The organism is Thermomonas sp., from assembly GCF_029945965.1.
Taxonomy (GTDB): Bacteria; Pseudomonadota; Gammaproteobacteria; order Xanthomonadales; family Xanthomonadaceae; genus Thermomonas.
This window is the reverse complement of sequence record NZ_JAQSDO010000012.1, coordinates 1-56,728: the sequence shown is the minus strand read 5'-3', so window position 1 is coordinate 56,728 and position 56,728 is coordinate 1. Positions and strand designations below refer to the sequence as shown.

Sequence of the window (56,728 nt, the reverse complement as noted above, 5' to 3'; positions counted from 1 at the left end):
ACACGCAATCCGAAGTGGCGAAGTGGTCGTCGCGCGATGCGCAGCGGCTACCCGAGTACTACGCGATGCTTGATCGCATCGTGGTGGTGCTGCGAGAACTCATCCAGCGCACGCCGCCGAACATCAGCGACCGCTTCGTGCTGGCCGACTGGATCGCGTCGGCGTCGGCAGCGAAGCAGGTGAAATCGCTGGACATGCGTGGGCGCCGCGACCTGCTGGATCTGTTCACCAAGTCCGCCGGCGAGCTGCTCGACAGTTGGTTCGAGGGCGAACCGCTGAAGGCCGCGCTGGGTTGGGATTCGGTGGTCGGCAATTTCGCGAGTCCGTATACGCCGGGCAGTGCGTACGTGCTGCTGCATCACGTGTTTGGCGAGGTCAACGGCAAGGCCGGCGCGTGGGGCCACGCGATTGGCGGCATGGGTGCGATCACCCAAGCCATGCGCAAGGAATGCGAGGCGCGTGGCGTGGTGATCGAGACCGATGCCGAAGTCACAAAGCTCATCGTCGAAGGCAACAAAGCTGTGGGTGTGGCGCTGACCGATGGTCGCGAACTGCGCGCCGCCACCATCGCCAGCAACCTCAATCCGAAACTGCTGTACACCAAGCTTGTCGAGCGTTCGCAATTGGACGAAGACACCGCGCAGCGGATCGAACGCTACCGCTGTGGCTCCGGCACCTTCCGCATGAACGTGGCGCTTTCCGAGCTGCCGGACTTCACCGCGATGCCCGGCACCCAACAGCAGCCGCACCACCAGAGCGGCATCCTGATCGGCCCATCGCTGCACTATTTCGAGCAGGCCTACTTCGATGCCAAATCGAAGGAACACAACGCCGGATGGGCGCGCCAGCCCATTGTCGAACTGGTGATTTCCTCGACGCTGGATGACACCCTCGCACCGCCCGGCCAGCACGTCGCCAGCATGTTCTGCCAGCAGGTGAATCCCGACATGCCTGATAAAGGCGGCGACGGCGGCTGGGATGCGCATCGCGACACCGTGGCCAAACTCATGATCGATACCGTCGATGCGTATGCGCCGAACTTCGCGAGCAGCGTGCTGGGTTATGAAGCGCTATCACCGTTGGATCTGGAACGTCGCATCGGCCTGGTCGGCGGCGACATCTTCCATGGCGCACTCGGTCTCGATCAGATGTTCAGTGCACGTCCCTTGCTCGGCCAAGGCAATTATCGCGGCGCATTCAAGCAGCTCTACCTGTGTGGTTCCGGTACGCATCCGGGCGGTGGCGTGACCGGGCTGCCGGGGCGCAATGCTGCACGCGAAATCCTCAAGGACCTGCGCAAGGGGCCACGTCCGGATTGAGGCGTCGCCGACGCATTCGCCAGGTCATGATTAGTGGACTGCGGAGTGCACTTTTGCAGTGCAGCGTGCAATCACCATAACGGTTCCTTCACAGTTGCCCCGCGTCCCGACGTGGGGGAGGGAGCAGGCCCGCTACCGGTGAAAACCGGTGCGGGCTTTTTAATGGGCGAATGGTTTGTTTGTGCAACGCATGTTCTCAGCCGGCCGGTACCGTGCGTGACTGCGCCCAAGTGCGCAGTGCCTGCACCTGTTCGGCCATCAACACCGACAACGGACGGGTGTCGCGTATGGACTGGATCAGGGCGTGGGTGTCGATGCCGGTGCGTGCGGCATGGGTGGCATACAGTGCGCTGACGATGACCTGTTCGATCTCCGCGCCGGAAAAACCGTCCGCTGCCGCGGCCAATGCCGACAGGTCGATGTCCTCGCGCGGTAGTTTCCTGCGATCCAGGTGCAGCGCGAAGATCTCCGCGCGCGTGGCCGGATCAGGCAGGTCGACAAAGAAAATCTCGTCGAAGCGACCCTTGCGCAGGAGTTCCGGCGGCAGGTCGTGCACCTGGTTGGCGGTGGCAACCAGGAACACGTGTGATTTGCGCTCGGCCATCCAGGTCAGCAGGTAGCCCAGCACCCGCCGCGACAGGCCGCCGTCGCCCTCGCCGCTACTGGGAGCGAGTCCTTTCTCGATCTCGTCGATCCACAATACGCACGGCGCCAGCTGCTCGGTCGACGCTAGTGCGTCACGCAGGTTGCGTTCGGTTTCGCCGTGGTATTTGTCGTACAGGGTGCCGAAATCCAGCCGTACCAGCGGCACCCCGAAGCCTCCGGCCACCGCCTTGGCCAGCAGCGACTTGCCGCAGCCCTGCACGCCCAGCAGCAGCACGCCCTTCGGTGGTTCCAGGCCGGCAGGTGGCGGATCCAGCACGAAGGCGTCGCGGCGTTGCTCGATCCAGCGCTTGAGCCGGGCCGCGCCACCCACGTCAGAGAATCGAGCGGTGTCATATTCGTAATGCAGGTGCCCGCTGCGGTTGAGCATCTCGAACTTCAGCCGCGCCAGTTCCGGAAGGTCGTCGGCGCCCAGTACGCCATCGCGATAGATCAAATGCCGGGCAATACGGCGGGCATCGGTCAGGCTCATGCCCTGCAGGTTGCGCACGATCTGCTTGACCGCAGCGGCGTCGGCCTCGACCCGGCGACCGCCATTTTCGGTGGTATAGGCGCGGGCCTCGTCCTGGACCAGCTTGAGCAGCGCATTGGCATCCGGCAGGCGCAGGTTGAAGCGCACCGCAAAGGGTTCCAGCGCTTCCGGCACGACCACCTTGGTGCCGATCAGCACCAACACATGCGGCTGGCTGCCGCGGCGCTGGATGATGTCGCGCAGCAGCCGCTGCGAACTGGCATACCCCAGGTATGGATGCGCATCCAGCAGCAGGTACGTGCCGCGCTGGCTGGCCTGGCGGATTTCTTCCAGCGTGGCGCTCAAGTCGGGCGCGACCTCGCTCTCGTCCTCGCGGTCGAAGTCCATCCGCCGCAGGCCCTCGGTGATCGACCAGCGGTACAGCGCCCGCCAGGCATGCATCAGGGTCAGCCGGAACAGCTCGATTACCCGCGCTTCGTCGGGTGTCTCGATGACCAGTAACGGGGTGTCGGCGCGGATCAGCGCCACCAAGTCTTGCAGTTCGCTCATGTGGCGCACGATAGCGAGCGTATCGCGATGCCACAACGGATAGCTTTGAGGTAGTGCAACAATCGGCGGCATGGACGCGCTTGAATCCCTTGTCGAACGCAGGCTGGCGCAGTTGCCCGCGGATGCCGCGTGGCGGGCGGACGCTGATTTCATGCGCCAGTTGCGCGCGCTGGCGCTGGCCAGTGATTTCGCGCTAGCAACCCTGGCCAGCCAGCCTGCGCTGGTCGAACGACTGCAGGCCGATGACGGCGCGGCATCGATCGAACCACCAGAGCTCACGCCGGACAATCGGGCCGAGTGGCCGCGCCTGCTGCGCCGCTACCGGCATGCGGAATCCACCCGCCTGGTGTGGCGTGATGTCATCGTTGGCGATCCGGTTGGAACGATCCTGACTGGCAGCACAGAGCTCGCCGAGACCTGCCTGCGGATCGGGCTGGACGCGTTGGAAGCCGATTTCGCGCAGCGTTCCGGCGTGGTGCGCGCGGCCGATGGATCGGTGCAGCGTCTGATCGTGTTCGGCCTTGGCAAGCTCGGCGGCGGCGAGTTGAATTTCAGTTCCGATGTCGATCTGGTCTATGCCTACGAGCTCGATGGCGAATCCGATGGCGCGCGCGCGCTGGCCGCTTCGGATTATTTCGCGCGGCTCGGCCAGCAGCTGGCGAAGTTGCTTGACCAAGTCACTGCCGAAGGCTTCTGCCATCGCGTCGACCTGCGCCTGCGTCCGTTCGGCAATGCCGGCCGGGTAGCGCTGTCGTTCGCGGGGATGGAGCAGTATTTCCAGCGTGAGGGTCGTGACTGGGAACGCTATGCCTGGCAGAAAGCGCGGCCAGTGGCCGGCGACATCGAGGCTGGCGAGCAACTGCTGCGCAGCCTGCGTCCGTTTGTATACCGGCGTTACCTGGATTTCGGCGCGCTCGATGGCCTGCGCACGATGAAGGCGGCGATCGCCACCGAAGTCGCGCGCAAGGAACTGGCCGGCGACATCAAGCGCGGGCCGGGCGGCATCCGCGAGATCGAATTCCTCGCGCAGGCGTTGCAGCTGATCCACGGCGGTCGCGAGGCCGCATTGCGCCAGCGCAGTCTGTTGCCGGTGCTGGAGGCGCTGGTTGAACTGGAGTACATGGACGCCGCGACCAGCGAAGAACTCACCCAGGCCTATCGCTTCCTGCGCATGCTCGAGAACCGCCTGCAGATGCTCGCTGATGCGCAGACGCATGCATTGCCGGAAGACGCGCTGCAACGCGAGCGCATCGCCCGCGGACTTGGCTATGCCGATTGGTCGGCATTGCTGGTTGATGTCGTGGCGTGGCGGTCGCGGGTATCGGCCGAGTTCGCCGCCTTGCTTGCGCCGCGGGAACTGGTCAAGGGTGATAGCGACCTGTCGTTGTACTGGCGCGCGCTGCCCGACGATGCCGATGCTGGCGCATTGCAGATCGCCGGCTATCACGCTTTCGAAGCGCTGCATCGCAGTCTGGCGGATTTCGCCAGGTCGCCTGGCGTGCGCGAACTGTCGGACAGCGCGCGGGTGCGGCTGGACCGGGTGCTGCCGGCACTGCTGCAATTGGCATCGAACTCAGCGCAGCCCGATGCGGTGCTGCGACGCCTGCTGCCATTGCTCAATACCATCCTGCGTCGTGCCAGTTATTTGGCCCTTCTCGACGAACAGACGCCAGCACTGCAGCGCCTGGTGGATGCACTGGCGCGCAGCGCATTGCTGGCCGAGCGCCTGGGTGCGCATCCGCTGTTGCTGGATGAGTTGCTCGACCGGCGCATGTCCGGCGACTTGCCCGATCGCGAAGCGATGCAGGCTGAATGCAGGGCCGCCCTGCGCGATGGGGATGTGGAAGCGTCCCTGCACGCCTTGAACGAAGTCCGTCATGCGCTGAGTTTTCGGCTGGCATTGGCTCTGCTCGACGAGCGTTGCACGGCGCAGGAATGCGCATCGCGGTTGGCCTGGCTGGCCGATGCGGTGGTGGCATCGGTGCTGCGCCTCGTACTGGCGGAAATGCATGCGGCGCACGGCGAAGTTGCCGGTGCACGTTTCGCGGTGCTCGGCTATGGCAGCGTGGGCGGCGAGGAACTCGGCTTCGGCTCCGACCTCGACCTGGTATTCCTGTACGACGCACCTGAAGGTGCACAGTCCGATGGCGCACGTCCGCTGGATGCGCCGCGCTGGTTCGCCCGTCTGGGCCAGAAACTGGTCTCGCTGCTCGGCACCGGCACCGGCGCGGGTCGCCTGTTCGAAGTCGACATGCGCCTGCGCCCGGATGGCAATACAGGCCTGTTGGTGTCGACCCTCGCGAGTTTTTCCGAATACCAGCGCGTGCGGGCATGGACCTGGGAACACCAGGCATTGGTGCGCGTGCGCGGCGTCGGCGGCGATCCCGGTCTGATCGCTGCGGCTGATGGCGTGCGTGTCGAGGTGCTGGGACGCACGCGCAATACGACGCAGCTGATCGAAGACGTATCGTCGATGCGTCGCAAGATGCGCGCAGAGCTCGACCGTAGTGATGCCGCGATCTTCGACCTCAAGCAGGGTGAGGGCGGCTTGGTCGATCTTGAATTCTTGCTGCAGTTCCTCGTGTTGCGCGATGCCGGGTCGCATCCCGAACTGCTTGAATCCCGTGCGACGCCGACACTGCTGGATGCCGCACTTGCCGCAGGCAGCATTTCGGACAGCGTGCATGCGCAGTTGCAGGCTGCACATGCAACGCTGCTGGACGCGGGCCTGCGCTGCACCCTGGATCGGCGCCCACGCCGCGTGCCGCGGCAAGCGTCCATCGATGAGGCGCGACAGGCAGTGACGGATGCGGTGCGCGCGCAGGGCCTGCGTTTCGACAGCTAGTGCGGCAGATCAGCTTGGCAGGTTGAGATGGCGCCGGATCGCTGCGGCGATGCGTACGGTTTCGCGCAACGGCTCGACATCGAACGTGTCCATCGCAGTGTCCTGACCGAGCGCGCGAATGCGGCCGCGTTCGAGCAATGTGTCGAGGAAGCGACGCGGTCGTCCCATGACAGCCTGCGGCTTCCATGCGAACACAGGCACAAGCGTCGCCGCGGCTTCGCTGAGCATATTGACCGAATCTGGCGTGCACACGATGCGGTCGGCGTGGCCCAGCAATCCTGCATACGCGTTGGTGCCGTCGTGTTCGTCACGCCAGCGAATGCCCGGAAGATCTTGTGGAACACGACCCATTGCCTCGCGCCATGATGCTGGCGTGCGTCGCGATGCGATCACGCTGAAGCTGCCGCCATCGGCTTGCGTTAGCTCGGACAACATCTGCAACAAAGACTGGAATCCGACATCGTCCAGCGCGGCATGCCGGCTCGGGCCACCGACCAGCAATGCAGTATGTGGCGAAGGCAACTTTTCCAGCGGCTGGAACTCCCTGCGCGCCTGCGCCAGCCACAGGTCATCGACCGGATGCAGGCTGCCCAGCATCGTGACCACATTGTCCCCACGCAGGCCGTCGTGTTCTGGCGCGACCACCACGTCCCAATGGCGTGGATCGATGCGCGGATCAAGGATCTGCACTACTTTGCTGCCAGCCGCACGCAGCAGGCGTGTGGCCAATGCCGCCTGGCGACCGCAGCCGATGGCGAGCTCGGGCGGATCTTCGCAATCTGCACGGAACCCGGGGCCGAAAGGTGCGGACAGCAACGGCCACTTACGCGGAGCAAACCAGCGCGCGAGCTGTCCGGGGACGAGCGGCCATTCGCCGGCATCGACATCCAACGCACGCGCAAGTGCCAGCGCTTGCCGTGCATTACCGGCCCGGCCATCGTGCAGGGCATAAGTCATCGTCATGGCGACGCCCCTCCTGATCCGCTCTGCAGCAGCACGGGTTGTTGCACAGATGAGACCGATCCGTTCCGGTGGGGTGACTTCGGTTTCATCGGCGGAACTCTACACTGTGGGTTGCCGCCAATATTCGAGGTTGTGATGTCCAAGGTTTTGACCGATCCCGCGCTTGACCAGCTGTTCCGCACCGCACGCACCTACAACGCCTTCGGTGGCGAGGTCAGCGACGATACCCTGCACCAGCTCTATGACTTGCTGAAGTTTGGCCCGACTGCAGCCAACTCGACCCCGGCGCGTTTCGTGTTCGTGAAGACGCCGGAAGGCAAGCAGTTGCTTGAACCGGCACTGGACCCAGGCAACCACGACAAGACGATGGCTGCGCCGGTCACGGTGATTGTCGGCTTCGACGAGGATTTCCACGAGAAGCTGCCTGTGCTATTCCCGCACGTGGATGCCAAGGCGTGGTTCGACGGGCCGCGCGAAAACAGGCAAGTCCCGGCGTTTCGCAATGGAAGCCTGCAGGGCGCCTATCTGATCCTCGCCGCGCGTGCGTTGGGCTTGGACTGCGGACCGATGTCCGGGTTTGATAATGCGAAGGTGGATGCCGCGTTCTTCGCGGGCACGGCCATCAAGTCCAACTTCCTGGTCAACCTGGGGATTGGCGATCCCACGAGCATCTTCCCGCGGTCGCCGCGTCTTGGCTTCGACGAAGCCTGCCGAATTCTTTGACGCCATGATCATTGAACGCCCCGCTGCCGAGCGCGGCTCCGTCGACCTGGGCTGGCTGCAAAGCCGGCACACGTTTTCGTTCGGGCACTACCACGACCCGGCGTGGATGGGTTTCGGCCCGCTTCGCGTGGTCAACGACGACATCGTGGCTCCCGGTGGCGGCTTCGCGCCGCATCGGCACGCCAACATGGAAATCATCAGTGTGGTGCTGGACGGCGCACTGGCGCACAAGGACAGCAGCGGCAATGCCGGGGTGATCCGCGCCGGCGACGTGCAGTGGATGAGCGCCGGCCACGGCATCGAGCACAGCGAGTACAACGACTCCGCTGCGCAGCCGGTGCATTTCCTGCAGCTGTGGATCCAGCCCGACCGGCTGAATGCCGAACCCGCTTATAGGCAGCGTCATTTCGATCCAGACGCGCGCCGCGCACGCTGGGCAGTATTGGCCTCACCCGATGGCGACGAGGACTCGCTGACGATCCGCCAGCAGGCTTGGCTGCGCGCGAGCCGGCTGCATGCGGATGATGGGGTGACGACGACGTTGGATCCGGCGCGTCGCTACTGGCTGCATGTGGCCACGGGCGAGGTGCAACTAGGCGAACGCGTGTTGCAGGCCGGCGATGCGCTGGGGTTTGTCGACGAAACCGGCGTGATTGATGTACAGGGTGTGGGTGGTATCAGCGACATGCTGCTGTTCGACCTGCCGGCCTGAGTCATGGACGGGGGTCGGATGGCCGGCCCCGGCTGGTAAACTGCGCCGATCCCGCATCGATGCATCGCCATGGCCGAATCCGCCCACACAGCCAGCTCGCCCGCCAATGCCCAGCAATGCTATGAGGTGCGCCGCAGCGACTTGCCGCTGAGCTGCCCGATGCCTTCGATGGCGCTGTGGAATTCGCATCCGCGGGTATATCTGGCGATCGAGAACGAAGGCGGGCAGAGCCAGTGCCCGTATTGCAGCGCGACTTACGTGCTGGTGGACTGACTGCGCTGCGACGCAATGCGCCGCCTGACTGTCGTGCAATTGTTGCCGGCGCTGGATGCCGGTGGCGTCGAGCGTTCGACCCTGGAAATCGCTGAAGCCCTGGTCAGCAATGGTCATCGCGCCATCGTGGTGTCGAATGGCGGGCGCATGCTGCCGCAACTTCAGGCCATCGGTGCGGAGCACGTTGCGCTCGCTATCGGCCGCAAATCGCCGTGGACATTCCGCCATGTACCGGCCTTGCGGCGGCTGTTCGCCGAGATCGATGCGGACATCGTGCATGCGCGTTCACGGCTGCCGGCCTGGTTGGCCTGGCGTGCGTTGCAGGGCATGCGTGGCCCGCGTCCCCGCTTCGTCACTACCGCGCACGGATTGAATTCGCCTTCGCGTTACAGCGCGATCATGGCCCGCGGCGAGCGCGTGATCTGCGTCTCGAACGTGGCGCGCGAATATCTGTTGCAGCACTACCCGCGCACCGATCCGCAGCGCCTGCGGGTGATTCCACGTGGCATCGATCCCGCCCGCTTTCCGCGCGTGGAGAGCGGGCAGGAACCGGATCGCGCATTGCGCGCGCGCTTGTCGATGCAGCATTCGCAATTGGGCGGCAATGGCCCGCTATTGCTCATGCCCGGACGCGGCACCCGCCTGAAGGGGCATGCCGACGCATTGGATCTGTTGGGCGCGTTGCGTGCCGACGGCATGGATGCGCGGCTGTGGATGCCGGGTGCGCTGGATCCCGCGCGCGCGGCCTATATCGATGAACTGCAGGCGCGTGCGCAGGCTGCAGGCATCGCGGATGCGCTGGCGATCACCGCGCCAACCGATGCAATTGCCGAAGCCTATGCGGCCTCCGACCTGGTGCTGCAGCTGTCGCGCAAGCCGGAGGCGTTCGGGCGCACGGTCATTGAGGCGCTCGCGGTGGGCCGGCCGGTACTTGGGTGGGCGTACGGCGGGGTCGGTGAGTTGCTCGCGCAATTGCAGCCCGAGGGAGCGGTCGTGGCATTCGACATGGACGCGCTCAGGCAGCGCGCGCGCGCGTTGCTCGCACATCCACCAACGCCTGCGGCTACGATGCCGTACACCTTGCAGGCCATGCAGCGAGCCACGATGGATGTATACCGGGAGTTGAGCGAACGATGAGTGAGGCCGGCAACGCGCAAGTTGCAACCGGCTGGCGCTGGGCGCCGGCGTGGGTGCTGGCCTTCGTCGCACTGTGGCCTGCACCCGGCTATGCCGAAGCGATCCTGGCGCTTGGCGCGCTGGCCGGCATCGTGCGCCTGTTCCAGGCCCGTTTCCGTGGTGGCACCGCCTTGCTCAGCGAGCCGGCGTGGGCATTGACCACGGTGCTGTTCATTACCTACTGGTTGCCGGAGGCGATTTCCGCGGTCGATGCAGTCGACCATGCGCGCGCGTGGCGCGAGGTCCTGGTCGACCTGCGTTACTTGCCATTCCTGTGGATCGTGGCGTCTGCGGTCGCCAGCGAGGCCGGGCGCCGCCGCACCTTCGGCGGGTTGGCCATCATCATTGCGGTATGGACCGTCGATGGCCTGGTGGAAGCCATCACCAACACCAGTCCGTTGTTCTGGAGCATCGACCACATCAAGCAGCTGATCAGTGGCCATGGCATGTGCACGGCCGCCGAAGTGGCTGCGCTGGACCGGCTCAGCGGCGTATTGGGTCCGTGCAACCTCAAGCTCGGGATCGTGCTGGCCAGCCTGTCACCGTTCGCGCTGGATGCGGCTGGTCGGCGCTTCGGTCGGATCGGCTGGCTGCTGGCAGCGTCGATGGTCGGCTTGGTGATCCTGCTTGCGGGCGCTCGCGCAGCTTGGCTGACCTACGCGTTGGTATTGCTGTGGTCCGGTTGGCGACTACTGGGCTGGAAGCGTTTGCTGGGGGTGTTCGCGCTTGGAGCAGCCTTGCTGTTTGCCGCCGCGATGTTGTCGCCAACGGTCGCCGAGCGCCTGGACCGCAGTACCGCGGCCCTGACCGGGAATGCCGAGGGTGTGGACCATGCATTGTCCGGGCGCAGCCGGATCTGGTCGGCGGCGCTGTGCATGATCCGCGAGCATCCGATCAATGGGGTTGGCGCACGCGGCTTCCGCGACGCATTCGCGTCCTGCGATCAGGATGCGGGCGAAATCGCTGCCTGGGGTACCGGCCCCGCGCTGCATGCGCACCAAATCGTGCTTGAAGTGCTTAGCGAAACCGGGCTGATTGGCCTGCTGCTTTGGCTGGCTGGCGCAGCGATGGCATGGCGTGCGTGGCGTTACGCTGATCCTGCCGCGCGCGAGCAAGCGCGCCCCGCCATGCTGGCGCTGGCGGTGACGGTATTCCCGCTCAATACCCACCTGGCGGTGTACTCCACCTTCTGGGGCGGCGTAGTGCTGCTGCTGGCGGCGCTGTATGCCGGCAGCCTGCTAAACCGGGAAACGGCATCTGCCTAGGCCCGATCCAGCTGGCACTGGATGGCTTCAAACACGTGTTCGATGCCGATGCCTGCCACCACGGGGGCATCCAGGCAGACCGCGCCACGGGACTCGATCCCGGTGCTGATGCGCGCCGGGCTGGTGGTCTCGAAAAGCGCCACGGTGGGCGTGCCCAGGCAGGCGGCGAGATGGGTGGGACCACTATCGTTGCCGACCACGCAGGCTGCGCGTTGCAACACGCCGGCAAGTTCAGGCAGGGTCAGCACCTGTCCGTCACGCTTCAGCACGAAACCGTCGAATCCGGTCGCGATTCCAGGTTCCTCGATGCCCGGAATGCTCGCCACGATCAGGCCGCCGCGTACCAAACGCGATGCAAGGCCCGCATAGTGCGGCCAGCGTTTGTGCGGGTGGCGTGCAGAGGAGCCCGGCAACAGGACCACGAAGGGATGCTCAACCCCGGCTTGCGTCAACAAGGCGCCTGCATCGGTTGCGATCCAGCCTGGCGCTGGCTGTTCGCTCCAGTGCGGGGTGATGCCAGCCGCGCGCAGTTGCGTGGCATGCCGGGCCGGTACGCTGCATGCGACGGCACGCGGCAGTGCTTCGCTCGACCAGGTGGTTGAACCTGCCGACAGCCAACGCCGATAGAACCGCGAGCGCGGTGAGTTCTGCAGGTCGTAGGCGGCATCGAAATACCCTGCGTGAAGCCGCTGGCGCAATGCCAGCATGTGGTCGATCCGCCAGCGTGGGGCATTGTCATCGACCACTACCGTGTCCACCCACGGGCAACGCTGCAGGAGTGGCGCGAATCCCTTGCGGGTTAGCAGCGTGATATGGGCATCGCAATGATGTTCTCGGATATCGCGCAGGGCGCCATCGGCCAGGACGATGTCGCCGAACGCGCCCAGCTTCACTACCAGAACCCGTTCGGCCTGGTTTCTGCTGCTGCCCATCGTGGTCATGGGTAGCGCGACACGCCATCCGGTTGGCGCTTGAACCGGCGATGCAGCCACAGATACTGGCTGGGCGCTTCGCGCACCATCGCCTCGATCGCTGCGTTGACCAGCGTGGTGTCGGCGATTACGTCTTCGGTCGGGAACGGCGCTAGCGGCTCACCGATGCGCAATATGTAATCGGCACCTTCGCGCCGGTGGAAGAACGGCACCACCGCGCAACCGGCCAGCCGCGCGAACTGGTGAGTGGCAGTAATCGTCGCCGCTGGAATGCCGAAGAACGGCGCGAACACGGTGTCCTTGCCGCGCATGTCCTGGTCCGGCGCATACCAGAGCACGCCACCGCGCTTGAGGTGGCGGATTGCTGCGCGGGTATCGCCATTGCCGAACATCGCGCAGGCATAGCGCAGGCGCCCACGCATCACCGCCCATTCCATCACCGGACTGCGATAGCGGCGGTACATGCCGGCCAGTGGCACGTGGTCGCACAGCAGGCGCCCGCACAGTTCCAGGGTCATGAAGTGGCCGGAGACCAGCAGCACGCCGCGCCCCTTGGCCTGCAGGCCCTGCAGGATGTCTAGGCCTTCGATCCGCGCAGTGCGCCGCATCGGCGTGGCGCTGCCCCACCAGGCGCGGGCGAATTCAAACAGGCCGATACCGACATCGCGGAAATTGGCACGCAGCAAGGCCTCGCGCTGCGCGTGGCCGAGTTCCGGCAGGCACAGCGCCAAGTTGGTGCGAGCAGCCTCGCGTCGGCTGCGTGACAAGTGCAGGGCCAGCCAGCCGACCATCGCGCCCAGCCCGCGCTGCAGTGGCCACGGCAGCCGCGCCAGCGCCATGCACAGGCCCACGCCCAGCCAGATCGGCCAATGGCGTAGGCCACGCGGTGGTGGGGGCAGGGCTGCTGGAGTGGCTTCGGCCATGCGTCAGATTCTAACTGGCCATCCTGGCTGGCCAATCTAGCCGGCTATCCAATCGGCGATGCGGCTTGGTTATGCTGTCGCGATGCGGGCCGACTTTACCGAACGTGTCCTACGCGGCTTGTATTCAGCCGCGTTGTACGTGCTTGCGCCAATCACGGTCTACCACCTGATCTGGCGCGGGTTCCGCCAACACGCCTATTTCGAGCGCTGGAGCGAGCGATACGCCAGCTATCCGCCGGCCAAGGGGACTGCGCCGCTCTGGCTGCATGCGGTGTCGGTGGGTGAGGTCAATGCGGCATCGCCGTTGGTGAATCGCCTGTTGAGCGAGCATCCCGACCTGCGCCTGGTGGTGACCACGATTACCCCGACCGGCTCCGAACGCGTGCGGGCGTTGTGGGGCGATGCGGTCGTGCATGTCTACCTGCCGTACGACTTACCCGGCGCGGTGAGCCGTTTCCTCGACCATTTCCGTCCTGCGCTCGCACTGATCGTGGAAACCGAGTTGTGGCCGAACCTGCTGTTCGCCTGTCGCGATCGCGGGATTCCCACCCACATCCTCAATGCACGCCTGTCGGCGCGCTCCCTGCGCGGCTATCGCGTGCTTGCGCCGTTGATCCGGCGCGCCTTGCACAGCGTGCGCCTGGTCGCTGCGCAATCCAGCGAGGACGGCAAGCGTTTCGTACGACTGGGTGCGCAACCGTCAACCGTGGTGGTGACAGGGAACCTGAAATTCGACATGGCACCAGTAGATTTCGACGGCTTCGCCGCCGAATTCTTGAACGCGCGAGGGTGCGATGGCCCTGTCTGGATCGCGGCCAGCACCCACGAAGATGAAGAGGTCGCGGTGCTGGAGGCCCATCGGGCCTTGCTCAAACAGCACCCGGACGCCTTGATGCTGTGGGCACCGCGGCATCCCGAGCGCTTCCGCGCGACAGTCCTGCGCGCGCGCACGGCCGGCCTTAGGGTCGCTACCCGCAGCGAACAGCACTGGCCCTCCGCACATAGCCAAGTCTTCGTGATCGATACCTTGGGCGAACTCACCCGCTTCTATGCCTGCGCGCAGGTCGCCTTTGTCGGCGGCAGCCTGCAGTCGATCGGTGGCCACAATCTGCTGGAACCGGCGGCCACAGGCACCGCGATCCTCACTGGTCCGCACCTGCACAACTTCGTCGACATCGCCAAACGCCTGCGCGAGGCCGATGCGATGCGCGTGGTGGAAACAGCCAGCCAGCTTGCATCGAACCTGCAGGATTTGTTTGCAGATCAGGCTTCACGCACGCGGATGAGCGCAAATGCGCGCTGCTTGCTGGACCAGGGACGCGGCGCGCTGGAACGTACCATTACCCTGATCGAACCCGCCTTGCAGCAGGCCTGATCCTGCCCTCAGGACAGCCGGTCAGAGCGTGCTGATCGCCTTGGCCACCGATTCGTCGGTGGTCAGCAGGCGGTTGACGTCCTCAACGTCGGAGATCTCAAGCGTGCCTGCGGCTTGTTCCAGCAGCAGGCGGCTTTGCAGGAAGTTGTACTTGGACTGCGCGTAGGCTTGCTGCGCGGTAAACAGCGTGCGCTGGTTGTTGAGCACATCGAGCACAGTCCGCGTACCCACTTCCAGGCCGACCTGCGACGCCTCGTACGCGCTCTGCGCCGAGACCAGCGCCAGGCGGCGGGCTTCGACCTCGCTGATGCCAGCGACCAGGGTCTGGTAGGCGTTGCGGGTATTGCGTTCCAGGGCGCGGCGCTGCTGCTCCAGTTCATCGCGGGAGATATCACGCTGGGCCAGTGCCTGGCGGACCCGGGATTGGGTTGCGCCGCCACTGAAGATCGGCACGGACAGAGTCAGGCCCAGGTTGGGGCCGCGGCTTTCGCTGCCGGTCGGGCTGGTGTCGTTGTACGCGCCCGCGCTGAAGGTGCGGTCGCCCCAGTTGGCGCCCTTGCTGTAGCCGCCGGACAGGGTCAGGGTCGGCAAGTGCCCGGCGCGTGCGGTCTCGACGCTGATCTCGCTGGACCGCACCTGCTCCTGCTTGGCCTGCAACGCGGGATTTTGCGCGATGGCGGTTTTTACCCAGCCATCGATATCGCGCGATTCCGGCAACGCCGGCTGGAAGTCGTCAGGCAGGCCCTTCAGGTTGGCCACTGGCGCGCCAGTGATTTCCACCAGTGCCTGGTAGGCGTCCTGCACCGCATTGCGGGCAAGGATGGTATTAGCGCGAGCCCCGTCGTACTGGGCGCGCGCCTCGTACATGTCGGTGATCGGAGCAAGCCCGACTTCCAGCCGCTTGGAGGCGAAGTCGAATTGCTTCTTCAGCGCTGTTTCTGCGGCTTCGGCGGCCGCCAGTGTTTCCAGCTGGACCAGCACGTTGAAATAGGCCGCCGAGGTGCGGGTGATCAGCGACAGCCCGTCCGATTCCAGCTGGAACTCGCCAGCCTTGCGCAGGGCCAGCTGGCTCTTGAGCGTGGTCAGTCGTGAGAAGTCGAACAACACCTGGCTGCCACTGATGCCGATACTGCGCGAGGTGGAGGTGCTGGAGATGTTGCCGGTCACTGCCGGCAGCGTCGGGTCGGACTGGAAGGTCGAAGGACCATCGCTCTTGCTGCGGCGCAGGGTTGCGCTGCCATCGATCTGGGGCAGCAGGACCGCACGCGCCTGGACCGCGCCTTCGCGGGTAGCCAGCTGGCGCGATTCGGCGGCTGCGAATTGTGGATCGCTGTTGCGGGCGTTGTTGTAGCTCTGCAACAGGTCGTCGGCATGCGCAGCAGCAGGCAGCAGGGCTAGGGCGAGGGCGAGGGCGAAAGCAAGCGGTTGGCGCAGCATGGGCGGATCCTTGGGGCAAATTGCTGGAAGGTGGCTAGCTCTGGAAGGCAAATAACTAAAGGGTGAATTCCGGGCGCGGTGCGGCGCCGGCCAGATAGGGGAGGTCGGTCTCGAATAACGATTCAACGGTGGTTCCGTTGACACCATGACGCATCAGCACGGCATCCATCGCCGGCGAGCGGCCCTGCACGACGAACAGGCGGCCGCCTGGCTTGAGCCATTCCAGCCAGCGCGCGGGCAATTTGTCGACCGCGCCAGTGATGCAGATCGCGTCGAACTGGCGCGTGGTCTGCCATGCAAGCGCGTCCACATGCTCGATGCCAATGTTGGCAGTCATGCCCAGCGCCTGCAGGCGCGCACGCGCCGCGTCGGCAAGGTCGGCATGGCGTTCCAGGCTGACTACTTCGCGCGACAGGCGGGCCAGGCAGGCGGTCAGGTAACCGCTGCCGGTACCGATTTCGAGCACGCACTCGTCCGCGGCCGGCAGCAACGACTGCAGCGTGCGGCCTTCCAGGACAGGTTTCATCATCGCTTCGCCATGGCCAATCGGCAGTGCGGTGTCGGAATAAGCAAGTGCGCGCAGTGCCTCCGATACGAAGGCTTCGCGCGGGATCGATGCGATTGCATCGAGCACACGCAGGTCCAGCACGTCCCAGGGACGAACCTGCTGTTCGACCATGGTTTCGCGGGCCTTGGCGTAATCGATGCTCATCTTGGTGGAATCCCTTGCTTCATGCAGGTTGTATTAAACCGGCAATTCTAGCGGTGCGGCGTGGCGCTGCTGGTACTGACGGGTACAGTTTGACTGTGCTAGCACAGCGACACGCAGTGCCGGAAGTCATCGCGTGGCCCGCCGTTCAGCGAACGGCATAGGCGCGCAGGAACATCCCGACTACCGCGGTCACGTGTTCGTCGGCGCTGTCGGTGCGGCCGCTGCAGCAATAGCCGAATACGGCCTGCGCGTGCGGCTCGCCCTTGAGCAGGGTGAAAAAGTACGCCGACGCGCGTTGCGTGTCTTCGATCTCGAGTTCGCCCGCTTTGATCCGGCGTTCCAGCAAGGACGCGAAGGCTTGCTGCACGCGCTGCGGACCGGCTTCCCAGAACACCGTGGGCAATGCAGATGCAGTCACCTGCGGCGAACACAGGATGCGGTGGCCGGCGACTGCGTCGGGCGCCATCACCATCGTGAAAAATGCGCGGCCGATCACCTCGAGCCGTTGTTGCAGCGGTTTTTGTGCGTCTTCGTCGAACAGGCTGGTCGGCATGCCCTGTTCGCAATGCGCGCGCACCGCTTCGCCAAACAGGCTGTCCTTGTCGCCATAGTGGCTGTACACGGTCAGCTTGGAGACCCCGGCCTCGGACGCGATCTGGTCCATGCTCACCCGTTCATAGCCATGGACGATGAACAGGCGTTTCGCGGCATCGAGGATCGCAGCGCGCTTTTCCGGATCCTTGGGACGACCGGGCGCAGCTGGCTTGGACGGAATGATGGGCGTGGTTGCAGGGCGGCTGGACATACTGCTAATACTATACCAATCGGTTCTGTATTTACAGGAGCCACGCACCATTCGAGCCGTTTTCTAGTCTCGCAATTCGGCCACCTGGCAATGGCTGTCCAGGCGATGCAGCACGGCGCGAGTAATCGCCACTGTGTTCGCCGGTGTTGCAGCGCCGAGGTCGGCGCCGAACACGCCATCGTCCAGCGTCGCCGATACCGCCTGCTCCACGCAGGACGCCTCGGCGTCCAGACCCAGCGAATGACGCAGCAACAGGGCGACACTGAGAATCGCGCCGATCGGATTGGCGATGCCGCGGCCGGCGATGTCAGGGGCGGACCCATGGATCGGCTCGTACAGGCCGACGCGGCCGTCGCCCAGCGAGGCCGACGGCAGCAGGCCCATCGAACCGGCGAGCATCGAGGCCTCGTCGGTGAGGATGTCGCCGAACATGTTCTCGGTGACCACGACATCGAACGCGCGCGGCTTCGACAGCAGGTGCATGGCCATCGAATCGACTAATTGGTGTTCCAACGTGATGTCGGGGAATTCGTCGCGGGCGACGCGGGTGGCGACCTCGCGCCACAGCCGCGAAGTTTCCAGCACGTTGGCCTTGTCGACCGAGGTCACATGGCCACGTCGTTGCCGGGCCAGCGTGCAGGCGCGGCGCACCACGCGTTCGACTTCGGCAACAGAGTATTCGCAGACATCGCGGGCGATGTCGCCGTCGCGGGATTTCTCGCCGAAGTAAATGCCGCCGGTGAGTTCGCGCACTACCAGCAGGTCGACGCCGGCCAGCAGGTGAGGCTTGATCGGCGAGGCGCCGAGCGTGGCCGGATGTGGCTGTACCGGTCGCAGGTTGGCGTACAGGCCGAGCGCCTTGCGCAGCGTCAGCAAGCCCTGCTCGGGGCGCACCTTGGCCTCGGGCGCCGACCACTTCGGTCCGCCGACTGCGCCGAGTAGCACCGCATCGGCATCCCGGCAGGCGACCAGGGTCGCGGCGGGCAGTGGATCGCCGCAGGCATCGATTGCGGCGCCGCCAATCGCATATTCGTGCAGGTTGAACATGTGGCCATGGTGGCGGGCGACGGCATTAAGCACCGCCACGGCGGCGGCGGTGACTTCCGGGCCGATCCCGTCACCGGGCAGGACTGCGATTTCAGCGTGCATGGGTGGAATCCTGGGTTGATGTGGGGTTGTGTTGATGGGAGGGGCCGCGGTGTTCGAACGCGCTGATCGCGGCCTCGTGCTTGAGCAGGTAGCCGAGCTGGTCGACGCCTTCCAGCAAACAGGTCTGCGCAAACGCATCCAGCTCGAAGCTGGCGTTGCGGCCATCGGGCAGGGTCACGCTGCATGTAGCCACATCGATGCGAAGTTCGATGCCGGGCTGGGCCAAAAGCTCGGCGACGAGGTTCGGTTCCAGCACGATGGGCAGCAGGCCGTTTTTCAGCGCATTGCTGCGGAAGATGTCGGCGATCTGGCTACTGACCACCGCACGCAGGCCAAGGTCACGCAATGCCCATGGCGCATGTTCGCGCGAAGAACCGCAACCGAAGTTGTGGCCGGCAACAAGTATTTGCGCGCCCGTGTTTTCCGGACGGTTGAAGGCAAAGTCCGGGTTGTCACCGCCATCGGCCAAGTAGCGCCAGTCGTTGAATGCGAAGCGGCCCAGGCCTTCGCGCGTAGTCGTGGTGAGGAAGCGCGCCGGGATGATCTGGTCGGTGTCGATATTGCACTCGGGCATTACCAGCGTGCGCGCGACCAATGCATCGAAGGCAGGCATCAGGCCACCTCCAGTGCAACGCCGTGCGAAACCGGTGTCGCCGGCGACAGATAAGCGCGTGGGTCTGTAACCATGCCGGCCACCGCGCAGGCCGCGGCGGTCAATGGCGATGCCAGCAAGGTGCGCGCGCCCTTGCCCTGGCGACCTTCGAAATTGCGGTTGCTGGTCGATACCGCCAACTGTCCGGGCCCGACCATATCGCCGTTCATGGCGATGCACATCGAGCAACCCGGCTCGCGCCATTCGGCGCCGGCTGCGCGCACGACAAGATCAATCCCCTCGGCTTCGGCGTCACGCTTGACCGCCTCTGAACCCGGCACGACCAGCATGCGCACGCGCGGATGCACGCGACGACCGCGCAAGACCTGCGCGACCTGGCGCAGATCGGACAGACGTGCATTGGTGCAACTGCCGACGAACACCACGTCGACCTCGCGCCCGGCGAGTGCCGCGCCAGGTTCGAAGCCCATGTAAGCCAGTGCCTTGTCGATGTCGGGATCGTGGTTCGCGGCTGGTACATGCGCATCGATTGCTGCGACCTGACCCGGATGCGTGCCCCAGCTCAGCGTCGGCCGGATCTCTCGTGCATCGATCAATACTTCGCGGTCGAAATGCGCGTCTTCGTCAGTACGCAGTTCGCGCCAGCGTGCAACGGATTGCTCGAATGCCTTGCCTTGCAGTGCGCGTGGCGTGATGGCGAGGTAGTCGAAGGTGATCTGGTCGGGCGCGATCAGCCCGGCGCGTGCGCCGGCTTCGATCGACATGTTGCAGACGGTCATGCGCTCGTCCATCGATAATCCGCGAATCGTCGAACCGCGATATTCGATGACATGTCCGGTGCCGCCGTTGACACCGATCATGCCGATCACGTGCAGGATCAGGTCCTTGGCACTGACCCCGGGCGCGAGCTCTCCATCAATCGTGATCGCAAGCGTTTTCGGCTTGCGTTGCAGCAGGCATTGGCTGGCCATCACATGGCCGACTTCGCTGGTGCCGATGCCAAACGCCAATGCACCGAATGCGCCATGGGTGGCGGTGTGACTGTCGCCGCAGACAATCGTCATGCCAGGTTGGGTCAGCCCGAGTTCCGGACCGATTACATGCACGATGCCGCGATGCGCGCTGTCGAAGTCGAACAGTTCCACGCCATGGTGCGTGCAGTTGCGGCGCAGGGTATCGACCTGCGCCTTCGCCTGCGCATTGATGTAGGTGTACTGACCATTGGCATCGGCCGGAGTGGTCGGCGTGGAATGATCGAGCGTGGCCTTGGTCAGCTCCGTGCGGCGCAACGACAACCTGCGCGCGTCTAGTTCGGCAAATGCCTGCGGCGAGGTCACTTCGTGGATCAGGTGCAGGTCGACATACAGGATCGCCGGGGTCGCCGCGGTTTCCGGCGTGACTACGTGCGCGTCCCAGAGTTTGTCGAAGAGTGTTGTTGGAGGCAGCGCGTCCATCAAGCGGCCTCCGCACGTTGCTGAGTTTGGCGCGCATGCAGGACGCGGTTGGCGACGTCCAGCCAGGCGATGGCGCTGGCTTCCAGTACGTCGCGGCTGGTGCCTTGGCCGGTCAGGGTCTCGCCGTCGATACGGCCGCTGAGGTTGGCTTCACCACGTGCATCACGGCCGATTCCCATGCTGTGCACTTCGTAGCTTTCCAGTTCGAAATCAACGCCGGTCGCCTTCACCAGCGCGGCGAACACCGCGGCCACCGGGCCGTCGCCTTCCGCACTCTGCAGTACGTGGCGGTCGTCGGGATCGGACAGGTCAACATGCGCGCGGGTGCGCTGGCCGTAGTCGGTCAGGCTCAACGCAGACACGCGCCAGCCGGGCCCATGACGTTCGCCCTCGACCATTCGCTGCAGGTCGCGGTCGCTGATCACGTGTTGGGTCTGGGTCAGCGCCTTGGCATCGGCGATGACCTGGTCCAGCTGTTCGTCTGCCAGCACGTAACCCAACTGGCGCAAGCGTTCGGCCAGCGCGGCGCGGCCACTATGGCGGCCAAGCACCAGTTGCGAGTCCGGCCAGCCGACATCCTGCGGATGCATGATCTCGTAGGTGTCTCGATGCTTGAGCATGCCGTGCTGGTGTATGCCCGATTCATGCGCGAACGCATTCAGCCCGACCACGGCCTTGTTGCGCTGGACCTGGATCCCGGTGATGCGCGACAGCAGGCGCGAGGTCTCCAGCAACTTGCGCGTATCGATGCCGGAATCCGCGGCGTACCAGCCGCCACGCACCTTCAGCGCCATCACCAGTTCTTCCAACGCAGCATTGCCGGCGCGTTCGCCGATGCCATTGATCGTGCATTCGACCTGGCGCGCGCCTCCTTCGATGGCGGCCAGCGAATTGGCCACCGCAAGGCCCAGGTCGTTGTGGCAGTGCGCGCTGAACACAACGCCCTGCGCGCCCTTCACGTTCGCACGCAGGTATTCGAACAGCGCACGAATTTCATTCGGCGTGGCGTAACCCACGGTGTCCGGCACATTGAGCGTGCGTGCACCCGCGGCGACGGCCGCATTGAACACCTCGACCAGGAATTCGCGCTCGGTACGGAAGGCGTCCTCGGCCGAAAACTCGACATCGTCCACGTGCTTGCGCGCGAGTTCCACGCCCATGATCGCGTGCACGATCACTTGTTCGCGGCTCATCTCGAGCTTGTGCTCGCGATGCAGCGGGCTGGTCGAGATGAAGGCATGGATGCGCGGCGCGGCGGCGCCGTCCAGCGCGCGTGCGCAGGCTTCGATGTCCCCTGGATGGCAACGGGCGAGTGCGGCAATCGATGCGCCGCGCACATCGCGTGCAATGGTTTGCACGGCGCCGAAATCGGCGGGTGAGCTGTTGGGGAATCCGGCCTCGATGACGTCGACGCCGAGATCGGCCAGTGCGTGCGCGAAGGCGATCTTCTGCGGCGCGCTCATGGTGAAGCCGGGCGATTGCTCGCCGTCGCGCAGGGTGGTGTCAAAGATTTTGATTTGATGCGGGCGGATACGGTCTTTGCTGATGGCGGGATTCATGCGGGAATTTCCTCGGCAGCCGCGCGCTTGGCGGGCGGCTTGTGCGATGTCGGACCAGACTTGGATAGACGTGGCGGCTGCAACAGGGCCGGCAGCAGTGCTGCCGGCAGCCCAAGCGGGCCATCCGCCTGTTGCGCATTGCCCTTGGGTGCTTCGCGCGTGCGCCGGCGTGGCCGGCGCGGCGGGCGTGGCCGCACGTCGGACAGCAGTCGTGCCAACACCGCGGCATCAAGATTTCCGCCGGACACCACCGCGCATTTGCGTTTGCCGGCGACGCGCTTACCTGCGGCCAGTGCGAGTGCGCCGGCGCCTTCGGCGATCACGTGTTCTTCCAGTACCAGCCGTACCAGGGTTTCGCGCAATTCGGCTTCGCGCACGATGATCACGTCGTCCAGCAGCTCGGCCAGGATGCATTCGGTCAACGTGCCGGGTTGCTTGACCCGCACGCCGTCGGCCAGGGTCATCGCGGGTTCGCGCAAACTGTGGTCGCCCTGCAGCGCGCGTGCCATTGCATCCACGCCCTCGACCTGCGCGCCGATGATGCGCACGCCTTGTGATTTGAGCGCGAGCGCGACGCCTGCCGCCAGTCCACCGCCGCCGATCGGCACCAGCACCACGTCCGGCGACATTGCCGCGATTTCCAGTCCGACCGTTCCCTGTCCGGCAATTACGTCACGATCATCGAAGGCCGACAGCAGGCGGTAGTCGTGTTGCGCAGCCAGTTCGATCGCGAAGGCCTTGGCCTCGTCATAACTGTCGCCGTGCAGGCGCACGGTCGCGCCCCAGTGCGCAACGCCGGCGATCTTGGTTTCCGGTGCACAGCGCGGCATGACCGTGATGACTGGCACGCCCAAGCGATAGGCTGCCCACGCCAGCCCCTGCGCATGGTTGCCGGCCGATGCCGCGATCACCGTTCGCGTGTCGCCGCGTTCGCGCGCCACCAGCAATGCGTTCAACGCGCCACGCACCTTGTAGGAGCCGGTGCGCTGCAGGTTCTCGAGCTTCAGCCAACAGCCAAAGCGTTCGGCGTAATGCGTGGGGGTGACATCCAGATAGCGACGCAGTCGCGCCTGCGCGGCCAGCACGTCGGACGCACTGACTGGCAAGGCTTCTACATGACGGCGGCGTACCTCGGACTCCATCAGCTCAAACCGCCGTCAACCACGATGCATGCGTGGTGTCTTCGCCGCGCACGATGCACTGGTACTGCGAGGCAAGCGCGCGGCTGATCGGGTTTGCGCCGTATTCGCGTTGCTCGATCTGCGCGATCGGCGCAACTTCCGCCGCGGTGCCGCAGGCGAACACTTCGTCGGCATCCAGCAGTTCGGCCAGGCTGACCATCCGCACGTTTGCCCCGCTCAATGCCAGCAGGGTGTCGCGGGTGATGCCGGGCAACGCATCCGGATGTTCGACCGCGCTGATCACACCATCCTTGACCATGAAGACGTTGGCGCCGGTGCATTCGACAACATTCCCGGCGCGGTCGGTGAACAGCGCTTCGTCGAAGCCGCGCTGCTTCGCTTCACGTTTGGCCAGGATCGAGTTGATGTAGCCGCCGCACAGCTTCAGTGGCGGCAGTGAATCAGCGGGGTTGCGCCGCCATGTCGAAACGCCCACGCGTGCACGGCTGCCATTGAGGTGCACCTGGGTGGCGGTGGTGGCGACCATCAGGTGCGGCACGTGGCCTTCCACGTCCAGCCCGAAACTGCCTTCGCCGAACCATGCCAGCGGCCGCACATAGGCATCGCGATGGCCATTGGCGCGCAACGTTGCCAGTACCGCGTCAGTCGCCTGCGAGGGATCGAAGGCCAGGCCCAGCAGCTCCGCGCCCCTGCGCATCCGCTGCAGGTGCTCGGGCAGGCGGAACACCGCTGCGCCGCCGTTGGTCGTGGCATAGGCACGGATGCCTTCGAACACGCCGCTGCCGTAATGCATCGCGTGGGTGGTCAGGCCGGCCTGCGGGGCATCGCCGTCGATGAGTGCGCCGTCGAACCAGTTTTTTGGTTTCGACGCGTGCGCGACAACGGTGATCGGGGTGACGGAGGCAGTTACATTCATGCGCATGGCGACACCTGCACATCCAGGCAGTCGTATAGCTTGGCCAGCTGGTGCTGCAGCGATTCCGGTTCGCGTTCGCCTTCCACCGTCATGCGCAGGTGCCAGCGATCGCCGTCGGCGCGCCCGCTCCTGGATTGAATGCCGCCATCCACGCTGACCGGCTGGAAGCCGCGGCGTTCGGTGGTGCCCAGCACGCGCACCAGTGCGCCTTCGGCGCGGCGCAGGGTCAGATCAAGCTGGTAGCGCATTGGGTGTCTCCGTGGGAGAGGTGTGGAAGGACGTTGTGGTGATGACATCGGCGGCAGGCGACGCATCCATCATTTCCGCGTTGTTGCGGTTCGGCGGCACTAGTGGCCAGACATTGGCGGCGGTGTCGATTGCGACGTGCAATAAAACTGGGCCGTCTGCAGCCAGCAGCGCCTGCAGTGCGGCTTCCACGCCATCGGCGCGGTCCACGTGCAACGACTGGATGCCGAACGCGGCGGCGACCGCAGCGAAGTCCGGGTTGTCGGAGAGGTCGACTTCGGAATAGCGCTTGTCGAAGAACAATTCCTGCCACTGGCGGACCATGCCCAGCGCCTGGTTGTCGAGTAGCACGATCTTCACCTGCAGCCGGTAGCGCTTGAGCGTGGCCAGCTCCTGGATGTTCATCATGATCGAGCCGTCGCCGCTGACGCAGATCACCTGCTTGCTGCGGTCCTGTTGCTCATCAAGAGCGACCAAAGCACCTATCGCCGCAGGCAGGCCGAAGCCCATCGCGCCCAATGCGCCGCTGGTCAGGTGCTTGCGCGGATGATCCATGCACCAGTGCTGCGCGACCCACATCTGGTGCTGGCCGACGTCGCAGGCGACGACGGCGTTGGGTGCCAGTTCCGACAACCGCTTCAGCAACGCCGGCGCGTACACGCTGTCGCCGGGGGCGTCGTAGCGCGCCGCATGCAGGCGTGCGGTTTCCTTGCATTGCGCGCGCCAAGCCTTGCGCGCGTTGCCATGGCGGCCATGCAGGTGCGCGGCGCAGGGCAGCGTCAGTTTGGTCAGGGTGGTGACGATGTCGCCGCGCACACCGGCATCGGCACGACGCAGCTTGCCGATTTCGCAGGTGTCGATGTCCATGTGTACGACGCGCGCGTGCGGTGCGAACTCGGCCAGCTTGCCGGTGGCGCGGTCATCGAAACGCGCACCGACCACGATCAGCAAATCAGCACCCTGCACCGCCAGGTTGGCGGCGCGGCTGCCGTGCATGCCCAGCATGCCGAGGTTGAGTGGATGCGCGGTGGGCAATGCACCCAACCCTTTCAGCGTCAGCACGGTCGGGATCTGGGTGGCATCGACGAAGGTGCGGAACGCCTGCACCGCATCGCCCAGTGCGATCCCGCCGCCGCCGTAAACGACGGGCTGTTGTGCTTGCGAGATCAGTGCCAGTGCTTCGTGCAAGGACGCATCAAGCGGTGCCTCGACGGCATCCGTGCCGAACGAGGCGTGACGCGGGAGATGCGAGGCGTCGGCATTCTGCACGTCCTTCGGCAGGTCGATCAGCACCGGACCGGGCCGGCCGGAACGCGCGATCCGGAATGCTTCGCCAACCATCATCGGCAGGTCGTCCACGCGACGTGCGATGAAGCTGTGCTTGACCATCGGCATGGTCATGCCGAACACGTCGAGTTCCTGGAATGCGTCAGTGCCCATCAAGCTGGTTGGCACCTGCCCGGTGATGATCACCATCGGTACCGAATCCAGCATCGCGTCGGCAATCCCGGTGACCAGGTTGGACGCACCCGGGCCGGAGGTGGCCACGCATACACCGACGCGCCCGCTGGCACGCGCATACCCGTTGGCGGCGAAGGCCGCGCCCTGTTCATGGCGTACCAGGACGTGTTTCAGCTCCGGCGCACCATGCAGGGCGTCGTAGAAGGGCATGATCGTGCCGCCGGGATACCCGAACAGCGTGTCCACACCTTCCGAGACCAGGGCTTGCGCCAGCCAGCGGGCGCCGTTCATCAAGCGGCCTCGGCGATCGGTGTGGGCATTGTTTTCGATGCAGCGGGTGCAGTGTCCAACCACTTCATGTTGGCGCGCAGCTTCTTGCCGATCGCCTCGATGGGATGCTCCAGGTCGGCCTGTTTCAGCGCCTTGTAATTGGCATTGCCCGCCGCGTATTCGGCGATCCACTGGCGGGCGAAGGTGCCGTCCTGGATTTCGGCAAGCACCTTTTTCATCTGTGCGCGGGTATTCGCATCGACGATGTAGTCACCGCGAGTCAGTGCACCGTATTGCGCGGTCTCACTGATGAATTCATGCATGCGGGTGATGCCGCCTTCGTAGAACAAATCCACGATCAACTTCAGTTCGTGCAGGCATTCGTAATAGGCGACTTCGGGCTGGTAGCCCGCTTCGACCAGGGTTTCCCAACCGGCCTGCACGAGTTTCGTCGCGCCGCCGCACAACACCGCTTGTTCGCCGAACAGGTCGGTCTCGGTTTCTTCCTTGAAGGTGGTCTTGATCGCGTTCTGGCGTGCGCCACCAATCCCGGCGCAATAGGTCAACGCCAGTGCTTCGGCATTGCCGCTGAGGTCCTGGTGCACCGCATAGACCGCAGGCACGCCGCGGCCGATCTCGTATTCGCGGCGCACCAGCGCGCCGGGCCCCTTGGGTGCGACCAGCACCACGTCGAGGTCCTCGCGCGGCGTGATCTGGCCGTAGTGGACATTGAACCCGTGGGCAAATAGAAGACAGGCGCCCTTGGCCATGTTCGGCTCGATGACTTCGCCATACAGCTGTGGCTGGACCATGTCCGGGGTCAGGATCGCGACGATCTGTGCATCCTTCACTGCTTCGGCGGGCGTCTTGACGGTGAAGCCGTCGGCCTTGGCCTTGATTTCGGTCGGGCCGCCCGGGCGCAGGCCCACGGTGACGTTGAAACCTGAGTCACGCAGGTTGAGCGCATGTGCGCGGCCCTGGCTGCCGTAGCCGATCACTGCGATGGTGGGTTTGCTGGAACTGCTCATGGGTGAGTCCTTGTTGGAAGTGCGCAATGGCGTTGGGGATGTCAGGCGGTTTCGGTTTCGGGAGCGTTTTTTTTTGCGATGAGTGCGGCGTGGATGCGGCGCGTGTCAGCGGCTTCGGCATCAAGCGGCCCGGGTGCGGTGACCGCGCCTTGCGAGGCCGAGCGCACGTCGCGTGCGTACTTGGCCAACACGCCGGTGGTGACCCGCGGCGCGATGCGCGCGGGCTGGCGTGCGGACAAGTCGGCGTCGACATCCAGCCGGCGCGAAGCGACATCGATCCGCACGCGGTCGCCTTCGCGCAGATACGCTAGTGGTCCGCCGCGCATGGCTTCCGGCGCGATGTGGCCGACCATGAAACCGTGGGTGGCACCGCTGAAACGGCCATCGGTGATCAGTGCGACATCGCCGCCCAGCCCTTGGCCGATCAGCGCGGCAGTGACTGCCAGCATCTCGCGCATGCCAGGGCCACCGGCCGGCCCTTCGAAGCGGATCACGATCACGTCGCCGTCTTTGATCCGGCGTGCCTGCACCGCAGCGAATGCGGCGTCCTCACTGTCGAACACGCGGGCCGGTCCTTCGAAATGTTCGATGCCATGGCCGGCAAGCTTGAGGATGCAGCCCTCGGGGGCGAGATCGCCACGAAGGATCGAATAGCCACCGCGCGGCTTAAGCGGCGCGGTGATCGGGTGGACAACGTCTTGCGTCGCTGAAACTTTGGCGGCATCGACCTCGCTGAAAAAACTATTCCCGGTGACCGTTGGAATGTCCTCGATCAAACCGGCCGTTTTCAGTTCGCGTGCCACCAGTGCGGTGCCGCCCTGGTCGAACATTTCCGCGGCTGTATAGCGGCCTGCGGGTTTCAGGTCGGCGATCACCGGCGTGCTGGCCGCGGCCTCGAATTCCTCCAGGTCGAACGCAACGCCGGCTTCATGCGCGATCGCCAGCAGGTGCAGTGCGGCATTGGTCGATCCTGCCGTCGCCGAGACTGCGCGTGCGGCATTGCGCAGTGATGTGGCGGTGACCAGTCCGCGTGGCAGTGGGCCGCCGTCGCGCAGCATGTGCATGATCCGAGCGCCGCAGGCACGCGCGGCCGCGGGTTTGTCGGCATGGATCGCGGGGATGTCGTTCGCGCCCAGCGGCGACAGTCCCAGGAAGGTCAACACCATCGCCATGGTGTTGGCGGTGAACTGACCGCCGCAGGCACCCGCGCCCGGGCAGGCATGGGTTTCGATGCGGCGTAATTCGCCATCATCGATGCGACCGGCCGAATGCGCGCCGACCGCCTCGAACACGTCCTGCACGGTCAGCGGCTTGTCGCGGCCGTCCGCAGTCTTGCAATGCCCCGGCATGATCGTGCCGCCGTAGAGAATCACCGTCGGGATGTCCATCCGTGCCGCCGCCATTGCTGCAGCGGGGATGGTCTTGTCGCAACCAACCAGCAGCACCATCGCGTCCAGGCAATGGCCGCTTACCGCTAGTTCGATGGAATCGGCGATGGTCTCGCGCGAAGCCAGCGACGCGCGCATGCCTTCGCTGCCCATCGCGATGCCGTCAGTGACTGCAATGGTGTTGAACTCGATCGGCGTGCCGCCGGATTCGATCACTCCACGTCGCACGTCCTGGGCCAGGTCGCGCAGGGTGATGTTGCACGGCGACACGTCCGACCAGGTATGCACAACGGCGACGAAGGGCTTGGCGATGGCGGCATCATTCAGGCCGGTCGCACGCAACATGGCGCGTGCGGGCGCGCGCGCTGGGCCGAGCTTGATGGCATCACTTCTCACGACTGACTTCTCACGAATGGCGTTCCTTGGTGGCGTTCCAGGAACCCATGTCGCAAAAACAAAAACCCCGCGCCTTTTCGGGCGCGGGGTCTTGGTTCTTTCGACCTGGGTATGTGTTGGTGGTGCTTACACGAACCCGACTCCTGCGCCTGAATGGCTGGTAATAATAAGTACGAGTACAAGGAGGATCGTCGCGGCTAGCGCGACGTTGATGGGCAGGAGTTGAAGCGCGCGCGGCTTCGCGGCGACCGCGTCGTTGGACGGGGTGCGTGCGGCCTGCGAGTGAATGTTGCGCTGCGTCATGGACGAAGAGAACCACGAGTCAAACGCCAATGTCAACCCCCTTGCGCAGATCCTCATGCGGCAGGCTTTGGTCAAGGCTTCGCGAATGCCTCTGCCTGCGCCCCGCGACTTGATTGATGTGCGCACTGCGGCATGACGCCGTCGCTGGTTCCGGTCTAGACTCGGGTCGCAAGCGATGGCCGGCGCATCCGGCTCTCCGACAAGCCCTGACCTGGCTTGCCTGCAGCGAGGGTCGTAGTGAAGCCGACCGATATTCGCAATCCCGACGTCTTCCATAAAGTCGTCGACTGCCAGTGGGCCTGTCCCGCACACACGCCGGTTCCCGAATACATCCGCCTGATCGCGGAAGGCAGATACGCCGATGCCTACATGGTCAATTGGGAATCTAATGTGTTCCCGGGAATCCTTGGCCGCACCTGCGACAGGCCTTGCGAGCCGGCCTGCCGGCGCGGGCGCGTGGAAGAGAACAACGGCCCCGAATCCATGCGTGAGAAGCCCGAGCCAGTCGCAATCTGCAGGCTCAAGCGCGTCGCCGCCGACCACAAGGGCGATGTGCGGGCGCGGATGCCGAAACCAGCCACTCGCCTCAACGGCAAGCGCATCGCCTGCATCGGTGCCGGCCCGGCGTCGCTGACCGTCGCCCGCGACCTCGCGCCGCTGGGCTACCACGTCACCATTTTCGAAGCCGACCGCAAGGCCGGCGGATTCATGCGCACCCAGGTGCCGCGCTTCCGATTGCCGGAACACGTGATCGACGAAGAATGCGGTTACATCCTGGACCTCGGCGTCGAGTTCGTTGGTGGCAGGCGAATCGAATCGATGAAGTCGATGCTGGCCGAAGGCTATGACGCGGTCTTCGTCGGCAGCGGTGCGCCACGCGGACGCAATCTGGAGATTCCCGGGCGCGAGGAGGCGGCGGCCAACATCCATATCGGCCTGGACTGGCTGGCGAACGTCTACTTCGAACACGTAAAAGCCGTCGGCAAGCGCGTCCTTGTGCTCGGCGGCGGCAATACCGCGATGGATTGCTGCCGCAGCGCGCGTCGGCTTGGTGGCGAAGACGTCAAGGTGCTCGTGCGCTCGGGTTTCGAGGAGATGAAGGCCAGTCCTTGGGAGAAGGAAGACGCGATGGAGGAGGGCATCCCGATCCTCGACTACCGCGTGCCGAAAACCTTCGTGCATGAAGACGGCAAGCTCACTGGCATGACGTTCGAAATCGTGCGCGCAGAGTACGACGCCAATGGCCGCCGCAAGCTGGTGCAGACCGGTGAGCCGGACGAGTTCCACGGATGCGACGAAGTGCTGATCGCGATCGGGCAGGAGAACGCGTTCCCGTGGATCGAACGCGATTGCGGTATCGAATTCGGCGAGTGGGCCATGCCGTTGGTCGACAAGGTAACCCATCAGTCGTCGCTGCCGCATGTGCTGTTCGGTGGCGATGCCGCATTCGGGCCAAAGAACATCATCTGGGCGGTGGCGCATGGTCACGCCGCCGCGATTTCGATCGACAAGCTGCTGCACGATGAAGACACCAGTGAGCGCCCGGATCCCATCGTCCGCCTGACTTCGCAAAAAATGGGTATCCACGAGTGGACCTACGACAACGATGTGTCGCCGGACGAGCGTTTCCTTGTGCCGTGGTCGAAGGAGGCCAGGAAGCTCGACAGCATCAAGGTCGAAGTCGAGCTGGGTTTTGATGCCGCCACTGCCTGGAAGGAAACCCAGCGTTGCCTCAACTGCGACGTGCAGACCGTGTTCACCCGCGACAAGTGCATCGAGTGCGACGCCTGCGTCGACATCTGCCCGACCGACTGCATCACCTTCACCGCGAATGCCGAAGAAGCCGACTTGCGCACGCATCTGACTGCGCCAGCAGTTAACACCGAGCAGGATCTCTACGTGTCCGAGCCGCTGCCAACCATGCGCGTGATGGTCAAGGACGAGGACGTCTGCCTGCATTGCAGCCTGTGCGCCGAACGCTGCCCGACCGGCGCCTGGGACATGCAGAAATTCCTGCTGCTGGAGACCCAAGCGGGTGCCCGCTGCCGCAGTAAACCGGCACGGGAGGCAGCATGAGCGAGAGTGTCGATCCATCGGGAGCCGCGGCGTTGCAGGCCGTCAACGATTTCGTCGTCAAGTTCGCCAACGTCAACGGCTCCGGCTCGGCCTCGGCCAATGAGCTGTTCGCAAAAGCCATCCTGCGCATGGGCGTGCCGGTCAGCCCGCGCAACATCTTCCCGTCCAACATCCAGGGATTGCCGACTTGGTATGAGGTGCGGGTCAGCGAGGCCGGCTGGCTGGGACGTCGCGGCGGCGTCGACTTGCTGGTGGCGATGAATCCGCAGACATGGGACGACGATGTCAGGGAGCTCGCGCCCGGTGGGTATCTGTTCTACGACAACAGCAAGCCGATGCCGAAGTCGAAGTTCCGCGATGACATCAACATCATTGGGGTGCCGCTGACGGAATTGTGCAACGCCAGCTACGACGATCCACGACAGCGTCAGCTGTTCAAGAACATCATGTATGTCGGCGCGCTGAGTGCATTGCTCGATGTCGACGTGCCGATCATCGAGACCCTGATCGGCGAGCAATACAAGAGCAAGCCCAAATTGCTGCCGCCCAACATAGATGCCTTGCACCTGGGCCGCGAGTGGATTCGCGAGCATGTGCCGCATCCGATTGGGTTGCAGGTGCGCAAGGTCGATGCGGTCGGCGACCGCATCTTCGTCGAAGGCAATGCTGCCGCCGCGCTGGGTTGCGTCTACGGTGGTGCCACCGTCTGCGCCTGGTACCCGATCACGCCATCGTCGTCGCTCGCCGAGGCGTTCCAGTCGTACTGCCAGAAATACCGCATCGACGCCGACGGCCACGCGCGCTTCGCGGTGATCCAGGCCGAGGACGAAATCGCGTCGATCGGCATCGTGGTGGGCGCTGGCTGGAATGGTGCCCGTGCGTTTACGTCGACCTCGGGCCCGGGCATCTCGCTGATGAATGAGTTCATAGGATTGGCATATTTTGCCGAGATACCGGTCACCATAATCAATGTGCAACGCGGCGGGCCGTCGACCGGCATGCCGACGCGCACCCAGCAGTCCGACGTGCTGGCCTGCGCTTATGCCTCGCACGGTGATACCAAACACGTATTGCTGTTCCCGGAAGACCCGACCGAATGCTTCGAGTTCGCGGCCGCTGCGCTTGACCTGGCTGATCGTTTGCAGACGCCAATCTTCGTGATGAGCGACCTGGACATCGGCATGAACCAGCGATTGTGTGCGCCATTCCAGTGGGATGACGCGCGCAGCTTTGATCGCGGCAAGGTGATGACCGCCGAGGATCTTGACGCGGGCAAGGAATTTGCGCGCTACAAGGATGTCGATGGCGACGGCATCCCGTACCGAACCTGGCCAGGCACACATCCTGACAAGGGCGCGTATTTCACCCGTGGGACCTCGCGCGATCCGCAGGCGAAATATTCGGAACGTGGCGAGGATTACATCTACAACATGCAGCGGTTGCTGCAGAAGTTCGATACCGCCAAGTCGCTGGTGCCGCAACCGGTCGTAGTACAGTCGGGGCAGCCCTCACCGCAAGCCGCGATTTTCTACGGCTCCACGAGCCCGGCGATGGCCGAGGCGGTCGAGCTTTTGCGCGACGAAGGCATCTTGCTGGATACCCTGCGCGTCCGTGCATTCCCCTTTCCGGACTCGATCCACGATTTCATCAAGGCGCATGAATCGGTGTTCGTGGTCGAACAGAATCGCGACGGTCAGTTGCGCAGCCTGTTGGTCAATGAGTTCGGCATCGATCCGGTGCGCCTGGTCGCGGTGCTGCATTACGACGGCACTCCGATTACCGCCCGGTTTATTGCGCGTAGCATTGTCGCGCAAGTGCAGCCAGCCCGCGAAGAGGTGGCCTGAGCCATGACCTATCTAGCCAAGCCAAAACTTCATCACCCGAGCCTCGGCTGCAATGCGCTGGGCTTCACCCGACGCGATTACGAAGGCACGGTATCGACCCTGTGCGCGGGTTGTGGCCACGATTCGATCTCGGCGGCGATCATCCAGGCCTGTTGGGAAATGGACATCGCGCCGCATCGCGTGGCGAAGCTGTCCGGGATCGGCTGCAGCTCGAAGACGCCGACCTATTTCCTCGGTCAGTCGCATGGTTTCAACACCGTGCATGGACGGATGCCGTCGGTACTGACCGGCGCCAACCTCGCCAATCGCGAGTTGATCTATCTGGGCGTGTCCGGCGACGGCGACTCGGCCTCGATCGGCATTGGTCAGTTCGTGCACTCGATCCGTCGCGCGGTGAACATGACGTATATCGTGGAGAACAACGGTGTGTATGGCCTGACAAAGGGTCAATTTTCCGCCACCGCAGACCAGGGCTCGGTGTCGAAGAAAGGCGTGGCCAACAACGACAGCCCACTTGACCTCATCACCATGGCCCTGCAGTTGGGCGCCACCTATGTCGCGCGCAGTTTCTCCGGGGACAAGCAGCAACTGGTGCCGCTGATCAAGGGTGCACTGGCGCATCGCGGCGCGGCATTCCTCGACGTGATCAGCCCTTGCGTCGCTTTCAACAATCACCCCGGCAGCACCAAGAGCTACCAGTACGTGCGTGAGCACAACGAGGCGATGAACCGGATGGACATGATCCTGCCACGAGCGGAAATCGCGGTGGAATACGCCGACGGTGAACTGCTGGAAGTCGCCCAGCATGATGGTTCGGTATTGCGCCTGCGCAAGCTCGATCAGGATTACGATCCGCGCGACCGGATCCATGCCATGAACCTGCTGCAGCAGCGGCAGGCGCAGGGGGAAGTAGTGACCGGCCTGCTGTACGTCGCCCCGGATTCGGACGACCTGCACGGTCACCTCAACACCATTGCAGGGCCGCTGAATGGGCTGGACACGGCGGAGTTGAACCCGGGGGCGGTCGTGCTCGACAGGATCAATGCGTCGTTGCGCTGAAAGTCGCTCCTACAGGCATTGTTGGCAGCCCCGGATGCACCATGTTCCAATAGCACCTGAAGCGGGGGTACCACGGGCCAAGGCTGGTGGTTGAGATAGACCCTTCGAACCTGATCCGGTTGAGACCGGCGTAGGGAAGCTTCGCGATGCGGCCTTGCCTTCGTGGCGAAGCATGCACGCGCCGCCGCTTCGTCCGTGTGATGCGAATCCTTCGCAAAAGCCCGCACGTCGATGTGCGGGGATTCAATGGGACGAATGCCATGAACGCAGTACCCTCCGAACTCATCCGCGACACCGAGCGCCTGTCCGAATCCGTGACCCGGCCGATCCCCGGTTCGCGCAAGGTCCACGTGCCCGGTTCGCGTCCTGACTTGCGGGTCGCGATGCGCGAGGTCATGCAGGCGAACACGCAGACCTTGGCCGGTGTCCAGGAAAATCCGCCGATCACGCTCTATGACACCTCCGGTCCGTATTCCGATGCGGCAGCCGACATCAACCTGACCGCCGGTCTGGCGCCGCTGCGCGCACGCTGGATCGAAGAGCGTGGCGATACCGAAGCGTTGACTGCACTGTCGTCGTCATTCGGCCGCGAGCGTGAGCACAACGCGCGGATGGATAACGTGCGCTTTCCGAACCGGACGCTGCCGCGCCGGGCGAAGGCCGGCGCCAACGTCAGCCAGATGCATTACGCGCGTCGCGGGATCGTGACCCCGGAAATGGAATATGTGGCGATTCGCGAGAACCAGCGCATCGACGCGATTCGCGATGCCACCTTACTGATGCAGCATGCGGGCCAGAGCTTCGGCGCCAACATTCAGAAATTCATCACGCCCGAATTCGTGCGCGACGAGATCGCCCGTGGTCGCGCGATTCTTCCTTGCAACATCAACCACCCGGAAAGCGAGCCGATGATCATCGGTCGCAACTTCCTGACCAAGATCAACGCGAACATCGGCAATTCCGCGGTCAGTTCCGGCATTGCCGAAGAAGTCGAGAAACTGGTCTGGGCGATCCGCTGGGGCGCCGACAACGTGATGGACCTGTCGACCGGCAAGCACATCCATGAAACCCGCGAATGGATCATCCGTAACTCGCCGGTGCCCATTGGTACTGTGCCGATCTACCAGGCGCTGGAGAAGGTCGATGGACGCGCCGAAGAACTGACCTGGGAGATCTTCCGCGACACCCTGATCGAGCAGGCCGAGCAGGGTGTGGACTATTTCACCATTCACGCCGGTGTGTTGTTGCGCTACGTGCCACTGACCGCGAAACGCGTGACAGGAATCGTCTCCCGCGGCGGTTCGATCATGGCCAAGTGGTGCCTGTCGCACCACAAGGAAAGCTTCCTCTACACACACTTCGAAGACATTTGCGAAATCATGAAGGCGTATGACGTGGCCTTCTCACTGGGCGACGGGCTGCGTCCAGGCTGCATTGCCGATGCCAACGACGCGGCGCAGTTCGGTGAGCTGGAAACGCTCGGCGAGCTGACCAAGATCGCGTGGAAGCATGACGTGCAGACCATGATCGAAGGGCCGGGCCACGTGCCGATGCAGCTGATCAAGGAGAACATGGACAAGCAGCTGGCCGAATGCGGCGAAGCGCCGTTCTATACCCTCGGCCCACTGACCACCGACATCGCGCCGGGTTACGACCACATCACCAGCGCTATCGGCGCGGCGATGATCGGCTGGTACGGCACCGCGATGCTTTGCTACGTCACCCCGAAGGAACATCTTGGGTTGCCGAACAGGCAGGACGTGCGCGACGGCATCATGGCCTACAAGATCGCCGCGCATGCTTCCGACCTGGCCAAGGGCCATCCGGGCGCGCAGGTACGCGACAACGCGCTGAGCAAGGCGCGCTTCGAGTTCCGCTGGGAGGATCAGTTCAACCTTGGCCTGGATCCCGAGAAGGCACAGGAATTCCACGACGAAACCATGCCCAAGGATGCGCACAAGAGCGCGCATTTCTGCTCGATGTGCGGGCCCAGCTTTTGCTCGATGAAGATCACCCAGGACGTGCGCGATTATGCTGCCAAGCACGGGCTCGACGAGCAGACGGCGCTGGAGGCCGGCATGGCCGAGAAGTCGGCGGAGTTCCGCGAGGCGGGTGCGGAGGTCTATCGCGAGGCTTGAATTTGGTGTCGCGGATGGAAATTTCGATGCAAGGCAATCCTGGTAACGAGGTACGCTTCGATCGGCCAGTGATCATCCTGAGCGCGCCGCGTTCGGGTTCGACATTGCTGTTCGAAACCCTGTCGTGTGCACCTGGCGTTTACACGATCGGCAACGAGAGCCATCGCGTGATCGAGGGGCATGCCGGCTTCAACCCGGAACTTCGCGGTTTTGTATCCAATCGCCTGATTGAATCGGATGCCCCCAATCAGGTGGCGGCCGAGGTGCGATCCCACTTCGCCAACGCACTGCGAGATCGACAGGGGGTTCCGCCACTGCCTGCACAGCCGGTGCGATTCCTGGAAAAAACACCGAAGAACATACTGCGCGTGCCATTCATGCGGAAAGTATTTCCGGATGCACGGTTCGTGGTGCTCTTCCGCGACCCCCGCGCAGTGCTTTCAAGCATGATGGAAGCATGGCGCTCCGGCCATTTCGTCACCTATCGCCGGCTGCCCGAATGGCAGGGCCTGCCTTGGTCGTTGCTGCTCGTGGATGGCTGGAAGCAGGTCAACGGCCGGCCGCTGGAGGAAGTGGTAGCCCATCAATGGGCGCGCGGGATGTCTGTGTTGATGGATGACCTGGACACGCTCCCGGCTTCGGAATGGATTCCCTTGCGTTACGAGGACCTGGTTGCGGACCCTCAGGAACAGATCAAGCGGCTCTGCGGGGATCTCGGCCTGGCCTGGGACCTGGTCATCCAGCAATTGCCGTTTTCAAAGGTCACGCTGACGCCGCCGGAGCCCGAAAAATGGCGACGCAACGAGGACGCCATCATGCGCGTGATGCCATTGGTCGAGCAGGTGCAAGCGCGCGCTGAGCGCATGCTGGATGCGCGTGCCCAACCCCGAGCCTGATGACCAGGGCCGCGCCGGGCTAGAATCCATGCCAGCCATTTCGCCAGCCATTTTTCCTGCTTCCCAATGAGACTGCCCGTTCCATTCATCCAGTTGCCACTTCGGTTCGATGCCAATGTGCTTGCATCGGAGATCGAGAGACTGGGCGAGGGCGTCTGGCGCGACCACCCGCAGAAATTCGCGGGTAATTCGATGTTGCCGCTGCTCGCGGTTGGTGGGGATGCAAGCAACGAAACGTTCGTGGGCGAGATGGCCCCGACGCCCGAATTGCTGCGCTGCCCCTACCTGGTCCAGGTCCTGGCCAGCTTTGGTGCAGTGCTCGGCAGGACCCGGCTGATGCGCCTGGCGGGTCAGGCCGAAGTCTCCCCGCACGTGGACTCTGACTACTACTGGGCCGAGCGGGTGCGCGTGCATGTGCCGGTCCGCACCCAGGCTGGCGTGCGTTTCGTATGTGGCGGACAGGCCATCAACATGGCCGAGGGTGAGTGCTGGATTTTCGATACCTGGCGAGAACACCAAGTCTTCAACGATGCGACCGAGCAACGCATCCACCTCGTCTCTGACACGGTGGGTGGTGCCGAATTCTGGTCGATGGTGGAGCGCGGCCGCCCGCATGATGCATCTCCGCAAGGCTGGCAGGCACGCAACGTGGCGCCTGCCTCATCCGCTGGGTTGCCGGCACTGCGTTGCGAACGCCATAACGTGCCGCGAATCATGAGTCCCTGGGAGTTGCAGCATCACCTGCACGGATTCAATGCAGACCTTGTTGCGCCTCAAACGCCAGACGCGAGGCAGATATGGATGGCAAGCAATCGCCTGACGCGTGCGTGGCGTGGTCTGTGGGCGCACTTCGGCGATTCCGGTGAAGGCAGCGGGGAATACCGCGCCGCCTTGCAGGCGTTCATCGATGATTTGCCGGAGACCGTCGTCAACCAGCGCCTGCGCAATGGGTCGTTCTGGTACCCGGCGGTGTCGGCGACGGTGCTCAAGCGAGGCGTGGGCAACTAGCCTGCCCAAACCTGGCGCAGTGCCTCAGAAGTGCGGCTTGTCCGCGTCCGGCATGGCGCTGTAGCGTTCCATCGCCTGCAGCAGGATCTGCTTGGCTTCCTCGGCGCCGCCCCAGCCTTCCAGCTTGACCCACTTGCCCTTCTCGAGATCCTTGTAGTGCTCGAAGAAGTGGCCGATGCGCTCCAGCCAGTGCGGACTGACCTGGGCGATGTCGATAACGTGCGCATACCCGCTGAAGATCTTCGGCAACGGCACCGCGATGATTTTCTCGTCACTACCGGCTTCGTCGCTCATCTTCAGCACGCCAACGGGAATGCAGCGAATCACCGAGCCCGGTACCAGCGGCAACGGCAGGATCACCAGCACGTCGGCCGGGTCGCCATCGCCACACACGGTGTGCGGCACGTAGCCGTAATTGCATGGATAGCGCATCGGGGTCGACAGGATGCGGTCGACGAAGATCGCACCGGTAGCCTTGTCGACCTCGTACTTGACCGGTTCGGCGTCCTTCGGGATTTCGATGATGACGTTGATTTCGTCCGGTGGATTGTTGCCGGTGGTGACCAGGTCCAGGCCCATATGGTTGACTCCATGATGACGCGCGGCGCATGTTGCGGCCGGCACGATGCGAAAGGGGGAGGGCGCGCATTCTACCCCCAGCCGCTGGAGCGACAACTCCAACACATGCCGGGCAAATGAAAACGGCGACCCGAGGGCCGCCGTTTTCGTGACGCGATGACCCGCGCCAATGCAAGCAGGCTTACAGCAACGGCACCATCAGCAATGCAACGATGTTGATGATCTTGATCAGCGGGTTGATCGCCGGGCCGGCGGTGTCCTTGTAGGGATCGCCGACGGTGTCGCCAGTGACCGCGGCCTTGTGCGCCTCGGAACCCTTGCCACCGCAGTGGCCGTCCTCAATGTACTTCTTGGCGTTGTCCCAGGCACCACCACCGGTGGTCATGGAAATCGCCACGAAGATGCCCGTCACAATCGTGCCGATCAGCAGGCCGCCCAGTGCTTGTGCACCCAATAACAGACCGACCACCACCGGAACCGCAACCGGCAGCAGCGACGGCACGATCATTTCCTTGATCGCCGACTTGGTCAGCATGTCCACAGCCTTGCTGTAGTCAGGCTTGCTGGTGCCTTCCATGATGCCGGGGATCTCGCGGAACTGGCGACGCACTTCCTCGACCACCGCACCCGCTGCGCGGCCGACGGCTTCCATCGCCATCGCGCCGAACAGGAACGGAATCAGGCCGCCGATCAGCAAGCCGATGATCACCATATGGTTGGAGAGGTCGAACCGCACCGCCTCATACGCCACGCCGGTGAGTGCTGCCTTGGCGGCACCGGCGGCGTCGAGGTTGTGGGTGTAGTCAGCGAACAGCACCAGTGCGGCCAGCGCGGCCGAACCGATCGCATAACCCTTGGTCACCGCCTTGGTGGTGTTGCCAACCGCGTCCAGCGGATCCGTGACAGCGCGCACTTCAGGTGGCAGCTCGGCCATCTCGGCGATGCCGCCGGCGTTGTCGGTGATCGGGCCGTAGGCGTCCAGCGCCACGATCATCCCGGCCATCGACAGCATGGCAGTGGCAGCAATCGCGATGCCGTAGAGGCCGGCCAGCGCATGCGCACCATAAATCGAGGCACATACCGCCAACACCGGCAGCGCGGTCGACTTCATCGACACGCCGAGGCCCGCAATGATGTTGGTGCCATGGCCCGTGGTCGAGGCCTGTGCGATGTGCTGCACCGGCTTGAACTGGGTACCGGTGTAGTACTCGGTGATCCAGACGATCACGCCGGTCAGCACTAGCCCAATCAGTCCGCACAGGAACAGGTTGGTCGCTGTCAGAGCGGCGGTGCCATCAGACGGGGCCAGCCCGTTCGGGAACATGTTGGCGGTGACGAACCAGAACGCCACGGCCGACAGCAGCGCCGACACGATCACGCCCTTGTACAGCGCGCCCATGATGTTGGGCTTGGCGGCGTTGACCTTGACGAAGAACGCGCCAATGATCGAGGCGATGATCGACACCGCGCCCAGTACCAGCGGATATAACACTGCGTTGCTGCCCTCGGCGAAGCTCAGCCCGCCCAGCAGCATCGTCGCGATGATCGTGACCGCGTAGGTCTCGAACAGGTCGGCAGCCATGCCGGCGCAGTCACCCACGTTGTCGCCGACGTTGTCGGCAATCACCGCCGGGTTGCGGGGGTCATCCTCGGGGATGCCAGCTTCGACCTTGCCCACCAGGTCCGCGCCGACGTCGGCACCCTTGGTGAAGATGCCGCCGCCAAGGCGCGCAAAGATCGAGATCAGCGAAGAACCAAACGCCAGCCCGACCAGTGCGTGCAACGCAGTTTCCTGCGGAACCCCCAGATGCCTGGTCAGGATCGCGAAGTAGCCGGCCACGCCCAGCAAGCCCAGCCCGACCACCAGCATGCCGGTGATGGCTCCGCCCTTGAAGGCGACATCCATTGCCTCACTGATGCCCTTGCGTGCGGCCTCGGCGGTGCGCACGTTGGCGCGGACCGAAACATTCATGCCGATGTAGCCTGCGGCGCCGGACAGCACTGCGCCGATCAGGAAGCCGATCGCGGTGTACCAGGTCAGTGCGAACCCGACCAGCACGAACAGCACCACGCCGGCGACTGCGATCGTGGTGTATTGGCGATTCAGGTAAGCGCGCGCACCTTCCTGGATGGCGCCGGCGATTTCCTGCATGCGCTCATTGCCGGCAGGTTGGCGATTGATCCAACCGGCGGCCCAAAGGCCGTACCCGATTGCGATGATGGCGCAGACAAACGCCAGAAGTAGACCGTATTGCTCCAGCATGAACCCCTCCCCGGAGTGTTCGAAGGAATGAAGAACGACGTGTGCCAACCCGCGGCAGGCAACCCCGCGACTATCGCACAGCCCGATGGCATGCGGGCATGCCGGGGTCCCAAAAAAGTACATGGATCGGCCATGAACGCGGGGTTCAGGCCGACCATGCCAGCCTGCGCCGGTCGATTTCCACACCGGAGAAGCTGATGTCGCGTTCGATCCTGCTGTGTCTTGGTCTTTGTGCTGGCCTGTTGGCGACCGCCAACGCCAACGCCTCCGACCCGAAACCGGAAATCCAGCGCCAGGTCGGGACGCCTCAGTCAGTTGGAGTGGCTCATACCCTGCGCACGATCCCGGAAGCCTGCGCCCGCCTGGAAGGCCGGTTTACCGGCGACAAGGCCAAGCCTTATGCGTTCGCCGCGGTGCCAACCAGTGCCCGTTGCCAGCCACGCGCGCGGCTGGTCGATGCGGTGGGCGCCAAGGCATCGGTGGCCAACGGTTGGCTATTGAACGATGTGATCCGGGTCCCGAGTGCCAATTGCCCTTCGCAACAGGCAGTGGTTCGGATCTGGCGCCAGGCCAGCAAGGCAGCGGCACCCAAGCTCGATGCGCAGGGCAGGGCCCGCATCTACCTCAAGGACGGACTTGAAGCGGCGCGCCAAGGCCAACTCCCCGCGATGCCCATGTTTGCTGCGGCCATGACCCTCGAGGGCCTGGCTTGCAAGTAAGGCTTGCCAGTCGTGCCGACTAGTCGGGGATTTCCACCCGTTTCAGACGGCTCCCGGCACCGGACTTGATCGTGACCTGTGCTTTTTTGCACCCAAAGTGGCGCGCCACAAGCGCCACCAGTTCTGTGTTCGCCTTGCCATCGACGGGCGGCGACTTCAGCTGTGCCAGCCAGGTGCCATCGTCCTGCTGCGTGAGCGACGCCGCGCGGCTATTGGGCTTGGCCTTGACTTGAAGGATGGGCATCGCGTGAGGATCGCATGCCCGTTATTCGCGACGGGTATGCAACAGGCGTGCAAATGAAAACGCCCGGCATGGCCGGGCGCTTTCGCAACACGATGTCGGACGCTTCGGTCAGTTGCCGACCTTCAGCTTGCCGCCCTTGCCCAGTCCGCCCTGGACTTCCTGCGGCTGGTAGTTGCGCAGCGACTGAACCATCTTGTTGTAGGCATCGGCAAACGCTAGCACCAGCACCTTGCCCTCAGGCGTATTGGTGTAACCACCCACCGCGCCAAATCCGGACAAACCGCCGCCACCCACGCCCAGGCCGAAATCGGTCTTCTTGCCCAAGCCCATGGAGGTGGCGATTTGCACACCCGAACGGTTGTCGATCATCGTCAGCACGGTTTCGGCGCGCTTGAACTTCAGGCCACCGACAACGGCACCCACTATGCCCATCCGACCACCAAATGCACCCAGAATTCCACCAACACCACCCGCGTCACTCTGCGAGAAATTGATACTGGGGTTCATGGTGAAGTCCGCTGCAACCATCTGGCCCTTGCCGAAGTTGCTGCCTTGGCGCATCTCGCCTGAATCCTGCAATGCACGCTCCTGCATCATGTTCTGCATTGCGCGGCCACGTTCAACCACCACGAAGCAGTTCGATTGCTGGATCAACATGCGGATGACTGGAACGGTCGACGGCAGGCGAAGATCGGAGGTCAGGTAGCGGTACCAATCGCCATCCTGTTCTTCTACAACGCCCACTGTGCCCAAAGGCTCATCGCAATGCTCAAGGCCGGCAGAGCCTTGGGAGTTCCCGCCGGCGGCGCTTCCACCGGGGACTGTTGCCTTGTGGCGCTGGGCCATTGCCGGCGCACACATGAGCATGCAGATGCTCGCGATCAACAAATGTTTCTTCATGACGTCCCCTGGTAAATTTCAAGATAGTTGGTTTCTAAAGAGTGATGTGGCCCTTGGGCACCCCATCGGGTGGATTCTAGCGGCAAGCCACTCACGCGTCCCAGCGTGGCAGGGTGCGGCGAATGGTTGCTTGATCCAGTACAACGTAATCCGGTAGCCCATTCCGGCCAAACGGTGGATATGCCTCGCCGGCGATGAGGGGTTGCAGGTAGCGCCGTGCCGCCGCCGTAATCCCGAACCCGTCCTTGCGAATGAAGCCGGCCGGCATGGTTTTCTCGTGGTTGGCGACCTTCGTTAGCGGTGCGGCTTCCACGCTCCAGCGATAGGGCGAATCCGACGTCCGCACGATCACCGGCATCACCGAGTTCTTGCCGGCCAGGGCGAATTCGACTGCCTTGCGGCCCACCGCCATCGCCTGTTCCAGGTCGGTCTTGCTGGCGATGTGGCGGGCCGAGCGCTGCAGGTAGTCGGGCAGGGTCCAGTGCACCTTGTGGCCGAGCACATCCTTGACCCGGCCCGCCAGGTGCGCGGCCACACCGCCGAGCTGGGTGTGCCCGAACGAGTCCTTGCCGCCGCCGGCGTCGGCGACGAAACGGCCGTCGGCATCACGAATGCCTTCGCTGGCCACCACCAAACACCAGCCGACGCGCTTCACCACCACCACCACCTGGGCCAGGAAGGCGGCCTCGTCATAGGCCCGTTCCGGGAACAGGATGATCTGCGGCGCATCGTTGCGGCCATCTCCGGCTAGCCCGGCGGCGGCGGCCAGCCAGCCGGCGTGGCGGCCCATTGCCTCGTAGACAAAGACCTTGGTCGAGGTTTCCGACATCGCCGCCACATCCAGCGCGGCTTCGCGCACGGACACCGCGGTGTATTTGGCCGCCGAACCAAAACCCGGGCAGCAGTCGGTCACCGCAAGGTCGTTGTCGATGGTCTTGGGCACGCCCACGCATGTCAGCGGGTAGTCGTATTCGGCTGCCAACTGCGACACCTTCAGCGCGGTATCGGCAGAGTCATTGCCGCCGTTGTAGAGGAACCAGCGCACGTCATGGGCGCGGAACACGTCCAGCAGGCGTTCGTACTTGGCGCGGTCGGCATCCAGCGACTTGAGCTTGAGCCGGCAACTGCCGAACGCGCCGCCGGGCGTGTGCGCCAGCGCCTTGACCTGTGCGGCGCTCATCGTAGAGGTGTCGATCAGTTCCTCACGCAGCGCGCCGAGGATGCCGTTGCGCGCCGCCAGCACGCGTACTTTCCTGGCCCGCGCGGCCTGGATCACCGCCGAGGCAGTGGCGTTGATGACGGCGGTCACGCCGCCGGACTGGGCATATAGAAGAGTGCCTTTGGGCATCTGGAAATCCTGGGTGGGGTCTGGATCGGGGGTCGGATACGGTAAGCTGGCCGCCATGCAAGGCCGGAGCCAGTGTAGCGTCGGCCGACGACATCATTCTGGAGCGATTCGATGCGATTGGTTCTGTTGGGTGCGCCCGGCTCCGGCAAGGGCACCCAGGCGGCACGGCTGAAGGAGCACCTGCAGGTGCCGCACATCTCTACCGGCGACCTGTTGCGTGCGGAAGTTGCTGCCGGCAGCAAGCTGGGGCTTGAAGCCAAGGGCGTGATGGCGCGCGGCGAGCTGGTCAGCGACGCGATCCTGCTCGGCATGCTGGAGGATCGTTTTTCGCGGTCAGACACCAGTAATGGCTTCATCCTCGACGGCTACCCGCGCAACCTGGCGCAGGCCGCCGCGCTGGACGGTTTGCTGGGCCGGATGAAGCAGTCGTTCGACTATGCGGTAAAACTGCGTGTCGCCACCGAATTGCTGGTCGAGCGCATTGCCGGCCGTGCCAAGGCCGAAGGCCGTGCCGACGACACCCCGGAATCCGTTCGCACCCGCCTGCAAATCTATAACAACCAGACTGCGCCGGTGATTGACTACTACCGCCAGCACGGCCAGCTGACCGTCGTCGATGGCGTGGGCAGCCTGGATGAAGTGTTCACCCGCATCCTGGAAGCGATTTCGAGCGGTCACGAGGTCGGTTGAGCCTGCACGCAGCGGAGCGTTTGTCTTGAAACTCCACATCCTCGGCATCGCCGGTACCTTCATGGGCGGGGTCGCTGCGCTCGCGCGCGAACTCGGTCATGCGGTTGAAGGCAGCGACCAGGCCGTGTATCCGCCGATGTCGACCCAACTGGAACAACTCGGCATCGCGTTGTCGCAGGGCTACCTGCCCGGCAATATTTCCGATGACTGCGACCAGGTCGTGATCGGCAATGCACTCTCTCGCGGCAATCCCGCGGTCGAACATGTTCTCGACCACGGCTTGGCCTACACCTCGGGCGCGCAGTGGCTGAGCGAGAAGGTGCTGCCCGGGCGCGACACGCTGGCGGTGGCCGGTACCCACGGCAAGACCACGACCACCACGATCCTTGCGTTCCTGTTGCAGGCCGCCGGTCGTGAGCCGGGTTTCCTGATCGGTGGCGTGGCTGAGGACTTCGGCATGTCCGCGCGCATCGGCAGCGGTCGCGAGTTCGTGGTCGAGGCCGACGAATACGACACCGCATTCTTCGACAAGCGCAGCAAGTTCGTGCACTACCGGCCGCTGGTCGCGATCCTCAACAACCTGGAATTCGACCACGCCGACATCTTTCCGGACGTGGCCGCGATCCAGCGCCAGTTCCACCATCTGGTGCGAACGGTGCCGGGACGTGGCCGGTTGATCGTCAACGGTGCCGACGCGTGCATCGCAGAAGTCCTGGAGATGGGCTGCTGGACGCCGGTGGAGCGTTTCGGCCTGCTCCAAGAGGGGATGGATCCGACCTTCGAATGGAGCGCACGCAAGCTGCGCGAAGATGGCAGTGCGTTCACTGTCCTGCACAAGGGCAACGAATTCGGCATCGTCGAATGGTCTTTGCTCGGCGATCACAACGTGCTCAACGGGCTGGCCGCACTGGCCGCATGCCACGCGGTGGGCGTCGATGTCGCCGCGGTCATCCCTGCGCTGATGGCGTTCCGCAGCGTGAAGCGACGCATGGAAGTGATCGGCACGCATGCCGGCATCACCATTTACGACGACTTCGCCCACCACCCGACCGCAATCGCCACCACGCTGGCGGGACTGCGCGCGAAGGTCGGGAAATCACGGATCGTGGTCGCGATCGAGCCGCGCAGCAATTCGATGCGGCTGGGTGCGCATGCCGATGCATTGGCGCCGTCGCTGGACGGGGCCGACGTGGTGGTATTCCTGCATCGCCCGGAACTGGCCTGGGATGCCGGCAAGGTGATGACCGCACTGAAGGGCGAGGGCCATGCGGTGGTTGATGTCGATATGTTGATCACGACGCTGCGCACGCTGGCGCGCGACGGCGACCGAGTGGTGTTCATGTCCAACGGCGGATTCGATGGCGCACCCCGGCGCTTTCTCGCCGCGCTGCGCGATGGCTGACCTCACCACGCTGCCCTTGTTCCCGCTGCAGGAGACGGTACTCGTGCCGGGTGCGGCACTGGACCTGCGGATCTTCGAGCGACGCTACCTCGACATGGTCAGTGAGTGCGGGCGCAGTGGCAGCGGCTTTGGCATCTGCCTGATCCTGGAGGGTAACGAGGTCGGTTTGCCCGCCACGCCGACAGCCTTCGGCACCGAGGCGGTAATCGAGGATTTCGGCACCACGCCCGAGGGTTTGTTGTCATTGCGGGTGCGCGGCCAGCGAAGATTCCACGTGCTGCGCACGCGGGTGCGCGACAGCGGCCTGGTCATTGCCGATGTGTACTTCTGCAACGAGGACGCGTCGTCGCCACGCCTGCGTCCGGAGCACGCGTTGCTCGCCGAATTGTTGCGGCGGATCCTGGAGCAGGTGGCAGGAGGAAATAGCGATCCCGAACCGTCTCTGTTCGAGGATGCGGCATGGGTCAGCTGGCGGCTGTCCGAACTGTTGCCGCTCTCGCACGCGCAGCGCCAGGGCTTGCTGCAGCTGGATGATCCGCATGCGCGCCTGCAGCAGTTGCTGGATCGCATTGCCGACGATCTGGATCAACAGGACACTGGCGACGCCTGAGTGTCAGGGCGCTGTGTCGGTGCGCACGCGGATGCGCCCATCAGCATCCTGGTGCGGGAACGTCGAGATGGCCGAACGCATATCCGCGGGCATGCCTGCTGTCGACGGCAATGGCTTCCACAGCATCAGCAGGCGCAACCGCTTGCGCGCCTGCATGGTTTCGAAGCGACCCACCCACAACGGCGTGCCATCTTCAAGACGCGCGGGTGCAGGCCATACGCGCAGAACTTCAATCTGGTCTGCGTGACCACTCTTGCGACGCAGCAACATTTCTTCCGGATGCGCATCCAGCGCGATCGGCAGCACCGGCTGGCGCGGTAGCGGGCGGGTCTCATCGAGCAGCCCAAGCACCGAAATCCAGCCTGCCTCCGGCTGCACTCGCCAGCCCTGCGCAACCAGCCGTTCCTGCAAGGGCTGCAGGGCGCCGGCGATTTCGATGTCGAAGCTGCGGGTGTCATGCAGGCCATGCACCCACCAATCCGCGGTGGCCAGCGATTCCCGCGGTGGCGGTGGTTCGAACCTGGCCAGCGTCGCATCGGCACTGCGCGGCGCATACCACACTGCGGCCAGCGCGAAGCTGCCGTAGAACGCCCATGCCAGCGGGCGCATCCAGAAGGAGCGGCTACTGTGGCGGCGGTAGGCGATGCCCAACACCAGCAGCCACGCCACGCCCAGCAAAACGCCCGCCATCACGTCACTGAGCCAATGCGCGCCGAGATACAGCCGGGCGAATGCCACCAGTGCTGTAGCCACGCCAGTCAGCAGGTAGGGCCATACCCGTTGCCGGCCCGGCAGTTCGCGCGCGATCAACACGGCGAAGAAGCCGAACACCACCGTGGTCATGGTCACCGCGATCGATGGGAATCCGAATCCGGCTACCGCAGTCGGTGGGCGCGGCATGTCGATGACAGCGTCGAGGCCTTCGGTCAGCAGCAGGCCGATCGCAATCGCGGTCAGCCAGTGTGCCGCCGCCATCCAGCGCTTTCGCCATATGAGCCATGCCAGTGCGAACGCGGAACAAGTCCCCAGCACCGGCGCACTGCCGATTGCTGCCAGCGACGCCATCAAACGGTCGGCCAGCGGGTTGCGCAAGGCGAACATCGCGGCATGCACGGTTTGGTCCAGCGCCAACGGGCCGCCCTGCATCAGCAATGATGTGGTCAGGCCAGCCCACAGCCAGGCAACTGCGAACAGGCATGCGGCCAGGATCACCAGCGACGCAGATTCCGGCCGGCGCGGATCGATCAATGCCGCGGCATAGCGGCCCAGCCGCGGATGCGCACGCGTCCACAGCAGTGCGCGCGCCAGCAGGTTGTCGGCGTGGGCGGCAAACCAGCGCCAGGTGTAGAGCACCACGGCCCATGCCAGCGCCAGCGCCGCGAAAAGGCCAAGCAGGACCAGCACGAGCTTGTCAGCGACGGCCGCCACTGCGTCGTAGGAAGCACCGAAGATCCAGCCCGGCGCGATGAAGGCCGCGCCCCACGTGATCGCGGCGAACAGGCTGGCCGGCAGATAGCGTTTCAGCGGCATGCGCAGCATCCCGGCGACGACCGGCACGAAGGGTCGCACCGGTCCCACGTAACGCGCGATCACGATGCCCTTGGTACCGTGCCGGCGGAACAGGGTCTCGCCACGCTCCAGAAGCTGTGGATAACGACGGAACGGCCATTTCCCACGCAGTCGCGGCCCCCAGCGGTGGCCGACCCAGAAGCTCAGGCCGTCGCCGAGCAGTGCGCCCAACGCCGCGCAGCTGATGGCATAGGGGCCGGAAAGGTGGCCCAGGCCAACCAGCGTGCCTACCGCGAACAGCAGCGGCAGCGCCGGCACCAGGATCCCGAGTACCACCAGCGCGTCGCAGAATGCGATCAGGAACACCACGCCACCCGCGGCCTGCGGATGTGCGCTGATCCACGCGACGATACTGTCGAACCAAGCGCTATCCATGGCCCGGATTATAGGCAGTGGCCCTTACACTGGGTTTACCTCGCATCCAAGGAACCGCGCCATGGCCAGTCTTGCCGGCAAGACCCTGTTCATCACTGGTGCTTCGCGCGGCATTGGCCTCGCGATTGCACTTCGCGCCGCGCGCGATGGCGCCAACATCGCTGTCGTCGCGAAATCCGCGGTCGCCAACCCGAAGCTGCCCGGCACCATCCATACCGCAGCCGCAGAGATCCAGGCTGCGGGCGGACGCGCGTTGCCACTCCAATGCGACATCCGCGAGGAAGAGCAGGTGCGCGCGGCGATGGCGGCGACCGTGGACGTGTTCGGCGGCATCGACATCCTGGTCAACAACGCCAGCGCGATCTGGCTGCGCGGCACGCTGGACACGCCGATGAAGCGCTTCGACCTGATGCAACAAGTCAATGCGCGCGGCAGTTTCCTGTGCGCGCAGGCCTGCCTGCCACATCTGCTGGAAGCCCCGAACCCGCACATCCTGACGCTGTGCCCGCCGCCGTCGCTGGATCCGAAATGGTGGGCGCCGCACACCGGCTACACGCTGGCGAAGATGGGCATGAGTTTCGTGACGCTGGGCCTTGCCGCCGAATTCGGCCCGCAAGGCGTGGCGGTGAATGGGTTATGGCCGCGCACGCTAATTGCCACCGATGCACTGAACATGATTCCCGGTGTCAGCCCCGGTAACGGGCGTTCGCCGGCGATCGTGGGCGATGCCGCGCATGCTGTGTTGACGCGGCCTGCTGCGGGCTCCGGCGGCGAGTTCCTCATCGACGATGAAGTGCTAGCCGCAGCTGGCATTACCGATCTGTCCGGCTATGCGGTGGATCCTTCGCAACCGTTATACCCGGATCTGTTTTTGGACTGAGCTCGTCTCGAATGACAATTAAATCGCCACCGTTCAGTTCGGAGCCAAGATGAAATATCTGCACACCATGATCCGCATCCGCGATGTCGATGCCTCGCTACGCTTCTTCTGCGAAGGCCTCGGGCTGCAGCTCAAGCGGCGCGATGACTATCCGCAAGGCAAATTCAGCCTGATCTTTCTGGCCGCGCCCGATAGTCCCGACGCGGAGATCGAACTGACCTGGAACTGGCCGGATGCGGATGGCAACACCGAGGACTACGGCAGCGCGCGCAACTTCGGCCACCTGGCATTCCGCGTCGGAAACATCTACGACACCTGCGCGCACCTGCAGGCGATGGGCTACACCATCAACCGCCCGCCGCGCGACGGGCACATGGCCTTCGTGCGCTCGCCCGACCTGATCTCGGTCGAACTGCTGCAGGAAGGCACTTTGCCGCCCGTCGAGCCGTGGGCCTCGATGCCGAACACGGGCGCGTGGTGAACGGACCAACACCGGAGACCCCAATGCAATACACGCAAGCACTATCGGACTTCGCACTCTATTTCGGCATGGGCCTGGGCTTCATGCTGCTCTACATGGTGCTTTACCTCTACGTGACGCCACATCGGGAGATCACCCTGATTCGTGGGGACAACCTGCCGGCCGCGGTGGTGCTGGCTGGCGCACTGCTGGGTTTTGCCTTACCGCTGGCTGGTGCATTGCGGATCGCCAATGGATTGCTGGATGTGGCGGCATGGGCATTCATCGCGCTTGTCGCGCAGTTGGCCGCGTATGCCGGGGTCGCGTTGCTGCTGAAGAATTTCACCAAGCGCATCAACCGCGGCGAAATGGCGGCTGCGGTATTGGCCGCGGCGATCCACATTAGCGTGGGTTTGGTGAATTCCGCCGCAATGAACTACTGACCCAGCCCGCTACCATGTCCGAAGCCCGTTCCGATTCCGCGAACCTCCTCGCCCTTGGCCGTGACTACTATTTGCCGGTCTACCGGCCGCGCGAGCTCATCCTGGAGCGCGGGCAAGGCGCGCGATTGTGGGATTCGCAAGGGCGCGACTATGTGGATTTCAGTGCCGGCATCGCCGTATGCAGCCTTGGCCATTGCGATCCAGACCTGGTCGCGACGCTGACCGCGCAGGCGAACATGCTGTGGCATACCAGTAATGTTTTTTACAGCGAGCCACCACTACGGCTTGCGCAGGAACTGGTGACGGCCTCGCGTTTCGCCGAGCGCGCGTTCCTGTGCAATTCCGGCGCCGAAGCCAACGAAGCGGCGATCAAGCTGGTGCGAAAGTGGGCCGCGGCGCAAGGGCGCGCACCTGATCGACGCGTCATCGTCACCTTCCGTGGCAGCTTCCATGGCCGGACCCTGGCCACGGTCACTGCGACCGCGCAGCCCAAATACCAGGAAGGCTACGAGCCCTTGCCGGGCGGCTTCCGTTATGTCGACTTCAACGATCTTGATGCGCTGGCTGTCGCGATGGCGACGGGCGATGTGGCCGCGGTGATGCTGGAACCTGTGCAGGGCGAAGGCGGGGTAATGCCGGCCGCGCCCGGTTTCCTGGCTGGCGTGCGCGCTTTGTGCGATACGCATGATGCGCTGCTGGTACTGGACGAAATCCAATGCGGCATGGGCCGTAGCGGCACGCTGTTCGCGCATTGGCAGGACGACGTGACACCCGACATCGTCACCCTGGCCAAGGCACTCGGCGGCGGTTTTCCGATTGGCGCGATGCTGGCCGGACCGAAGGTCGGGCAGGTCATGCAGTTCGGTGCGCATGGCACCACCTTCGGTGGCAATCCATTGGCGGCGGCAGTGGCGCGGGTTGCGCTGCGCAAACTGGCTTCGGATGACATCGCCGCGAACGTGGCCACGCAATCGCAGGCATTGCGCGATGGCGTGGCCAAAATCGACGCTTCAGTGGGATTGTTCGATCAGGTTCGTGGGCGAGGCCTGATACTCGGCGCGGTGCTCAAGCCAGTGTTTGCCGGGCGTGCCGGCGAGATCCTCGATCACGCCGCCGTAAACGGCCTGCTGTTGCTGCAGGCCGGCCCCGATGTCCTGCGCTTGGTGCCACCGTTGAATATCAGTGACGAGGAAGTCGCGGACGGATTGGCGCGATTACGTCTCGCGCTGGAGTCGTTCGCGCGCGCTGCCTGAGCTGGCTCAGTTCAGCGCCTGTGCCAGGTCTTCGATCAGGTCGTCAACGTCTTCCAGCCCCACCGAAATCCGCAACAAATTCTGCGGCGAACTGGGATTCGGACCTTCAACCGAAGCGCGATGCTCGATCAGTGATTCGCAGCCGCCCAGCGAGGTGGCATTGGTGAAGATGCGCAGCTTGCCTGCCATGGCCAGCGCGGACTCGCGCCCACCGACCAATTGGATGCTGAGCATTGCGCCGAAGTTGCGCATCTGCCGCGCCGCCACCTCATGGCCGGGATGCGATGCAATCCCCGGGTAGTTCACGCGCTCGATCGCCGGATGGTTGGCGAGGAAGTCGACGATCTTGCGTGCATTCGCGCAATGCATCGCCATCCGCGCCGACAGCGAGCGGCAGCCGCGCAAGGTCAGCCATGCGCTGAACGGGGCGAGCACTGCGCCGGTGATGTGCAGACGATGGGCGACGAGTTTGGCGAAGTCGTCGTCCCGGACGAACGCCAACGCGCCACCGAGCACATCGCTATGACCACCGAAATACTTGGTAGTCGAGTGCATGACGATATCGGCGCCATGTTCCAGCGGCCGGGTCAGCAACGGCGTGGCGAAGGTGTTGTCGCAGGCCACCAGCGCGCCATGCGCGTGCCCGATCTCGGAAAGTGCCGCAATGTCGCTGATTCGCATCAGTGGATTGGATGGCGTCTCGATCCACAACAGATCCACGCCTCCGGCGCACGCACTGCGTACGGCGTGCAGGTCGGTCATGTCTACGCGCGCCACAGTGATGCTGCGTGCGGGCAGGAATTCAGCAGCGTAGATCTGCAATCCGACGTAACAGTCGTTCGGCATCACGACCCGTGCCGGCGTTGGCAAGCTTTCAAACAAGCCACTGATGGCGGCCATTCCCGATGCAAAGGTCAGTGCTGTCCGTGCACCTTCGAGTGCGGCGATTGCCTCACGCAAGCGATCGTTGGTCGGATTGCCCTCGCGCTGGTATTCGTAACCGTTCAATCGCTCGCCATCTGCGCCGTGGCGAAACGTGGTGGCCAGCTGGATCGGTGGCGCCACTGCGCCCGTTGCAGGATCGACTTCGTTGCCGATGTGCACGGCGACTGTGCCGGGACGGAGATTGTGGGGCGTATTCATTCTTTGGCTTCCGGTAGGCTGCGCCCGCATTTACGGCAATGCCAGGCGTCGGATTCATGGTCGATCAACCCGCACTCGCTACATCGCACGCTGTGGCGCTTTGGCTGCAGGCTTCGAGCCAGCTCGGCGGTGTAGATACCGGTCGGCACTGCGATAATGCTGTAACCGATGATGATGAGCACGGATGTTATGAAACGCCCCAGCGCCGTGCCAGGGGCGATGTCGCCGAAGCCCACTGTCGCCATGGTCACCACTGCCCAGTACATACCAGTGGGGATACTGGTATAGCCGTGTTCCGGTCCTTCGATGACGTACATCAGCGCGCCGAATACTACGGTAATCGTCAGCAAGGTAGCCACGAACACCAGGATTTTGCGGCGTGCGCGCAGCAATGCCTGCACCAGTACACCGGCTTCGCTGGAGTATTCGGCGAGTTTCAGGATGCGGAAGATGCGCAGCATGCGCAGGATCCGCACCACCGCCAGCGAGGCGCTGGCCGGGAACAGCAACGACAGGAACGTCGGCACGATAGCGAACAGATCGATGATGCCGTAGAAGCTGGTGATATAGCGTAGCGGGCGCTTGACGACCCACAAGCGCACGGCGTACTCGACCGTGAACAGCAAAGTGAAGAACCACTCAGCCAGATAGAGCTGCGAATGCCACCGAAGCTTGATGAATTCCACGCTGTCCAGCATCACTACGACGACACTAGCGATGATCGCAACGATCAGCCACAGGTCGAAATTGCGTTCATCCGCCTTGTCATGATGGAAGATCCGCAGGTACCAGCGATAGCGCGCACCGGATGTGGTTGCCGGCTCGTGGTTACGTTCCAGCAATGGGCGTTCTTCCCCGGCTGGCGCATCCGGATCTTGGCGTCCGTGCGTCTCAGACATGCCGCGTCACAAAGTCGCGAATGACGTGCGTGCCGCTTCGATCGTCTGCGCGATCACGTCGTCGTCGTGCGCGCTGGACATGAACCCGGCCTCGAATGCAGAAGGCCCCAGATATACGCCACGTTCCAGCATCGCGTGGAAGAAGCGGTTGAATGCGGCGCTGTCGCAAGCCATCGCCTGTGCGTAGGTGTCGACGGTCTCATTGCTGAAGAACATGCCGAACATGCCGCCAATTCGCTGCGTGGTGAAGGCGATGCCCGCATCATGCGCCGCGGCTTCGAGCCCATCGCACAATGCGTGCGTGCGGCGTTCCAGATCCTCGTAAAAGCCCGGTACCTGGATGAGATCGAGCATGGCCAGGCCAGCGGCCATCGCCACCGGGTTGCCGCTCAGCGTGCCGGCCTGGTAGATCGGCCCCGTGGGTGCGATCTGCCGCATCAACTCGGCGCGGCCGCCGTAGGCACCCACTGGCATGCCGCCGCCGATGATCTTGCCGAACGTGCTCAGGTCCGGCTTCACCCCGTAACGTGCTTGGGCGCCACCGAGCGCGACGCGGAAACCGGTCATCACTTCGTCGAAGATCAGCAGCGCGGCATGCGCCGAGCACAGCGCGCGCAAATGCTGCAGGAAGCCATTGCGCGGCGGCAGGCAGTTGGCATTGCCGACCACGGGCTCGACGATCAGGCAAGCGATGTCGCTTCCGCATTCGTCAAACAGCGCAGTCGTCGCATCGAAATCGTTGTAGGTCAGCGTGAGCGTCAGGTCCGCTAGCGCCTTGGGCACGCCGGGCGAAGTCGGTACGCCGAGCGTCAGCGCGCCGCTGCCGGCCTTTACCAGGAAGCTGTCGCCATGACCGTGGTAGCAGCCTTCGAATTTCACGATGCGGCTGCGACCAGTGGCGCCGCGGGCCAAGCGAATGGCTGACAACGTGGCCTCGGTGCCGGAATTGACCATCCGCACCATCTCGCAGCTAGGTACCAGCCGCTTGATGGTCTCGGCCATGGTGACTTCCAGCGGGTTCGGCACACCAAACGACAGGCCATCGCGCGCGGTGCGGATGACGGCGTCGAGTACTTGCGGATGGTTGTGGCCAACGATCATCGGACCCCATGAACCCACGTAGTCGATGTAGCGGTTGCCATCGACATCGAACAGATACGGGCCGTCGGCGCGCTGTACGAAAAAGGGCTCCCCGCCTACCGACTTGAAGGCGCGCACCGGTGAATTGACGCCGCCGGGCATCAATGCCTGGGCGCGGGTGAACAGGTCGTGGGAGCGGTCATGATTCATGTGTGGGGTCTTCTGTTGGGTCTTCGAAGCAGGAAAGGTAGGAACGGGCAGCAGCAACGGGATCGGGCGCATCGAACACGCCGCTGATCGCCGCGACCAGGTTGGCACCCGCCGCAATGACTGACCTCGCATTGTCAGGGGTGATGCCGCCAATCGCCACCCGTGGTACCTGCAAGTACGTGCTGGCACGCAGCAGGTCGAGGCTGGCGCGTCGCGCAGCTGATTTGGTCGACGAAGGGAAAAACGCGCCGAAGGCGACATAGTCCGCGCCTGCTGAAACAGCAGCGCGCGCGCGCGCAAGGTCGTCGTAGCAGGACGCGCCGATGATCGCAGTGTCGCCCAGCAGGCGTCGCGCATCCGCTATGGCGCCATCGTGCTCGCCCAGGTGAACGCCATCGGCGCCGAGTGCATGTGCGAGGTTTGCATCGTCGTTGACAATAAATTTGACGCCGGCTGCGGCACACGCATCACGCAAACGTGAGCCTGCATCCAGCAAACTGGCGGCATCCATCACCTTGCTGCGCAACTGCAGGCAGGACGCATGCGGCAGCAGCGGCTTGGTGCGTTCGAACAGGCGCAGCGGATCGCGATCATCCGGCGTGATCAGGTACAGGCCACGCTGCAACCGCTGCGCACGCATCGTGGCTTCAGCTGCCGGGCGCGTATGGGACAATGGCGGCTCGTCCACCAACGCTGCACCCATGATGTCCGATCCCGCCGCTCCCGCCATCGCCTACCGCACCTGGATGTGCGTGGTTTGCGGTTTCATCTATGACGAAGCACTGGGCTTGCCCGAAGACGGCATCGAGCCCGGCACGCGCTGGGAAGACGTGCCCGATACCTGGACCTGCCCCGACTGCGGCGTAAGCAAGGACGATTTCGAGCTGATGGGCTGACGCTTGTTGCGTGTGCATCACTTGACTTCGGGGATGCCGGGACCGAACGTCATCTGCGCGCCGTTTTCCAGCTTGAGTTGCGCCGCTTCTCCGGCATTGAGCTCCAGCACGTAGCGTGCGGGTGCGTCGCTCGGATAGGGCGGGCAGGAATCGCCTAGCGAACATGGCGGGACGTCGCGTTGTTGCGACACCAGTTTACGGGTGTCGTCGAAGTAGAGGATATCGAGCGCGATCTTGGTGTTCTTCATCCAGTACGCCTGCGGCTCCTGGCGATCATGGATGAACAGCATGCCGCGGTCGGCCTCCATCGTATCCCTGAACATCAGGCCGCGCGCCCGCTCGGCATCATCGTCGGCGATTTCAATGGTGTAGCGATGTCCGCCCAGTTCCACCCATGGGCTGTGCGCGCTGGCACAGGCGGAGAGTGAGCAGATCACAAGCAGCAGCAGGATGGGTTTTCGCATGGGAAGACTCCTCGGGGACGGCGCACCATCGCGCGCAGCACGGATCGCGTCAAGGCACAAGACTTCCGCCAGTTGGATTGCTCGTGCATCATTCGCGCCCTGCCCAGCAACGGCCCAGCCGGAACCTGCAGCAGGCCGAAAATTCTTCAAGTTGAAGTATTGACGGAAGGCAAAAAGCTTGTATGATGTGCGGCTCGCTTGAGCAGAAGTG

At 64.1% G+C, this 56,728-nt stretch carries 51 protein-coding genes and 1 riboswitch (1 of these 52 cut by a window edge); of the genes, 23 read left to right on the top strand and 28 right to left on the bottom strand.

Annotated features, from left to right (window positions below; genetic code table 11):
* On the top strand, positions 1–1,319 hold the 3' portion of the coding sequence (locus PSV05_RS05350; protein WP_300062600.1) for an NAD(P)/FAD-dependent oxidoreductase. The gene continues 310 nt to the left of window position 1, outside the view; 1,319 of the gene's 1,629 nt are visible here — the last part of the coding sequence; its start codon lies off the left edge, out of view; its stop codon occupies positions 1,317–1,319.
* A 196-nt stretch (positions 1,320–1,515) separates the two neighbouring features.
* Here PSV05_RS05350 and PSV05_RS05345 read toward each other — a convergent pair whose 3' ends face one another.
* The gene (locus PSV05_RS05345; protein WP_300062598.1) at positions 1,516–3,003 is read right to left on the bottom strand and encodes an AAA family ATPase; all 1,488 of its coding nucleotides are present in this window, start codon (positions 3,001–3,003) and stop codon (positions 1,516–1,518) included.
* A 70-nt stretch (positions 3,004–3,073) separates the two neighbouring features.
* Between PSV05_RS05345 and glnE the strand changes: the two genes are divergently transcribed.
* On the top strand, positions 3,074–5,848 hold the full coding sequence (gene glnE, locus PSV05_RS05340) for a bifunctional [glutamate--ammonia ligase]-adenylyl-L-tyrosine phosphorylase/[glutamate--ammonia-ligase] adenylyltransferase (protein WP_300062595.1): 2,775 nt from the start codon (positions 3,074–3,076) through the stop codon (positions 5,846–5,848).
* A gap of 9 nt (positions 5,849–5,857) precedes the next feature.
* On the opposite strand, the gene PSV05_RS05335 is transcribed toward glnE, so the two are convergent.
* A complete protein-coding gene (locus tag PSV05_RS05335; RefSeq protein WP_300062592.1) occupies positions 5,858–6,811 on the bottom strand; it encodes a mitochondrial fission ELM1 family protein in 954 nt (317 codons plus the stop codon).
* Between the two features lie 135 nt (positions 6,812–6,946).
* Between PSV05_RS05335 and PSV05_RS05330 the strand changes: the two genes are divergently transcribed.
* The 5 genes from PSV05_RS05330 to PSV05_RS05310 all read left to right on the top strand — a co-directional run bounded on the left by PSV05_RS05330 (position 6,947) and on the right by PSV05_RS05310 (position 10,960).
* On the top strand, positions 6,947–7,534 hold the full coding sequence (locus PSV05_RS05330; RefSeq protein ID WP_300062589.1) for a malonic semialdehyde reductase: 588 nt from the start codon (positions 6,947–6,949) through the stop codon (positions 7,532–7,534).
* 4 nt (positions 7,535–7,538) lie between these two features.
* Entirely contained in the window at positions 7,539–8,246 is a 708-nt protein-coding gene (locus tag PSV05_RS05325) for a pirin family protein (RefSeq protein WP_300062586.1), read from the top strand.
* Positions 8,247–8,315: 69 nt separating this feature from the next.
* Positions 8,316–8,519 (top strand): zinc-finger domain-containing protein, encoded by a 204-nt coding sequence (locus PSV05_RS05320; protein WP_300062583.1) that lies wholly within the window; start codon positions 8,316–8,318, stop codon positions 8,517–8,519.
* Between the two features lie 15 nt (positions 8,520–8,534).
* Positions 8,535–9,656, top strand: coding sequence for a glycosyltransferase family 4 protein (locus PSV05_RS05315; RefSeq protein ID WP_300062580.1), 1,122 nt, complete (start codon positions 8,535–8,537; stop codon positions 9,654–9,656).
* Positions 9,653–10,960, top strand: coding sequence for an O-antigen ligase (locus PSV05_RS05310; protein WP_300062578.1), 1,308 nt, complete (start codon positions 9,653–9,655; stop codon positions 10,958–10,960). The genes PSV05_RS05315 and PSV05_RS05310 overlap by 4 nt, the downstream gene beginning before the upstream one ends.
* On the opposite strand, the gene PSV05_RS05305 is transcribed toward PSV05_RS05310, so the two are convergent.
* Together PSV05_RS05305 and lpxL are read right to left on the bottom strand one after the other, a co-directional pair.
* Entirely contained in the window at positions 10,957–11,892 is a 936-nt protein-coding gene (locus tag PSV05_RS05305) for a glycosyltransferase family 9 protein (RefSeq protein ID WP_300062576.1), read from the bottom strand. The two genes, PSV05_RS05310 and PSV05_RS05305, sit on opposite strands and share 4 nt — an antisense overlap.
* Positions 11,893–11,897: 5 nt before the next feature.
* Positions 11,898–12,815 (bottom strand): LpxL/LpxP family Kdo(2)-lipid IV(A) lauroyl/palmitoleoyl acyltransferase, encoded by a 918-nt coding sequence (gene lpxL / locus PSV05_RS05300; protein ID WP_300062574.1) that lies wholly within the window; start codon positions 12,813–12,815, stop codon positions 11,898–11,900.
* Positions 12,816–12,897: 82 nt separating this feature from the next.
* On the opposite strand from lpxL, the gene waaA reads away from it, so the two are divergent.
* A complete protein-coding gene (gene waaA, locus PSV05_RS05295; protein ID WP_300062571.1) occupies positions 12,898–14,190 on the top strand; it encodes a lipid IV(A) 3-deoxy-D-manno-octulosonic acid transferase in 1,293 nt (430 codons plus the stop codon).
* 21 nt (positions 14,191–14,211) lie between these two features.
* Here waaA and PSV05_RS05290 read toward each other — a convergent pair whose 3' ends face one another.
* The 13 genes from PSV05_RS05290 to PSV05_RS05230 form a co-directional block, all read right to left on the bottom strand.
* Positions 14,212–15,627 (bottom strand): TolC family outer membrane protein, encoded by a 1,416-nt coding sequence (locus tag PSV05_RS05290; protein WP_300062568.1) that lies wholly within the window; start codon positions 15,625–15,627, stop codon positions 14,212–14,214.
* A gap of 55 nt (positions 15,628–15,682) precedes the next feature.
* On the bottom strand, positions 15,683–16,339 hold the full coding sequence (locus PSV05_RS05285; protein ID WP_300062565.1) for a protein-L-isoaspartate O-methyltransferase: 657 nt from the start codon (positions 16,337–16,339) through the stop codon (positions 15,683–15,685).
* Between the two features lie 145 nt (positions 16,340–16,484).
* Positions 16,485–17,144 (bottom strand): TetR/AcrR family transcriptional regulator, encoded by a 660-nt coding sequence (locus PSV05_RS05280; protein ID WP_300062562.1) that lies wholly within the window; start codon positions 17,142–17,144, stop codon positions 16,485–16,487.
* Between the two features lie 63 nt (positions 17,145–17,207).
* Complete coding sequence (gene leuB, locus PSV05_RS05275; RefSeq protein ID WP_300062559.1) at positions 17,208–18,293, bottom strand: 3-isopropylmalate dehydrogenase; 1,086 nt, start codon at positions 18,291–18,293, stop codon at positions 17,208–17,210.
* Positions 18,283–18,906 carry a 3-isopropylmalate dehydratase small subunit gene (gene leuD / locus PSV05_RS05270; protein WP_300062556.1) on the bottom strand — a complete coding sequence of 208 codons (624 nt, stop codon included), beginning with the start codon at positions 18,904–18,906 and terminating at the stop codon, positions 18,283–18,285. Before leuD ends, leuB begins: the two co-directional genes overlap by 11 nt.
* Positions 18,906–20,360 carry a 3-isopropylmalate dehydratase large subunit gene (gene leuC / locus PSV05_RS05265; protein ID WP_300062553.1) on the bottom strand — a complete coding sequence of 485 codons (1,455 nt, stop codon included), beginning with the start codon at positions 20,358–20,360 and terminating at the stop codon, positions 18,906–18,908. Before leuC ends, leuD begins: the two co-directional genes overlap by 1 nt.
* Positions 20,360–21,919: a 2-isopropylmalate synthase gene (locus PSV05_RS05260; protein WP_300062550.1), complete on the bottom strand. Its 1,560-nt coding sequence runs from the start codon at positions 21,917–21,919 to the stop codon at positions 20,360–20,362. Before PSV05_RS05260 ends, leuC begins: the two co-directional genes overlap by 1 nt.
* Entirely contained in the window at positions 21,916–23,061 is a 1,146-nt protein-coding gene (locus PSV05_RS05255) for a threonine dehydratase (RefSeq protein ID WP_300062547.1), read from the bottom strand. The genes PSV05_RS05260 and PSV05_RS05255 overlap by 4 nt, the downstream gene beginning before the upstream one ends.
* 4 nt (positions 23,062–23,065) lie before the next feature.
* Positions 23,066–23,983: an aminotransferase class IV gene (locus PSV05_RS05250; RefSeq protein WP_300062544.1), complete on the bottom strand. Its 918-nt coding sequence runs from the start codon at positions 23,981–23,983 to the stop codon at positions 23,066–23,068.
* Complete coding sequence (locus PSV05_RS05245) at positions 23,974–24,225, bottom strand: ACT domain-containing protein (RefSeq protein WP_300062541.1); 252 nt, start codon at positions 24,223–24,225, stop codon at positions 23,974–23,976. The genes PSV05_RS05250 and PSV05_RS05245 overlap by 10 nt, the downstream gene beginning before the upstream one ends.
* Positions 24,209–25,975, bottom strand: coding sequence for an acetolactate synthase 2 catalytic subunit (ilvG, locus tag PSV05_RS05240; protein ID WP_300062538.1), 1,767 nt, complete (start codon positions 25,973–25,975; stop codon positions 24,209–24,211). Before ilvG ends, PSV05_RS05245 begins: the two co-directional genes overlap by 17 nt.
* Positions 25,975–27,009 (bottom strand): ketol-acid reductoisomerase, encoded by a 1,035-nt coding sequence (gene ilvC / locus PSV05_RS05235; protein ID WP_300062536.1) that lies wholly within the window; start codon positions 27,007–27,009, stop codon positions 25,975–25,977. The genes ilvG and ilvC overlap by 1 nt, the downstream gene beginning before the upstream one ends.
* Positions 27,010–27,023: 14 nt before the next feature.
* Complete coding sequence (locus tag PSV05_RS05230) at positions 27,024–28,766, bottom strand: dihydroxy-acid dehydratase (protein ID WP_300062533.1); 1,743 nt, start codon at positions 28,764–28,766, stop codon at positions 27,024–27,026.
* Positions 28,767–29,306: 540 nt separating this feature from the next.
* Between PSV05_RS05230 and PSV05_RS05225 the strand changes: the two genes are divergently transcribed.
* From PSV05_RS05225 to PSV05_RS05200, 6 genes are all read left to right on the top strand, one after another.
* Positions 29,307–31,145: an FAD-dependent oxidoreductase gene (locus PSV05_RS05225; RefSeq protein WP_300062530.1), complete on the top strand. Its 1,839-nt coding sequence runs from the start codon at positions 29,307–29,309 to the stop codon at positions 31,143–31,145.
* Positions 31,142–32,989 carry a 2-oxoacid:acceptor oxidoreductase subunit alpha gene (locus PSV05_RS05220; RefSeq protein ID WP_300062527.1) on the top strand — a complete coding sequence of 616 codons (1,848 nt, stop codon included), beginning with the start codon at positions 31,142–31,144 and terminating at the stop codon, positions 32,987–32,989. Before PSV05_RS05225 ends, PSV05_RS05220 begins: the two co-directional genes overlap by 4 nt.
* Before the next feature lie 3 nt (positions 32,990–32,992).
* Positions 32,993–34,048: a 2-oxoacid:ferredoxin oxidoreductase subunit beta gene (locus tag PSV05_RS05215; protein WP_300062524.1), complete on the top strand. Its 1,056-nt coding sequence runs from the start codon at positions 32,993–32,995 to the stop codon at positions 34,046–34,048.
* Positions 34,049–34,101: 53 nt separating this feature from the next.
* Positions 34,102–34,203: riboswitch (TPP riboswitch) on the top strand.
* A 105-nt stretch (positions 34,204–34,308) separates the two neighbouring features.
* Positions 34,309–36,186, top strand: coding sequence for a phosphomethylpyrimidine synthase ThiC (thiC, locus tag PSV05_RS05210; protein ID WP_300062521.1), 1,878 nt, complete (start codon positions 34,309–34,311; stop codon positions 36,184–36,186).
* A 26-nt stretch (positions 36,187–36,212) separates the two neighbouring features.
* Positions 36,213–37,082: a sulfotransferase gene (locus PSV05_RS05205; RefSeq protein ID WP_300062518.1), complete on the top strand. Its 870-nt coding sequence runs from the start codon at positions 36,213–36,215 to the stop codon at positions 37,080–37,082.
* A 66-nt stretch (positions 37,083–37,148) separates the two neighbouring features.
* The gene (locus tag PSV05_RS05200; RefSeq protein ID WP_300062515.1) at positions 37,149–38,090 is read left to right on the top strand and encodes an aspartyl/asparaginyl beta-hydroxylase domain-containing protein; all 942 of its coding nucleotides are present in this window, start codon (positions 37,149–37,151) and stop codon (positions 38,088–38,090) included.
* Positions 38,091–38,114: 24 nt separating this feature from the next.
* On the opposite strand, the gene ppa is transcribed toward PSV05_RS05200, so the two are convergent.
* Both ppa and PSV05_RS05190 read right to left on the bottom strand, forming a co-directional pair.
* Positions 38,115–38,669: an inorganic diphosphatase gene (gene ppa / locus PSV05_RS05195; protein ID WP_300062512.1), complete on the bottom strand. Its 555-nt coding sequence runs from the start codon at positions 38,667–38,669 to the stop codon at positions 38,115–38,117.
* A gap of 181 nt (positions 38,670–38,850) precedes the next feature.
* Positions 38,851–40,932, bottom strand: a complete 2,082-nt coding sequence (locus PSV05_RS05190; RefSeq protein WP_300062509.1) for a sodium-translocating pyrophosphatase — start codon at positions 40,930–40,932, stop codon at positions 38,851–38,853.
* Positions 40,933–41,129: 197 nt separating this feature from the next.
* Here PSV05_RS05190 and PSV05_RS05185 point away from each other — a divergent pair, with 197 nt between their 5' ends.
* Positions 41,130–41,651, top strand: a complete 522-nt coding sequence (locus PSV05_RS05185; RefSeq protein WP_300063145.1) for a hypothetical protein — start codon at positions 41,130–41,132, stop codon at positions 41,649–41,651.
* A gap of 19 nt (positions 41,652–41,670) precedes the next feature.
* Here PSV05_RS05185 and PSV05_RS05180 read toward each other — a convergent pair whose 3' ends face one another.
* The 3 genes from PSV05_RS05180 to PSV05_RS05170 form a co-directional block, all read right to left on the bottom strand.
* Entirely contained in the window at positions 41,671–41,895 is a 225-nt protein-coding gene (locus PSV05_RS05180; RefSeq protein WP_300062506.1) for a DUF167 domain-containing protein, read from the bottom strand.
* 108 nt (positions 41,896–42,003) lie between these two features.
* Positions 42,004–42,795, bottom strand: coding sequence for a CsgG/HfaB family protein (locus PSV05_RS05175; RefSeq protein WP_300062503.1), 792 nt, complete (start codon positions 42,793–42,795; stop codon positions 42,004–42,006).
* A 91-nt stretch (positions 42,796–42,886) separates the two neighbouring features.
* Positions 42,887–44,143 carry a 6-phosphofructokinase gene (locus PSV05_RS05170; protein ID WP_300062500.1) on the bottom strand — a complete coding sequence of 419 codons (1,257 nt, stop codon included), beginning with the start codon at positions 44,141–44,143 and terminating at the stop codon, positions 42,887–42,889.
* Between the two features lie 111 nt (positions 44,144–44,254).
* On the opposite strand from PSV05_RS05170, the gene PSV05_RS05165 reads away from it, so the two are divergent.
* Genes PSV05_RS05165 through PSV05_RS05155 form a run of 3 tightly spaced genes read left to right on the top strand, consistent with a single transcriptional unit; the run spans position 44,255 to position 46,845 of the window.
* On the top strand, positions 44,255–44,833 hold the full coding sequence (locus tag PSV05_RS05165) for an adenylate kinase (protein WP_300062497.1): 579 nt from the start codon (positions 44,255–44,257) through the stop codon (positions 44,831–44,833).
* A gap of 25 nt (positions 44,834–44,858) precedes the next feature.
* Positions 44,859–46,235: a UDP-N-acetylmuramate:L-alanyl-gamma-D-glutamyl-meso-diaminopimelate ligase gene (gene mpl / locus PSV05_RS05160; RefSeq protein WP_300062495.1), complete on the top strand. Its 1,377-nt coding sequence runs from the start codon at positions 44,859–44,861 to the stop codon at positions 46,233–46,235.
* The gene (locus PSV05_RS05155) at positions 46,228–46,845 is read left to right on the top strand and encodes an LON peptidase substrate-binding domain-containing protein (protein WP_300062492.1); all 618 of its coding nucleotides are present in this window, start codon (positions 46,228–46,230) and stop codon (positions 46,843–46,845) included. Before mpl ends, PSV05_RS05155 begins: the two co-directional genes overlap by 8 nt.
* Positions 46,846–46,848: 3 nt before the next feature.
* On the opposite strand, the gene PSV05_RS05150 is transcribed toward PSV05_RS05155, so the two are convergent.
* Complete coding sequence (locus tag PSV05_RS05150) at positions 46,849–48,789, bottom strand: bifunctional DedA family/phosphatase PAP2 family protein (RefSeq protein WP_300062489.1); 1,941 nt, start codon at positions 48,787–48,789, stop codon at positions 46,849–46,851.
* Between the two features lie 61 nt (positions 48,790–48,850).
* Between PSV05_RS05150 and PSV05_RS05145 the strand changes: the two genes are divergently transcribed.
* The 4 genes from PSV05_RS05145 to PSV05_RS05130 are packed head-to-tail and all read left to right on the top strand — an operon-like array spanning position 48,851 to position 51,825.
* Entirely contained in the window at positions 48,851–49,669 is an 819-nt protein-coding gene (locus tag PSV05_RS05145) for an NAD(P)-dependent oxidoreductase (RefSeq protein ID WP_300062486.1), read from the top strand.
* 49 nt (positions 49,670–49,718) lie between these two features.
* Complete coding sequence (locus PSV05_RS05140) at positions 49,719–50,150, top strand: VOC family protein (RefSeq protein WP_300062483.1); 432 nt, start codon at positions 49,719–49,721, stop codon at positions 50,148–50,150.
* A 23-nt stretch (positions 50,151–50,173) separates the two neighbouring features.
* Positions 50,174–50,572: a DUF350 domain-containing protein gene (locus PSV05_RS05135; RefSeq protein WP_300062481.1), complete on the top strand. Its 399-nt coding sequence runs from the start codon at positions 50,174–50,176 to the stop codon at positions 50,570–50,572.
* Positions 50,573–50,586: 14 nt separating this feature from the next.
* On the top strand, positions 50,587–51,825 hold the full coding sequence (locus PSV05_RS05130; RefSeq protein WP_300062478.1) for an acetylornithine transaminase: 1,239 nt from the start codon (positions 50,587–50,589) through the stop codon (positions 51,823–51,825).
* A gap of 6 nt (positions 51,826–51,831) precedes the next feature.
* On the opposite strand, the gene PSV05_RS05125 is transcribed toward PSV05_RS05130, so the two are convergent.
* From PSV05_RS05125 to thiE, 4 genes are read right to left on the bottom strand one after another with little or no spacing between them, the layout of a single operon-like run.
* The gene (locus tag PSV05_RS05125) at positions 51,832–52,968 is read right to left on the bottom strand and encodes a PLP-dependent transferase (protein WP_300062475.1); all 1,137 of its coding nucleotides are present in this window, start codon (positions 52,966–52,968) and stop codon (positions 51,832–51,834) included.
* Entirely contained in the window at positions 52,965–53,867 is a 903-nt protein-coding gene (locus PSV05_RS05120) for an ion transporter (RefSeq protein ID WP_300062472.1), read from the bottom strand. The genes PSV05_RS05125 and PSV05_RS05120 overlap by 4 nt, the downstream gene beginning before the upstream one ends.
* A 6-nt stretch (positions 53,868–53,873) precedes the next feature.
* Positions 53,874–55,157: a glutamate-1-semialdehyde 2,1-aminomutase gene (gene hemL, locus PSV05_RS05115; RefSeq protein ID WP_300062469.1), complete on the bottom strand. Its 1,284-nt coding sequence runs from the start codon at positions 55,155–55,157 to the stop codon at positions 53,874–53,876.
* Positions 55,147–55,797, bottom strand: a complete 651-nt coding sequence (gene thiE, locus PSV05_RS05110; RefSeq protein ID WP_300063143.1) for a thiamine phosphate synthase — start codon at positions 55,795–55,797, stop codon at positions 55,147–55,149. The genes hemL and thiE overlap by 11 nt, the downstream gene beginning before the upstream one ends.
* Positions 55,798–55,861: 64 nt before the next feature.
* On the opposite strand from thiE, the gene PSV05_RS05105 reads away from it, so the two are divergent.
* Positions 55,862–56,053 carry a rubredoxin gene (locus PSV05_RS05105; RefSeq protein WP_300063141.1) on the top strand — a complete coding sequence of 64 codons (192 nt, stop codon included), beginning with the start codon at positions 55,862–55,864 and terminating at the stop codon, positions 56,051–56,053.
* A gap of 17 nt (positions 56,054–56,070) precedes the next feature.
* Here PSV05_RS05105 and PSV05_RS05100 read toward each other — a convergent pair whose 3' ends face one another.
* Positions 56,071–56,517 (bottom strand): DUF192 domain-containing protein, encoded by a 447-nt coding sequence (locus tag PSV05_RS05100; protein ID WP_300063138.1) that lies wholly within the window; start codon positions 56,515–56,517, stop codon positions 56,071–56,073.
* Positions 56,518–56,728: the final 211 nt, after the last annotated feature.

Excerpts from the sequence above, each read along its gene's own strand:
- PSV05_RS05330 (WP_300062589.1), top strand. The coding sequence starts at position 6,947 with ATGTCCAAGGTTTTGACCGATCCCGCGCTTGACCAGCTGTTCCGCACC.
- PSV05_RS05170 (WP_300062500.1), bottom strand. The coding sequence starts at position 44,143 with ATGCCCAAAGGCACTCTTCTATATGCCCAGTCCGGCGGCGTGACCGCC.
- PSV05_RS05200 (WP_300062515.1), top strand. The coding sequence starts at position 37,149 with ATGAGACTGCCCGTTCCATTCATCCAGTTGCCACTTCGGTTCGATGCC.
- leuD (WP_300062556.1), bottom strand. The coding sequence starts at position 18,906 with ATGCCTGCCTTCGATGCATTGGTCGCGCGCACGCTGGTAATGCCCGAG.
- PSV05_RS05215 (WP_300062524.1), top strand. The coding sequence starts at position 32,993 with ATGACCTATCTAGCCAAGCCAAAACTTCATCACCCGAGCCTCGGCTGC.
- PSV05_RS05325 (WP_300062586.1), top strand. The coding sequence starts at position 7,539 with ATGATCATTGAACGCCCCGCTGCCGAGCGCGGCTCCGTCGACCTGGGC.
- PSV05_RS05180 (WP_300062506.1), bottom strand. The coding sequence starts at position 41,895 with ATGCCCATCCTTCAAGTCAAGGCCAAGCCCAATAGCCGCGCGGCGTCG.
- PSV05_RS05320 (WP_300062583.1), top strand. The coding sequence starts at position 8,316 with ATGGCCGAATCCGCCCACACAGCCAGCTCGCCCGCCAATGCCCAGCAA.
- hemL (WP_300062469.1), bottom strand. The coding sequence starts at position 55,157 with ATGAATCATGACCGCTCCCACGACCTGTTCACCCGCGCCCAGGCATTG.
- PSV05_RS05245 (WP_300062541.1), bottom strand. The coding sequence starts at position 24,225 with ATGCGCTACCAGCTTGATCTGACCCTGCGCCGCGCCGAAGGCGCACTG.
- PSV05_RS05190 (WP_300062509.1), bottom strand. The coding sequence starts at position 40,932 with ATGCTGGAGCAATACGGTCTACTTCTGGCGTTTGTCTGCGCCATCATC.
- leuC (WP_300062553.1), bottom strand. The coding sequence starts at position 20,360 with ATGGACGCGCTGCCTCCAACAACACTCTTCGACAAACTCTGGGACGCG.
- PSV05_RS05140 (WP_300062483.1), top strand. The coding sequence starts at position 49,719 with ATGAAATATCTGCACACCATGATCCGCATCCGCGATGTCGATGCCTCG.
- PSV05_RS05165 (WP_300062497.1), top strand. The coding sequence starts at position 44,255 with ATGCGATTGGTTCTGTTGGGTGCGCCCGGCTCCGGCAAGGGCACCCAG.
- PSV05_RS05250 (WP_300062544.1), bottom strand. The coding sequence starts at position 23,983 with ATGCGCATGAATGTAACTGCCTCCGTCACCCCGATCACCGTTGTCGCG.
- PSV05_RS05285 (WP_300062565.1), bottom strand. The coding sequence starts at position 16,339 with ATGAGCATCGATTACGCCAAGGCCCGCGAAACCATGGTCGAACAGCAG.
- PSV05_RS05260 (WP_300062550.1), bottom strand. The coding sequence starts at position 21,919 with ATGAATCCCGCCATCAGCAAAGACCGTATCCGCCCGCATCAAATCAAA.
- PSV05_RS05120 (WP_300062472.1), bottom strand. The coding sequence starts at position 53,867 with ATGTCTGAGACGCACGGACGCCAAGATCCGGATGCGCCAGCCGGGGAA.
- lpxL (WP_300062574.1), bottom strand. The coding sequence starts at position 12,815 with ATGGCCGAAGCCACTCCAGCAGCCCTGCCCCCACCACCGCGTGGCCTA.
- waaA (WP_300062571.1), top strand. The coding sequence starts at position 12,898 with ATGCGGGCCGACTTTACCGAACGTGTCCTACGCGGCTTGTATTCAGCC.
- PSV05_RS05100 (WP_300063138.1), bottom strand. The coding sequence starts at position 56,517 with ATGCGAAAACCCATCCTGCTGCTGCTTGTGATCTGCTCACTCTCCGCC.
- ilvG (WP_300062538.1), bottom strand. The coding sequence starts at position 25,975 with ATGAACGGCGCCCGCTGGCTGGCGCAAGCCCTGGTCTCGGAAGGTGTG.
- thiC (WP_300062521.1), top strand. The coding sequence starts at position 34,309 with ATGAACGCAGTACCCTCCGAACTCATCCGCGACACCGAGCGCCTGTCC.
- PSV05_RS05280 (WP_300062562.1), bottom strand. The coding sequence starts at position 17,144 with ATGTCCAGCCGCCCTGCAACCACGCCCATCATTCCGTCCAAGCCAGCT.
- PSV05_RS05310 (WP_300062578.1), top strand. The coding sequence starts at position 9,653 with ATGAGTGAGGCCGGCAACGCGCAAGTTGCAACCGGCTGGCGCTGGGCG.
- PSV05_RS05290 (WP_300062568.1), bottom strand. The coding sequence starts at position 15,627 with ATGCTGCGCCAACCGCTTGCTTTCGCCCTCGCCCTCGCCCTAGCCCTG.
- PSV05_RS05315 (WP_300062580.1), top strand. The coding sequence starts at position 8,535 with ATGCGCCGCCTGACTGTCGTGCAATTGTTGCCGGCGCTGGATGCCGGT.
- PSV05_RS05335 (WP_300062592.1), bottom strand. The coding sequence starts at position 6,811 with ATGACGATGACTTATGCCCTGCACGATGGCCGGGCCGGTAATGCACGG.
- PSV05_RS05175 (WP_300062503.1), bottom strand. The coding sequence starts at position 42,795 with ATGAAGAAACATTTGTTGATCGCGAGCATCTGCATGCTCATGTGTGCG.
- PSV05_RS05150 (WP_300062489.1), bottom strand. The coding sequence starts at position 48,789 with ATGGATAGCGCTTGGTTCGACAGTATCGTCGCGTGGATCAGCGCACAT.
- PSV05_RS05345 (WP_300062598.1), bottom strand. The coding sequence starts at position 3,003 with ATGAGCGAACTGCAAGACTTGGTGGCGCTGATCCGCGCCGACACCCCG.
- PSV05_RS05135 (WP_300062481.1), top strand. The coding sequence starts at position 50,174 with ATGCAATACACGCAAGCACTATCGGACTTCGCACTCTATTTCGGCATG.
- ppa (WP_300062512.1), bottom strand. The coding sequence starts at position 38,669 with ATGGGCCTGGACCTGGTCACCACCGGCAACAATCCACCGGACGAAATC.
- thiE (WP_300063143.1), bottom strand. The coding sequence starts at position 55,797 with ATGCGTGCGCAGCGGTTGCAGCGTGGCCTGTACCTGATCACGCCGGAT.
- PSV05_RS05255 (WP_300062547.1), bottom strand. The coding sequence starts at position 23,061 with ATGGAGTCCGAGGTACGCCGCCGTCATGTAGAAGCCTTGCCAGTCAGT.
- PSV05_RS05155 (WP_300062492.1), top strand. The coding sequence starts at position 46,228 with ATGGCTGACCTCACCACGCTGCCCTTGTTCCCGCTGCAGGAGACGGTA.
- PSV05_RS05105 (WP_300063141.1), top strand. The coding sequence starts at position 55,862 with ATGTCCGATCCCGCCGCTCCCGCCATCGCCTACCGCACCTGGATGTGC.
- PSV05_RS05145 (WP_300062486.1), top strand. The coding sequence starts at position 48,851 with ATGGCCAGTCTTGCCGGCAAGACCCTGTTCATCACTGGTGCTTCGCGC.
- PSV05_RS05205 (WP_300062518.1), top strand. The coding sequence starts at position 36,213 with ATGCAAGGCAATCCTGGTAACGAGGTACGCTTCGATCGGCCAGTGATC.
- PSV05_RS05220 (WP_300062527.1), top strand. The coding sequence starts at position 31,142 with ATGAGCGAGAGTGTCGATCCATCGGGAGCCGCGGCGTTGCAGGCCGTC.
- PSV05_RS05130 (WP_300062478.1), top strand. The coding sequence starts at position 50,587 with ATGTCCGAAGCCCGTTCCGATTCCGCGAACCTCCTCGCCCTTGGCCGT.
- PSV05_RS05185 (WP_300063145.1), top strand. The coding sequence starts at position 41,130 with ATGTCGCGTTCGATCCTGCTGTGTCTTGGTCTTTGTGCTGGCCTGTTG.
- glnE (WP_300062595.1), top strand. The coding sequence starts at position 3,074 with ATGGACGCGCTTGAATCCCTTGTCGAACGCAGGCTGGCGCAGTTGCCC.
- PSV05_RS05305 (WP_300062576.1), bottom strand. The coding sequence starts at position 11,892 with ATGGGCAGCAGCAGAAACCAGGCCGAACGGGTTCTGGTAGTGAAGCTG.
- leuB (WP_300062559.1), bottom strand. The coding sequence starts at position 18,293 with ATGCACGCTGAAATCGCAGTCCTGCCCGGTGACGGGATCGGCCCGGAA.
- PSV05_RS05125 (WP_300062475.1), bottom strand. The coding sequence starts at position 52,968 with ATGAATACGCCCCACAATCTCCGTCCCGGCACAGTCGCCGTGCACATC.